Origin of the sequence: Streptomyces sp. NPDC004327 (assembly GCF_042873935.1) — a bacterium.
Taxonomy (GTDB): Bacteria; Actinomycetota; Actinomycetes; order Streptomycetales; family Streptomycetaceae; genus Streptomyces.
In genome coordinates, this window is record NZ_JBIAME010000007.1 from 57,672 (window position 1) to 112,569 (window position 54,898).

Genomic DNA, 54,898 nt, shown 5'->3' on the forward strand with positions numbered 1-54,898 from the left:
ACCGACGCCGGCAGGCAGCTCGCCGCCCGGCTCACCGGACTCAAGGGCCAGGGCGTGGTGGTCCTCGGGCTGCCACGCGGCGGAGTGCCCGTCGCCGCCGAGGTCGCCGACGCGCTCGGCGCGCCCCTCGACATCTGTCTCGTACGGAAACTCGGCGTGCCCTACCAGCCCGAGCTGGCCATGGGCGCGATCGGCGAGGGCGGCGTCCGGGTCCTCAACGAGCACGTGATCGCGCAGACCGGGGTCTCCGAGCGCGATCTCGCCGTGACCGAGGAGCGGGAACGGGCGGTCCTGGCGGAGCGGACCCGGCGCTACCGGGGCGACCGCCCGGCCGCCGACATCTCCGGCCGCACGGCGGTCGTCGTCGACGACGGCTTCGCCACCGGCGCGACCGCGCTCGCCGCCTGCCAGGTGGTGCGGGCCCGGGGCGCCGCCCGGATCGTGCTCGCGGTGCCGGTGGCCCCGTACGGCTGGGCGGACCGGGTGGCGCGCGTGGTGGACGAGACGTACTGCGTGCACGAGCCGGCGGACTTCTACGCCATCGGCCAGTTCTACCGGGACTTCGCGCAGACCTCGGACGAGGAGGTCGTGACGGCGCTGCGGCTGCGGCGCTCCGCGCCCGCCGAGGATCCCGAGGTGCGGATCGCGCTCGGCGGCCGGGAGGTCGGTGGCCGGCTCGCGGTGCCGGCCGGCGCCACCGGCGTCGTGCTCTTCGCGCACGGCAGCGGCAGCAGCCGGCACAGCCCGCGCAACCGCGCCGTCGCCGACACCCTCAACCGGGCCGGCCTCGGCACGCTCCTGTTCGACCTGCTCACCGAGGACGAGGCCGCCGACCGGTCCAACGTCTTCGACACCCCGCTGCTCGCCGAGCGCCTCGGGCAGGCCACCGACTGGCTGGCCGGGCGCCCGGAGACCGCGGGGCTGCGCACCGGCTACTTCGGGGCCAGCACGGGCGCCGCGGCGGCGCTGTGGGCCGCCGCCGAGCCGGGCAGCACGGTGGCGGCGGTCGTCTCCCGCGGCGGCCGCCCCGACCTCGCCGGCGAGCGCCTGCCCCAGGTGACGGCCCCTACCCTGCTCATCGTCGGCGGCGCCGACCCGCTGGTCCTCGACCTCAACCATCAGGCCGAACGTCTGCTGCGCTGCGATCACCGGCTCGTCACCGTGCCGGGCGCCGGCCATCTCTTCGAGGAGCCGGGCGCCCTGGAGGAGGTGGGCCGACTGGCGGCGGCGTGGTTCGCCGAGCGGCTCTGATCAGTCGCCCGGCAGCGGTGAGCCGCCGACGACGCGGTCGACGGCCGCCTTGATCAGGGCGTCGCGCTCCTCCTCGGAGAAGACGCCGGGCAGCGTGAGCTGTTCCACGATCAGCCAGTTGAAGGCGAGCATCAGCAGCTTGACGGCGGTCGCGTCGCCGGGCAGGCCCGAGCCCTCGTGGTAGGTGACGTTGGCGTCGACGTCGGCGCGGACGCGCTCGGTGAGGACGGCGCGCAGCTCCGGGCGGCGGGTGGCCTCCAGGCGGAGTTCGAGCAGGGCGAGATAGCCGGTGCGGAAGGAGCTGACGCGGCCGACGAGTTCGCGCATGAACAGGGTGTACGTCTCCAGGTCGGGGCTCGCCGCGTGCTGCCGGGCGATGGTCTCCTCGTCGGGCTGGAGCCGTTCGTAGACGCGCGCGCCTGCCTGGGTGAGCAGGTCGTCGCGGTTGGCGAAGTAGTTCGACGCGGTGCCGGGCGGGACGGCCGCCTCGGTGTCCACGGCGCGGAAGGTGAGTCCGCGCGCGCCCTCCCGGGCGAGCACCTCGATCGCCGCGTCGACGAGTGCCGCCCGGCGCTCCGGGTTGCTGCGCGCCACCGTCATCACTCCTGTCACCGGGCCGCCGTATGTACTCCAGGGAGAGTACTACGGGCGGAGTAGTCGTTGCCCGTACGCGGGCCGTTGACGGAAACGTGCGTACCCGTTACGCCAAGCCCTGCCTCGCCGCCGGCGTCAACCCGCGCAGGCTGACCCTCGGCATCCCGTTCTACGGCCGCGGCCGGCAGGGCGTCACCGACGGCGGCACGGCCGGCGCCTGACAGTCCGCTGACGCCGCTCACCACACGGCCGCGACGAGCTCCACCTCGAACCCGTCCGCGTCCTCCAGATAGGCCGCACACGTCTGTTCCCCGCCCGCGTGCGGATGGCGATCGGGGAACAGCAGCCGCCAGCCGTCCCGTACCGCCGCGTCGACCAGCCGGTCGAGCTCCGCGCGCGTCGCCACGTGGAACGCCAGATGGTTGAGGCCCGGCCGCAGCCGGTCATGGGCGCGGGCGCTCAGCGCCGGGGACTCCTCGAAGACCAGATACGTGGCGCCGAGCCGCCAGCTGGCGCCCCGGTCCCAGCTCTGGAACGGCTCGTAGCCGAGCGCTTCGAGGAGCGGGCCGAAGGAGGCGCGGGCCCGCCCGATGTCGGGCACCCAGATCTCGACGTGGTGCAGGGCGCCGGTGACGGCGGGAGCGGGCACGTGCTGTCCTCCAGGGCACTCGGCGGCGCGAACCGCACCGAGCGTACCCACCTCCGCCACGCCCCTCGCACCCGCCCTCACCAGGCCAGATCCTCCAGCGCGTCCGGATCCACGAACGGGCCCCCGGGCTCTTCGCCCTGCCCGTCCGGGGAGACCGGGAGCTCGGCCCAGATCGTCTTGCCGCGACGGGCGTAGCGGGTGCCCCAGCGCTGGGCGAACTGGGCCACCAGGAACAGACCGCGCCCGCCCTCGTCGGTGTCCGTGGCGTGCCGCAGGTGCGGCGAGGTGCTGCTGCCGTCGGACACCTCGCAGATCAGCACCCGGTCGTGGATCAGCCGTACCCGCACCGGCGGCCGGCCGTAGCGGATCGCGTTGGTGATCAGCTCGCTCAGCACCAGTTCGGCCGTGAAACCCACGTCTTCCAGGCCCCAGGACCTGAGCCGCGCCGCCGCCTGCGTCCGCACCGGGGACACCGCCGACGGATCGCTCGGCACCTCCCACTGCGCGATCCGGTCCGGCTCGATCCGCCGGGCGGTGGCCACCAGCAGCGCGATGTCGTCGGCCGGCACCGGGAGCAGCAGCGCGGCGAGGACGTCCGCGCAGGTCTGCTCCGCGGAGCGGTTGGGACGCGACAGCGTGTTGCGCAGCAGCGTCAGACCGGTGTCGTAGTCCCGGTGCCGGTCCTCCAGGAGGCCGTCGGTGAACAGCACCAGCTTGCTGCCCGGCTCCAGCTTCAGCCGGGCCGTCGCGAACGGCCGGTCGCCGAGGCCCAGCCCCAGCGGCAGGCCGGCCGGGACCGCCGGGAACTCCACGCTGCCGTCCGGCCGCACCAGGGCGGGCCCCGGATGCCCGGCGCTCGCCATCGTGCAGTTGCCGGACGTCGGGTCGTAGATGACGTAGAGGCAGGTGGCGCCGGCCGTGCCCTCCACGGTGCCGTCCCCGTCGCCCTCGGCGCCGCTCTCCCCGCCCGGTTCGGTCTCCTCGCCGAGCCGGTCGATCAGCTCGTCGAGATGGCCGAGCAGCTCGTCCGGCGGCAGGTCGAGGGTCGAGAAGTTCGCCACCGCCGTGCGCAGCCGGCCCATCGTCGCCGCCGCGTGCACCCCGTGTCCCACCACGTCCCCGACCACCAGCGCGACCCGCGCGCCCGGCAGCGGGATCACGTCGAACCAGTCGCCGCCCACCCCGGCCTTCGCCGGCAGATAGCGGAAGGCGACCCGCATCGCGTTCTGCTCGGGCAGCACCCGCGGCAGCAGACTGCGCTGCAGCGTGACCGCCATCGAGTGCTCGCGGGTGAACCGCCGCGCGTTGTCGATCGCCAGGGCGGCCCGCGCCGCCAGCTCCTCCGCGAAGGACAGGTCCTCCTCGCCGAACGGCTCCGGCGTGTCCGTCCCGCGCCAGAAGTTGGCCATCCCGAGCACCACCCCGCGGGCGAGCAGCGGCACCGTGAGCAGCGAGTGCAGCCCGTACGCGAGCGCCTGCGCCGCGCCCTCCGGGTCCTGCGCCCGCCAGCCCTGGGCGGCGGCGAGGTCGGCCTGGATGACCGCGCGCCCCTCGTCGAGCGCCGAGGCCATCGGCGTGCTCGGCACCACGAACCGGATCAGGTCGCCCACCGGCTGCAGCGGCGTCTCCGGCCGCACCCCGCTCAGCGCCGTGCGCCGCATCTCGGTGAACGAGCCCGAGGGCTCCTCGCCGCGCACCACCGGGTCGAGCAGCTCCACCGTCACGTAGTCGGCGAACCGCGGCACCGCCACCTCCGACAGCTCCTCGGCCGTCCGCACGACGTCCAGCGTCGTCCCGATCCGCGTCCCCGCCTCGTAGAGCAGCTGGAGCCGGCCCCGCGCGACCTCGGCCCGGCCCGACAGCGCGGACAGTTCGGTCGTGTCGCGCATCGTCATGACGACACCGCCGTCGGCCGCGCCGTCCCCGGTCGGCCGGACGTTCACGGCGAGCAGCCGGTCCCCGGCGAAGTGCACCTCGTCCGTCGCGGACCGCCCGGACACCAGCAGCGTCGCGGTGCGGGGGTCGAGGCCCAGCTCGTGGACGTGGAGCCCTTCGGCGTCCGGTGGCAGCTGGAGCAGCCGGCGCGCCTCGTCGTTGGCGAGCAGCAGCCGCCCGTCGCCCGCGACGATGACGACGCCCTCCTTCACCGAGTGCAGCACCGCCTCGTGGTGCTCCTTCAGCCGGGTCATCTCCGCCGGGCCGAGGCCGTGCGTCTGGCGCCGCAGCCGGGCGCTGACCAGCGCCGTGCCCCCCACCGCGACGGCCACGCCGATCGCCGCCGCGCCGAGCAGCAGCGGCAGCCGGCCCCGCACGGCCTGGCCGACGGTCTCGACCTCGATGCCGCTGCTCACCATGCCGACCACGGCCCCGCTCGCGTCGCGGACCGGGACGACGGCGCGCACGGCGTCCTTGGGAGCGCCGTGGTAGATCTCGGTGAACGACTCGCCCGCCCGGGCCCGTGAGATGTCGCCGCTGGCCCGCTGGCCGATGAGCGAGGGGTCGGAGTCGGTGTAGCGGGCCCCGTCCGGGGCGAGCACCGCGATGAAGTCGACGCCCGCGCCGACCCGTGTGGCCTCCGCGCGCGGCTGGAGCACCGCCGTCGGATCGGAGGAGCGCAGCGCGACGGCGGTGCCGGGCGCGTGGGCGAACGCCTCGGCGACGGCCAGGGAGCGGTTGCGGGCGTCGCGCTCGCTGTCGTACTCGCCCTGGAGGACGAGGGCCAGCGAGGCCGCGGCGACGATCAGCAGGGCGATGAGCGCCTGCAGCGCGAAGACCTGCCCCGCCACGCTCCGCATCCCGGAGGGCCGCCGCCGCTTGCCACCGGCCGACCGGTCCGCGCGCTGCGCCACGGTGCGCTCCTTCCCGTCCCTGTCGCCAGGGGCTTCCTTCCATGCTGCCCCCGCCTGCCCGGGCAGGGGAAACGGGGACGGGCACGGAGGGCGACCGGGAGCGCGCGGGGAGCGCACCGGAAGGGCGCGCGGTACGGCGCGCGGAGCACGGGCGCGGGGTGTCAGGCCCGCCGGGCGGCGGTCTCGGCGATGCGGGCGAGCGTGGTGCGCATACCGTGCCGGTTCACGGCGATCCGCCGTTCGGGGGAGGTGCCGGCGAAGACGGTGCCCAGGAGCGTCGTCAGCTTCGAGCCGCGGCCGGTGCGCAGGTCCTGCCAGCTCTCCGTGACAAGGGTCCCGGTGCCGTCCGCGTCGGCCTCGAAGCGGTAGCCCCAGCGCGCGATCGGCAGCCCGAAGACGCCGACGTCGAAGACGAACGCCTCGCCGGGGCGGGCCGTGGTGACCCGGCCGGTGGTGAACCAGACGAAGGGGCCGCGCCGGTTGAGGCCCACGAACCGGGTGCCGGTGCGCACCGGCGGCGCCGCGACGAGGACGCGCCAGCACTCCGGGCTCCAGCGGCCCATCTTCCGCAGGTCCGCCACCAGGGCGTACAGGGCGGCGGGATCCGCGCCCTCCACCCGTATCGACTCCTCCAGGCTCCACTGCCGTGCCATGTCCGCTCCCCTCGGTGTCCTGCGCCGTTGTGTTACCGGCGGGTACGTTAGCGGACCGAAGGCCCTGTGCGCGGGCCCTGCGGCCGGATACGGTGGACGGAAGATCGTTTCGCCGGCCGGGCCGGGGCCGCACCACCGGACCCCGCGCGGGCCGACTCCGTACGCCGGAAGGAAACAGCATGTCGGTCACCGCCGGCCTCCCCGCCGAGCCCGACGTCCTCGCGCACATCGAGGGCCGGGCCGGATTCCTCACCCTCAACCGGCCCCGGGCCATCAACGCCCTCACCCACGCGATGGTGCTCCGCATCGACGAGGCGCTCACCGCCTGGGAACACGACCCGGCCGTCGAGACCGTCGTGATCCGGGGCGCGGGGGAGCGGGGACTGTGCGCCGGAGGCGACATCCGCGCCATCCACGACGACGCCCGCGCGGGCGGCACCGCCACGCCTGACTTCTGGCGCGACGAGTACCGGCTCAACGCCCGGATCGCCCGCTATCCCAAGCCGTACGTCGCGTTCATGGACGGCATCGTGATGGGCGGCGGCGTCGGCGTCTCCGCGCACGGCTCGGTCCGGATCGTCACCGAACGCTCCCGCGTCGCCATGCCGGAGACCGGCATCGGCTTCGTACCGGACGTCGGCGGAACGTATCTGCTCAGCCGGGCGCCCGGCGAACTCGGCACCCATCTCGCCCTCACCGGCGCCCAGGCCGGCGCCGCCGACGCGATCCTCGCGGGCCTCGCCGACCACTACGTGCCCTCCGCCGACCTGCCCGCGCTCGCCGACGCCCTCACCCGCGAACCCGCCGCCGACGCAGTCGCCCGCTTCGCCCGCCCGGCCCCGGACGGCACGCTCGCCGACCGGCGCTCCTGGATCGACGACTGCTACGGCGCCGACACCGTCGAGGCCGTCGTCGAGCGGCTCACCGACTCCGGCGTCCCCGAGGCCAAGGAGACCGCGACCGTCCTCCTCACCCGCTCGCCCACCGCCCTCAAGGCGACCCTGGCGGCCCTGCGCCGCGCCCGCACGGCGTCCGACCTGGAAGAGGTCCTCAACACGGAGTTCCGTCTCTCCTGCGCCGCCCTCGGCTCGCCCGACCTCATCGAGGGCATCCGCGCCCAGGTCGTCGACAAGGACCGCGACCCGCACTGGAGCCCGGCCACCCTCGGCGAGGTGACGCAGCGGGACACCGAGCGCTGGTTCGCGCCGCGCGCGGCGGGAGAGCTGGGGCTGCGGGCGCCGGGGGACGGCGACTAGGGCCTGTCCGGCGGATCATGGCCGGGGCCGCGACGGGATGCTCCGCCGATCGGGCCCGGCCTGGGCGCGGTGCCAGGCCTCGCGCGCCCGGCGTGACGTCCCCCGGGCTCGTTTCAGGAGCCCGGCACCTCGTCCAGCGTGAACAGGCCGCCCTGCGGGTCGCGCACCGTCGCCCGCCGCTCCACCGGGGCGCGCCAGCCCTGGTCGGCCTCGGGGACGAGGGAGCCGCCGTGCGTCAGGACGGAGTCGGTCGCCCGCGCCAGGTCCGGGACGCGGAAGTGCACCAGCCAGCGCGGGCGCAGCTGCGGCTGCGGCGAGGCCGCCTCGACCGGTCCGCTGTTGAGCCGGGCCAGCGCCTCGCCGCGGCGGCGCAGCACCACCTGGTCGTCCTCGTAGGAGAGCTCGAAGCGCTGCGCCCCGTCGCCGTCGACCCACTCCAGGACGCCCCCGTAGAAGAGCGCCGCGTCGAAGGCGCTGCGGGTGTGCAGCTCAAGCCAGACCGGGGCGTGCTGCTCGCCGAGCCGCCAGCGCGAGGAGATCCGGCCCTCCCAGACGCCGAACGCCGCGCCCTCCAGATCGGTGGCGAGCGCGGCCCGGCCGCGCGGCGGATAGGCCACCGGGCCCACGCCGACCGTGCCGCCGCGCTCCCGGATGCGGGCCACCGCGGCATCCGCGTCGGCGACCGCCCAGTACGCCGTCCAGGCCACCGGCACCTCCAGGCTCTCGGCCACCTCGCCGATGCCGGCCACCGGCACGCCCTTGTGCTCGCCGACCCCGAAACCCTTGCCCAGCGGGCCGTGCCGGAAGGTCCAGCCGAGGACGGCCCCGTAGAACTCCTCCGCCGCGCCGAGATCGCGCGCCGCCAGACTCAGCCAGCAGGGCGCGCCCGGCTCATCCGCGGTCAACGGCACCCGGCTCACCTCTTCACACCAGAACGGCCCCCACGGGCCACCCTCACCCGGGCGGCCCGGCTTCGCCACTTGTAACGCCTGCTACATTCGGCAGTGTGACATCCGAATCGGCCGCGACCGGACCCGCCGCCTCCGCCCTCCCCGAGGGCGGCCGGCTCCGCTGGCTGCTGCTCCTCGTCAAGCTCCCCGCCCAGCCCTCCCGGCACCGCGTCGCCGTCTGGCGCGAACTGCGCCGCCTCGGCGCGCTCTCGCTCGGCCAGGGCCTGTGGGCCGTGCCCGACGTGCCCGTCTTCGCCGAGGGCGTGACCCGTGCGGTCGAACTCACCGAACGCGCCGGGGGCGAGGCCGTCACCCTGGAGGCCGGCGGCCGCGCCGCCCGCGACGAGCAGCGCTTCCGCGCCCTGTTCACGGCCGCCCGCTCCGAGGACTGGACCGAGTTCCTCGCCGACTGCGGCAAGTTCGAGGAGGAGATCGCCAAGGAGATCCGGATCGGCAAGTTCACCCTCGCCGAGCTGGAAGAGGAGGAGCAGTCCCTTGAACGGCTGCGCCGCTGGCACCGCGACCTCACCGCCCGCGACGTCTTCGGCGCCCCCGAGGCCGCCGAGGCCCGCACCCGGCTGCGGAACTGCGTCGCCGTCTGCGAGCAGTACGCGGAGCGGATCTTCCAGGCCCTGCACGACGCCGGCGGCGCCCAGACGCCCGAGGGGGACGCCATAGCGTGAGCGCCACCGCCTCCACCGAACCCACCGCGGCGGCCAAGCGGGCCGTGTGGCCGCTGTACGCCGCCGGCTTCACCACCGCCTTCGGCGCCCACGGCATCGCCGCCAACCTCGGCGGCTTCTCCGAGGACGCCGTCACCTCGCTGCTCGTGCTCGGCGGCCTGCTCGCCCTTTACGACGGCGCCGAGGTGATCCTCAAGCCGGTCTTCGGCACCCTCGCCGACCGCATCGGCGCCAAGCCCGTCCTCGTCGCCGGACTCGCCTGCTTCGCCGCCGCCTCCGCGCTGTACGTGATCGCCGGCGGACCCGGCTGGCTCTGGGCCGCCCGGCTCGGCCAGGGCGCCGCCGCCTCCGCCTTCTCGCCCGCCGCCTCCTCCCTGGTCGCCCGGCTCCACCCGGCCGCCCGGCGCGGCCGCGCCTTCGGCAGCTACGGCTTCTTCAAGTCCATCGGCTACACCCTCGGCCCGCTCCTCGGCGGCGTCCTCGTCTGGGCGGGCGGCCTCGACCTGCTCTTCCTCGTCCTCGCCTGCTGCGGCGCCGCCGTCGCCGTCTGGGCCGCGCTCGCCGTCCCGGCCGTACCGCCGCTGCCCAGGTCCCGCCAGACCCTCGCCGACCTGGCCCGGCGGCTCGCCGACCACTCCTTCCTCGCCCCGACCGGCGCGCTCGCCGCCGCCACCGCCGCGCTCTCCGTCGGCGTCGGCTTCCTGCCGGTCTCCGGCGCCGCCGCCGGCCTCGGCACCGTCGCCACCGGCGCCGCCGTCTCCGTGCTCGCCGCGACCGCCGCCGTCGTCCAGCCCCGCGCCGGGCGCGCCCTCGACGACGGCCGCCTCACGGCCCGTACGGGCATCACCGCCGGCCTCCTCGTCACCGCCGCCGGACTCGGCTGCGCCGCGCTGCCCGGGCTCCTCGGCATCCTGCTCGCCGCCACGCTCATCGGCGCCGGCACGGGCGTCATCACCCCGCTCGGCTTCGCCGCGCTCGCCGCCGCCACCCCCGAGGAACGCATGGGCCAGACCATGGGCGCCGCCGAACTCGGCCGCGAACTCGGCGACGCCGGCGGCCCGCTCCTCGTCGCCGGCGTCGCCACCGTCGCCGGTCTGACCAGCGGATATCTCGCCCTTGCGCTGCTGCTCGGGGCCGGCGGAGCCGCCGCGCTCGCGGCACGGAGCCGCGCCGCGAGTTGACCCGGCCGCCGGGTGTGCTGTGCTGGAGGAGTGGGCGAGACGCACACCTCCGGTCACACCCCGGCACTGCCGCCCGCCCGGGACCTCGCCGGCGCCTGGCTCCTGATGGCCGTGCTCGCCGCCTTCGCCTGGGCGCTGACCGTGGCCCAGGCCCGGGACACGGGCGTGGCACCCGGGACCATGGGCATGGCCGTGCCGCCCTTCCTCGCGCTGTGGCTCGTGATGATGATCGCGATGATGGTCCCGTCCGTCGCGCCCGTCGCGCTCACCTGGGCCCGCGGCATCACCCGCCCGTCCACCGGACTCGCTCGCACCGCCCGCACCACCGCCTTCGTCGGCGGCTACCTGGTCGTCTGGACGGCCTTCGGCCTCGTCGCCTACGGGCTGCTCGCCCTCACCGGCGACCTCGTCGCCGACCACCCCGGCGCCGGCCGCTGGATCGGCGCGGCCGCTTTCGCGCTCGCCGGACTGCAGCAGCTCGGCCCGCTGAAGAACGTCTGCCTGCGGCACTGCCGCAGCCCCATGTCCCAGCCGCTCACCCACGCCGGCCACCGGCCCCGCGCCCATGACCTCCGGGCCGGCGCCCACCACGGCATGTACTGCCTCGGCTGCTGCTGGGGCCTGATGATCCTGCTCGTCCCGCTCGGCGTCATGAACACCGCCGCGATGGCCGCCGTCGCGGCCCTGATCTTCCTGGAGAAGCTGTGGCGCCACGGACCCGCGCTCAGCCGGGCCGCCGGCATCGCCTTCCTGGTCCTCGCGGTGCTCTGCGTCACCGGCCCGCCCCAGGTCCAGGACTGGTTGCTGCCCGGCCTCACGGCGCCGGCGGCGCCCATGGCCCCGATGGGCATGACGGGCGCGCCCTGACCGCCGTGACCGTCCCGTCCACCGCCGGTCCAGGTGCACCGGCCGGGGGGCGGTGGCGGCACCGGGTGAGCAGTCGTCGCATGATGTGATCATGCTGTTGACGTTCGAACCCGTCCTCGACCGGATCGCCGAGGAGATCGCCGGCCTCACCGAGCGCGGCCGGCCCGCCGACTACATCCCCGCCCTCGGCTCCGCCGACCCCGGCCGCTTCGGCATGGCCGTCGCCGAGCTCGACGGGACGGTGTACGGAGTCGGGGACTGGCAGCGGCCCTTCTCCACCCAGTCGGTCACCAAGGTGTTCAGCCTCGCCCTCGCCCTCGCCCGCAAGGGCGAGCCGCTGTGGGACCACGTCGGCCGCGAACCTTCCGGAAACCCCTTCAACTCGCTCGTCCAGCTGGAGTACGAGAACGGCATCCCGCGCAACCCGTTCATCAACGCGGGCGCGCTCGTCGTCACCGACCAGCTGCACCGCATCACCGGCGACGCCTCCGGCGTCCTCCTCGACTTCCTGCGCGCCGAGAGCGGCAACCAGGACCTCGACTTCGATCGCGACGTCGCCGCCTCCGAGACCGCCCACGGCGACCGCAACGCCGCCCTCGCCCACTTCATGGCGAGCTACGACAACATCGCCAACCCGGTACCGACGCTGCTGCGCGAATACTTCCGCCAGTGCTCCATCGAGGCGTCCTGCGCCGACCTCGCCCTCGCGACGGGCTTCCTCGCCCGGCACGGCATCCGCGCCGACGGCTCCCGGCTGCTCACCCGCAGCCAGGCCAAGCAGATCAACGCCGTCATGCTCACCTGCGGCACGTACGACGCCGCCGGCGACTTCGCCTACCGGGTCGGACTGCCCGGCAAGAGCGGCGTCGGCGGCGGCATCATCGCCGTCGTCCCGGGCCGCTGCACGCTGTGCGTGTGGAGCCCGGGCCTCGACGAACGGGGGAACTCGGTCGCGGGCGTCGTCGCCCTCGACCGGTTCACCACGATCACCGGACTGTCCGTCTTCTGACCGGTCAGGGCCGCACCGGAAGACGGACGGCCCCGGTCAGACCGCCGGATCGAACACCACGACGTACGCGCCGCGGCGCTCCTCGCCGTCCGGGAGCCGCCAGCCGGCGGTCACCCCGCCCCGAGAGCCCGCGGCCTTCGGGTCGAGCACCCGCGCCACGCGCAGCACCGGCGCGCCGGCCCCGAGCCGTACGTCCGTGCCGTACGCGCCCTCCTCCACGACCGGCGCGGCCGACACGTCCCACCCGCCCGTGCCGTCGAAGGACGCCTCGACGGTCGGGTCCGGGGTGTCCGACACGCTCTGCGCCTGCGGCACCGCCCGGCCTTCGAGCAGCGCGGCCAGCTCGCCGAGCAGGACCGGGTCGTGCGCCCCGTCGTACAGCCAGCGGGTGCCGAGCACGCCGTGCTCCGACGTGCCGATCAGCCCGCCCTCGGCGCCCTCGAGCGGCGCACCGCGGTAGGTCATCGGCACCAGATAGGAGTGGACCTCGTCCCCGGAGGAGTCCGTGACCACCATGAACTCGATGCCCACCTCGCCCTCCGGGTCGTCGAGCCGGAAACCGCCGGCCCGCTCCAGGGCGGGCACGGCGTCCGCGCCGCCGCGGTACCAGGGGCGGGTCGGCAGCCAGGCCGTGAGCAGCTCCAGCTTGGTCGGCGCCATGGTGGTCTTGTGAATGACAGACATGTCTCGTGCACTTCCTCCGTGACGGTACGGGCAGGCCCACGCGCCGTGGGCCTGCCCGCACCGTACCTCCCGGCGATCTTCACTCAGAAGTCGGCGCCGGGCGCGCGCAGTTCGCCCGAGCGCGCCACCCGCGCGTACCAGCGGGCGCTCGACTTCGGCGTGCGCCGCAGCGTGTCGTAGTCCACGCGCACGGCACCGAAGCGCTTCGCGTAGCCGTACGCCCACTCGAAGTTGTCGAGCAGCGACCACAGGAAGTAGCCCCGCACGTCGGCGCCCGCCCCGACCGCCCGGTGCACCGCCGCCAGATGCGCGTGGACGTAGGCCGCCCGCTCCGGGTCGTGCACCGAACCGTCCGCCGCCACCTCGTCCTCGTAGGCCGCCCCGTTCTCGCTGACCACCAGCGGCAGGCCCGGGAAGCGCGCCGAGAGCCGGGTCAGCAGGTCCTCCAGGCCCGACGGGTCGACCGGCCAGCCCATCGCCGTCCGCTCCCCGTCCGCCTGGTGGAAGGCGACGTCGTCCGCGCCCGGCCACGGCGAGAAGGCACTGGCGCCGTGCCCGTCGTCCTGCGGCTTCTCCTCGCCCGCGGCGACCCGCGAGACGACCGTCGGCGTGTAGTAGTTGACGCCCAGCCAGTCCAGCGGCTGCCCGGCCGTCGCCTCGTCGCCCTCGCGGACGAACCCCCAGTCGGTCAGGTGCGCGGTGTCCTGGAACAGCTCCCGCGGATAGCGGCCCTCCAGCATCGGACCCAGCCACACCTCGTTGCCGACGGTGTCGATCCGGCGGGCCGCCGCCCGGTCCGCCGGCGACGGGGTCAGCGGCCGCACCTCGTGCAGATTGAGCGACACCGCGAGCCGCGCCCCCGCCGGCAGCGCGGCGCGCAGCGCCTGTACGGCGAGCCCGTGGCCGAGGTTCAGATGGTGCGCGGCGCGCAGCGCGGCCACCGGATCCGTACGGCCCGGGGCGTGCACCCCGGACCCGTACCCGAGGAAGGCGCTGCACCAGGGCTCGTTGAGCGTCGTCCAGCGGCTCACCCGGTCGCCGAGCGCGTCGGCGACCAGCGCCGCGTACTCGGCGAACCGCTCCGCCGTCACCCGCTGCGGCCAGCCGCCCGCGTCCTCCAGCTCCTGCGGCAGGTCCCAGTGGTACAGCGTCAGCGCCGGCTCGATCCCCGCCGCGAGCAGCTCGTCCACGAGCCGGCGGTAGAAGTCGAGCCCCTGCCGTACGGCGGGACCGCGCCCGGTCGGCTGCACCCGGGACCACGACACCGAGAACCGGTAGGCGTTCAGGCCCAGTTCGGACATCAGCCGGACGTCCTCGCGGAAGCGGTGGTAGTGGTCGACGGCGACATCACCCGTGTGGCCCTGGAAGACCTTCCCCGGTGTGTGCGAGAAGGTGTCCCAGATCGACGGCGTACGGCCGTCCTCCGCCGCGGCCCCCTCGATCTGGTACGCGGCGGTGGCCGCGCCCCACAGGAAGCCGGGCGGGAACCGGCGGACGTCGGTGAGCGGCCGGGGTTCGTACGCGGTCATAAGCGGGAGCTCCCAACGGAAGACGGAAGGGGGACGTGCGGTGCGGTGACATACGGCCGTACCGGAGCGATACGGAGAAGGAATCGGCGCGCGGGCGTCAGTTCTTGACCGCGCCCGCGGTGATCCCGCCGACGATGTGCCTGCCGAGCACGGCGAAGACGAGCAGCAGCGGCACCGTGGAGATCAGCGCTCCGGTCAGCACCACGGCCTGGTCGACGGTGTGGTTGCCGGCGCCGAGGCCGGCGAGGGCCACCTGGAGGGTCGGGTTGCCGTCCGGGGTGAGCGCGATGAAGGGCCAGAAGAAGTCGTTCCACGCCTGGACGAAGACCAGCATGCCGAGGACGGCCATCGCGGGCCGGGCGACCGGGAAGACCACGTGCCAGACGATCCGCAGCGAGTGCGCTCCGTCCATCCGGGCCGCCTCGACGAGCTCGACCGGCAGCGCCTCGATGAGGAACTGGCGCATGAAGAACACGCCGAACGCGGCGACCAGGGAGGGCAGGACGACGGACTGGAGCTGGTCGACCCAGCCGAGGTCGGTGACGATGCGGTAGAGCGGGATGACGCTGAGCTGCGGCGGGATCGTCATCGTCGCGACCACGAGGGTCAGCAGCACGTTGCGGCCCCTGAACGGCAGTCTGGCGAAGGCGAATCCGGCGAGGGTGGAGAACAGCACCGTGGACAGGGCCACGAGCGAGGCCACCACGGTGGTGTTGACGAGCGCCTCGCCCATGTCGACCTGGTTCCAGGCGAAGGAGAGGTTGTCGAACAGGCGCGGACCGGGCAGCAGCGGCGCGGGCGCGGTGACCACGCGTTCGCCGGTGTGCGAGGCGGCGACCAGGTTCCAGTACAGCGGGAAGAGCGAGACCAGCGCGGCGAGGCCGAGCAGGACGTAGGTGAGCGGCCCCGCGTGGTGCTGGCGGCCGGCCGTGGGACGGAAGCGGGTGCGCACGGCTCAGACCCCCGGCTTCGAGCGGTTCGCGCGGGCGACGAGCGCCTGGACGCCGCCGACGAGGAGCAGGAGCAGCAGCATCACCCAGGCGATCGCCGACGCCTGGCCGAGCGCGCCGGTGACCCAGCCCTTCTCGTACATCAGCAGGCTGAGCGTCTGGAACTGGTTCCCGCTGCCGCCGGATATGCCCACGCTGCCGCCGTACAGCATCGGCTCGCCGAACAGCTGGGTGGCGCCGATGGTGGAGACGATCACGGTGAACAGGATCGTCGGGCGGATGGACGGGATGGTGATGCTGACGAACTGGCGCCGGCGCGATGCCCCGTCGAGGGCGGCCGCCTCGTAGAGGTCCCGCGGCACGGCCTGCATGGCGGCCAGGTAGATCAGCGCGTTGTAGCCGGTCCACCGCCACGTCACGATCACCGAAATGGCGATCTGGGCAGGCCACTTGGACGACTCCCAGTCGACGGGGCCGAGACCGGCCCAGCCGAGCGCCGAGTTGACGAGACCGTAGTCGGTGTTGAAGAGCTGGGCGAAGACCAGGGTGGCCGCGGCGATGGAGGTCGCGTACGGGGCGAGCACCGCGACCCGGAAGAAACCCCGGCCGCGCAGCCGGTAGTTGAGCAGATGGGCGAGTCCGAGCGCCATCAGCAGCTGCGGGACGGTCGAGATCACACCGATGGTGAAGGTGTTGCCGAGCGCGTTCCAGAAGAACTCGCTGCCGGCCAGATCGGTGTAGTTCTCCAGGCCCTTCCACTGCGGATCGCCGCCGAGTTCCACCCGGTTGAGCGAGAGCCAGCCCGTGTAGAGCAGCGGGAAGAGGCCGAAGGCTGCGAAGGTGAGGAAGAAGGGGGCGACGAAGACGTACGGCGTCGCCTTCAGGTCCCAGCGGTAGAGCCGGGAGCGCCGGGCGGTGGCCACGGGGCGTCCTTCCGGAGGGGGATGCGGGGATACGGGGACGGGGAAAGCGGGGACGGAGGGGCAGGGGCGTCGTGGTGGGGCCCGCGGGCAGGGAGCGGGCCCCACCGTCCCGCTACTGGTCGATCTTGTCGTCGACCAGGTTCCTGACGTTCTCCCATGCCTTGGCCGGGTCGGTGCCGCGCTGCTCGATGTCGAGGATCCCGTTGTCGGTGAGGAAGGTCTTCACCTGGCCGTCCCAGCGGCTGATCGGGGCCGGCCGGATGTTCGCCGCGGCGGCCGCGTAGATCTGGCCGACCGGGGTGTCGCCGAAGTACGGCAGCTTGGCGCCGGTCACCGCGGGCGAGGTGAGCGTCTGCCGGGTGGACGGGATGTTGCCGTTGACCGCGAAGACCTTGGCGTGCTGGGCGGGTGCGGTGAGCCAGGCGGCCAGTTCCGCCGCCTCCTTGACGTGCTTGCCCGACTTCGGCACGGCGAGGAAGGAACCGCCCCAGTTGCCGGCGACCGGTGGCGCGGCGATGTCCCACTTGCCCTGGTTGGCGGCGCCCGCCTGGTCCTTGATGATGCCGGTCATCCAGCTCGGGCAGGCGACGGTGGCGAACTTCGTGTTCTTGAAGGCGGCGCTCCAGGTGCCCTTCTCGTCGAACTGGCGCAGCTTGGCGGTGATCCCGCTCTGCGCGGCCGCGACGGCGGTGTCCCACCCCTTCCTCACGCCCGGGCTGGTCTCCCAGGCCAGCTTGCCGTTCGCGTCGGCGTACTGCTCCGGCTCGCTGTTGACGACGGCGTTGAACAGGCCGCTCGCCGAGTCGTGGAAGAACGTGCCCTTGGGTGCGTTCTTCTGGTACGTCCTGCCGGTCTCCAGGAACTTCGTCCAGTCGCCGGCCCACAGCTTGCCGACCTCGGCGCGGTCGGTGGGCAGCTCGGCCTCGGCGAACAGCTCCTTGTTGTAGCAGATGGCCATGGGGCCGATGTCGGTGCCGAGGCCGATCACCTTGCCGTCGCCGGTGGTGGCCTGCTTGACCTTCCAGTCGAGGAAGGCGCCGAGGTCGGCGCCGCCGGTCCTGGAGAGGTCCACCCACTTGCCGGCCATCGCCGGGCCGGTCGCCTCGGCGATGTAGCCGACCTCGATCGCCTGGATGTCGGCGAGGCCGCTGCCCCGCGAGAGGCGGAGCTTGAGGGTGTCCCAGTACTTCTGGCCGTCGGCGACGTTCGACTCGACGATCTTGATGTTCGGGTGGGACTTCTCGTACTCGGCGTAGAGCTTGGCGCCGGTCTTGTCGTCGTAGCCGAAGGACCCGAAGGTCCCGACCCGCAGCGTGATCGTGCCGCCGGCGGCGTCGTCGCCGTCTCCGCCGCCACCGCAGCCGGTGAGCAGGAGGGCGCCGGCCGTGAGGGCCGCCAGGGCCGCGAGCGCGGTGGGGCGGGCGCGGCCGGGGGCCCGTCTGCTGCTGGTAGTGCGCATTCCAGTCTCCTCTGGGGCAACGGACACGTGCGGGTGGTGGGAGCGAGTGATGGGAGCGCTCCCATGTCGTCGCCGGAAGGTTCCTGCGCGAGGGGCGGCGGTGTCAAGACATGAACACGGATTCGTGGTGCGGTGACCCATGGGGCGGTGCCGGGTTCGGATCCGATAGAGTGGGAGCGCTCCCATGCCCGAGAGCGCTCGTCACATGACGGCGTTTCCGGTGGGAGCGGGTTCGTGGCCTATCTTGACCAGATCGCCGTACGGGCGAGGCGAGGCCGCACGAGGGGAGTACGAGCGTCGTGAGCGGACGGCACAGGGGCAGGCCCACGCTGGAAGAGGTCGCGGCCCGGGCCGGGGTCGGCCGGGGCACCGTGTCCCGCGTCATCAACGGCTCGCCCCGGGTGAGCGAACAGGCCCGCGAGGCCGTCCAGCGGGCCGTCGAGGAACTCGGCTACGTGCCCAACCTCGCCGCCCGCGCGCTCGCCGGCAACCGCACCGACGCCGTCGCGCTCGTCGTTCCCGAGGCCGAGTCCCGGCTCTTCGCCGAGCCGTACTTCCTCGACCTCATCCGCGGCGTCAGCGCCGAACTGGGCGACGCCGACAAGCAGTTGCTGCTCACCCTGGTGCGCACCGAACGCGAGCGGCAGCGCTTCGAGCAGTACCTCGCCGCCCGCCGCGTCGACGGCGTCCTGCTCGCCTCCGTCCACGCCGACGACCCGCTGCCCGACCGGGTCCGCGAGCTCGGCCTGCCCGTCGTCCTCGGCGGGCGGCGCGGACCCGACGAGTCCGCCGCCTTCGTCGACTCCGACAACGAGGGCGCCGGCCGCGCCGCCGTCGCCCATCTCGCCGCGCGCGGCCGCCGCCGGATCGCCACCATCACCGGCCCGCTCGACATGTACGTGGCCCGCGCCCGGCTCGACGGCTACCGCGCGGGCATCGCGGCGGCCGGCCTCGCCCCCGACGAACTCCTCGTCGCCACCGGTGACTTCACCGAGGAGGGCGGCCGCCGCGCCATGCGCGAGCTCATCGACCGGGCCCCCGGCCTCGACGCCGTCTTCGCCGCCTCCGACGTGATGGCGGCCGGCGCCCGCGGCGTCCTGCGCGAGGCCGGCCGCCGCATCCCCGACGACGTCGCCCTCGTCGGCGTCGACGACTCGGCCGTCGCCCGCCTGATGGACCCGCCGCTCACCAGCGTCCGGCAGCCGATCGAGGAGATGGGCCGCACGATGGCGCGGATGCTCCTCCGGGCGATCGCCGGGCCGGGCGAGGCGGCGCGAGCGGCGTCGGCGGGAGCGGAGGAGCCGGGGACGGCGGACCGGGAGCCCTGTGTGCTGCCGACGGAGCTGGTGGTGCGCGACTCGTCGTGACGCCGGGCGCTGTCGGCCGGCGCCGGGCCGGGTCCGGGCTCCCGACCGGGTCCGGCCCGCGACCGGGTTCGGACGTTGCCGCCCCCCGCCCGGTCCGGCTCCCCGCCCGGGTCCGGCTCCTGACCGGATCCGGCTCCCGACCGCGGTTGCGGACGCGGTCGGGAGCCGGACGCGCTCACGGGACGAGGACGGTGAGGGAGGTGTCCGTGACCGTGAATCCGAGCTTCTCGTACAGGTGGCGGGCCGGATTGCCGTCGCTCACCGCCAGTCCGATCTCCGTCAGGCCGTGGGAGGCGGCGTCCGCGAGCATCCGGCGCAGCAGCACCGAGCCCAGGCCGGCCCGGCCCGCCTCCGGCAGCCGGAACACGGTCGCGATCCACGGCAGCCCGTCCCGGTCCGCGACGACGACCCCGGCGACCACCCGGTCCTCGGCGTCGACCACGAGGGCGCTGCACGGCAGCACCGGCCCCAGCATGTCGCCGCTGAGCAGCGGGACCAGCTGGGTCTCCAGGGCCTCCTCGTCGCCGCCCGTGAAGTGGTCCGGATGACCGGCCGAGAAGGCGGCGCGCCAGGCCGGGAACAGGTCGCGCGCGGGCCGGTCGCAGGGCACGATCCGCAGCCCGTCAACCGGCCCGCCCTCGGGCCCCTCCGGCAGCCCGGCCGTCGCCCACTCCTGCGGCAGCGGGTCGGCGACCAGTTCGCGTCGCATGCCGTGGGCGTGGCGCATGACGCGCGCGCCGTGCCGGATCAGCTCCTGGCCGAGCTCCACGGAGCCCGAGACGGCCCAGCCGGACATCCCGGCGAGGATCGCCGGCACCGGATCGGGGCCGACCACCTCGGCGAGGTCGGCCCAGGGATGGCCGTCCCGCGTGCCCGGCAGATAGGTCAGCACGGGCCGGCCGTCGGGGCCGGTGAAGGTCTGGCGCTGTTCGTCGTGCGAAGTCAACTGGTGAGCCAATCGATAGCGGAGTCGCGGTGAGCGGGGCCATGTTCCGACGCCCGCTGCCGAGGGGCAACGGAATTACGCGAGCGCCGGGGGCGTGTCCGACGGCGCGTCACCACGGCGACTCGGTGTGGTTGCGGTTCGGCCTCGGGTGCGGCCCGGCGCGGGCCGGTCGGCCAGGCTCCGCCCAAGAGGACGAGACCGGAGGTGGAACACCGGACGGGCCCGGGGTCGGCGACGGGCTGTCTGTGGGGCGGCTGCCTGACCGTGCTGGTGGCTCTGCTCGTGCTCGTGGTCGGCGTCTGGATCTGGCTGGCCACCATGCCGGGCCGCGCCGAGGACAAGGCGCGCGACGGCCTCCGCGCGTCCGCCGAGGACCGTCGCCTGCGGCTGGCCGGGGCGGCGGTGGACGGGACCCTGGACGATGCGGAGATCGCCCGGCTGTTCCCCCGGGGGAAGCCCGCTCCCGGTCTGATCGGCGTCCGGCGGCACGACGGCGCGACCACCGTCGTCGCCGGCCTGCTCGGCATCGGTCCGCCGGGCTCGGTCCTCTCCGCGAACGAGACCTTCGTGACCGGCTGCTTCGCCTTCGACGTCACCGTCCCGGCGGGCGGAAGCCCGCAGGTGACGATGCGTGACCTGCCCGACGACAGCTGTCCGTACGCTCCGGAGGCGCCGAAACCGACGCCGAAACCGAAACCGGCGCCGTAGCCGGGCGGGAGCGAGCCGTCCGGAGCCTGATACCGCCAGGCGGGCCGGAACCAGGAGGCGACGGCCCGCCCGAAGTGACAGGAGGCAGGTCCTAGACCGCGTCGAGACCCAGCTCGTGGTTCTTGATCGCCTCGCGCACGGCGTTGACGAAGCCGTTCCAGAAGCGGTCGGCGTAGGGGCTGTCGGTGCTCGGCACGCCGGCCGTCGTGCGGCGGTTCGCGGCGCCGGAGAAGGTGCCGAACATCGCCGAGCGCAGCGCCGTGGAGATCTCCAGCTGGGCGCCGGCGCCGGTACGGGTGCGGTTGACGATGTTCGTCGGGTCGTCGCCGTTGATGGGGTCGGTCGCGCCCGCGAAGACCACCGTCACGTTCCACGCCGTGTTGGTGTTGTTGGTGGTGAAGCCGTACTTGGTGAAGGCGGCGAGCAGGTTGCGCTTGAGCCGCTCGTCCCGGCCACCGATGTTGATCTTCTTCTCGGTCGGCTCGCTGAAGCCGTGCAGGGAGACCGCGTACAGGTTGTTGGCGCAGACGGCCAGCGCGGCCGGGTCGTCGCAGTGGGTCGAGGTGACGTGCTGGTTGTCCGGGTTGGCCAGCGCCTCGAACATCCAGTAGTCGCGCTGCGGCTCTCCGGCTATCGCCGCGCTCGCCGGATCGGCGGTGTAGTCGAACGGCGTGTAGCCGGCGACGGCCATGCACAGCTCGCTCGTGCCCGACTCGATGGCACCGCCGTGCGGCGCGATGACCGCGGTGCTGTTGACGGCGACGCTCGTGTTCTTCGCGTTGTCCGTGACCTGCACCGGCGCGCCGATCCGGAAGCGCCGCATCCAGTCGGTGCCCTCCTTGGCCGCGGTCTTCGTGTACAGGTCGGTGTTCGAGGCGTACAGCTCGGTGGCCGCGGCGGCGGGCGTGGCGCCGTTGCCCGCCACGGCGTTCAGCGTGGGCAGGCCCGCGGCGACGGCGGCGACGGAAGCGAGGACGGTGCGTCTGCTGGTGTTGGTCATGGAGCCGATCCTGCACCACGCCCCGGCGTCCCCCTCCGCGGGGTCCCCCTGAACATGACAAGCCGAGCTCACCGCCGACCGGGACACCCCGTCCGAAAGCCGGATGCCGGCGCCATCCGGCGACCCCCGATCGTCAGTGTCCAGATGATCGGGTCGCGTCCGGACGTCGGATGCCCGGCCTACGGTGCGGGCTCCGGCTCCGCCGGGCTGCGCAGTTGTTCCGCCGCGTCGGAGACCCGGCGCATCAGGGACAGGAAGAGCGTCTGTTCCCCGGGGGAGAGCGGCGCCAGGAAGATCTGGTTCATCCGGGCCGTGCGCACCGTGAGGCGTCTGTGCGTGCGGACGCCCTCGTCCGTGAGGCGCAGTTGGAAGCGGCGGCCGTCCTCGGGGTCGCGGACCTTGTCGAGGAGGCCGCGGCGGGTGAGGCGGCTGATGACCTCGGCGATCGTGGAGCGGTCCAGGCCCACGCGTTCGCCGACGGTGCGCTGGTCGAGTCCGGGTTCGGCGGTGAGGGCGTTGAGGACGCCGAACTGCGGGGAGGTGATCTCCTCCGAGACCATCGTCGTCCACAGTAGATGGTGTGCCTGCTGGAGCCGCCGGGCCAGGTGCCCGGGATGCGTGGTCAGGTCGACCGCGGCCATGGCGTGCCTTCCTCTGCCGTTTCGTCTGTGCACGGAACGATACCCGCCCGCGGAGTGATATCCGTGACCCGTTGACGCCAGGGCGGGTGGCTGCCAGCATGGCCCGGTCGGTCCAGATGCTCAGTGCACTGATTAATTCTGTGTGCTCTCCTTCCCCGGACACAACGTCCGGGCGGAACGAAAGGCCCTTCATGGACAAGGTGGTCGCCACCGCCGCCGAGGCGGTGGCGGACGTCCCGGACGGAGCGACGCTCGCCGTCGGCGGCTTCGGCCTCAGCGGCGTGCCGAACGCGCTCATCCAGGCACTCCACGCCCGCGGCGTCAGCGGCCTGGGCGTCGTCTCCAACAACTGCGGCGCGCTCGACTCCGGCCTCGCCGTGCTGCTCGCCGACGGCCGGATCGCCCGCGTCACCGGCTCGTACATCGGCGCGAACAAGGAGTTCGCCCGCCAGTACCTGGCCGGCGAGCTCGAGGTCGAGCTCATCCCGCAGGGCACCCTGGCCGAACGCCTGCGCGCCGGCGGCTGCGGCATCCCCGCCTTCTACACCCCCGCCGGCGTCGGCACCCAGGTCTCCGACGGCGGCCTGCCCTGGCGCCACGACGGCGCGGGCGGTGTCGCCCTCGCCTCACCGCCCAAGGAGGTGCGCGAGTTCGCCGGCGTCCCGCACGTCCTGGAGCACGCCATCCGCACCGACTACGCCCTCGTCCGCGCCGCCGCCGGCGACCGGCACGGCAACCTCGTCTTCCACGCCGCCGCGCGCAACTTCAACCCGCTGGCCGCCATGGCCGGCCGGATCACCGTCGCCGAGGTCGAGGAGCTCGTCGAACCCGGCACCCTCGACCCCGACCACGTCCATCTGCCCGGCATCTTCGTCCAGCGCGTGATCGCCCTCACCTCCGAGCAGGCCGCCGACAAGGCGATAGAGAAGAGGACGACACGATGAGCTGGACCCGCGAACAGATGGCCGCCCGTGCCGCCCGTGAGCTGACGGACGGCCAGTACGTCAACCTCGGCATCGGCCTGCCGACGCTCATCCCCAACCATCTCCCCGCCGGCGTCGAGGTCGTCCTCCACTCCGAGAACGGCATCCTCGGCACCGGCCCGTACCCCACCGAGGACGAGGTCGACCCCGATCTCATCAACGCCGGCAAGGAGACCGTCACCCTCCTGCCCGGCGCCTCCTGCTTCGACTCCGCGCTCTCCTTCGGCATGATCCGCGGCGGCCACATCGACGTCGCCGTCCTCGGCGCCATGCAGGTCTCCGCCCGCGGCGACCTCGCCAACTGGGCCGTGCCCGGACGGATGGTGACGGGCATCGGCGGCGCCATGGACCTCGTCCACGGCGCCCGCACGGTCATCGCGCTCATGACCCACACCGCCAAGGACGGCACCCCGAAGATCGTGGCCGCGTGCGACCTGCCGCTCACCGGGCGCGGCTGCGTCGACCGCGTCATCACCGACCTGTGCGTCCTCGACGTCACGCCCGACGGACTCGTCCTCGTCGAGACGGCGCCCGGAGTGACGCCGCGGGAGGTGGCGGCGCTGACGGCGGCGCCGGTGCTGCTGCCCGGCGACGCCGCCCCCGCCGCCGGCTGACGGCCCCGCTACCGGCTCCGCGTCGCACCGCCGCCGGCTGACGGCCCCGGCTCCCCGTCGGCCCCGCCGCCCTTCCCCCCCCCGAACTCCTACTCGCAGGAGGTTCCATGACCGAGCTCACCCAAGCCCGCATCGACGCAGAGATCGGCGCCCACCAGGACGCCTACGACACCGCGCTCGCCGCCGGCGCCCCGCCCCGCCACCACCCGCCGCGCGACTACCCCCCGTACCGCAGCTCCCTGCTCCGCCACCCCCGCCGGCCGCTCGTCGCCGTCGGGCCCGGCGCCGACGGCGACCCGGAGGCCGTGGAGCTCAGCGGGCCGGTGTTCGGTGCCACCGATGTCACCGAGCACGACAACGACCTCACCGCGGCCCACGCCGGCGAACCCCTCGGCGAGCGGATCACCGTCTCCGGACGGCTGCTCGACCGCGCGGGCCGCCCCGTGCGCGGACAGCTGATCGAGATCTGGCAGGCGAACGCCTCCGGCCGCTACGCGCATCTGCGCGACCGCCACCCGGCCCCGCTCGATCCCCATTTCACCGGTGTGGGACGGACCCTGACGGACGATCAGGGAAATTACTCCTTCACCACCGTCAAGCCCGGCGCCTACCCCTGGCGCAACCACACCAACGCCTGGCGCCCCGCGCACATCCACTTCTCCGTCTTCGGGAGCGCGTTCACCCAGCGGCTCGTCACCCAGATGTACTTCCCCGGCGATCCGCTCCTCGCCCACGACCCGATCCTGCGCTCGGTCACCGACCCCGCCGCCCGCGACCGGCTCGTCGCACGCTACGAACACGGCCTGTCGGTACCCGAGTTCTCGCTCGGCTACGCCTGGGACATCGTCCTCGACGGACCCGCCGCCACCTGGACCGAGGAAGGCCGCTGACCACCATGGAGCCCCTGCTGCCGCCGACCGCCTCATCCACCGTCGGCCCCTTCTACGGCTACGCCCTGCCCTTCCCCGGCGGCGAGCGCGTCGCCCCCGAAGGACACCCCGAACGCATCACCCTGCACGGCCACGTCCTGGACGGCGCGGGCGACCCCGTGCCCGACGCACTCCTGGAGTTCTGGCAGGCCGGCCCCGACGGCTCGCTCGCCGGCGCCCCCGGCTCGCTGCGCCGCGACCCCGTCACCGGCGGCCACCTCGGCCGCAACGGCACAGACTTCACCGGCTTCGGCCGTGTCGCCACCGACGCCGACGGCCACTACACGCTGCACACCCTGCCGCCCGGCAATCCCGGTCAACCGCACATCAGCGTCTGTGTGTTCGCCCGCGGACTCCTCCACCACCTCTACACCCGCGCCTACCTCGCCGACGGCCCCGACCCGCTGCTCGACCGGCTCCCCGCCGACCGGCGCGCCACCCTGATCGCCGCCGCGGAGCCGTACCGTACCCACCGCTTCGACATCCGCCTCCAGGGCGAGGGCGAGACCGTGTTCCTGGAGTTCCCGTGACGGCCGCCGCCGACGAGGAGCTGCCCGACTCGGGGCTCCTCGACCCCGTGCGCGCGGGCTCACCGGCCGAGACCGCCACCGGCGACCGCGCGTTCCTCCAGGCCCTGCTCGACGCCGAGGCCGCCCTCACCCGCGCCCAGGCCGCCACCGGAACCGCGCCGGCGGAGGCCGCCCGCGCCGTGACCGCGGCGGCGGCCGACCCCGGACGCCTCGACGTCCGCGCGATCGCCCTGCGCGCCCGCGCCGGCGGCAATCCGGTCATCCCACTGGTCGCCGACCTGACCGCGGCGGCGGGGGAGTGGGGGCCGTACGTCCACCGGGGCGCGACCAGCCAGGACGTCATGGACACCGCCGCCATGCTGGTGGCCACCCGCGCCCTCGGCCTCGTCCTGGCCGACCTCGCCCGTACGGAACGGGCGCTCGCCGCCCTCGCCGCCGCCCACCGCGACACCGTCATGCCCGGCCGCACCCTCACCCAGCACGCCGTCCCCACCACCTTCGGCCTCAAGGCGGCGGGATGGCGGTCGCTGGTGCTCGACGCCCGGGACCGGATCACCGCGGTACGGGACGGGCTGCCCGCCCAACTCGGCGGCGCCGCCGGAACCCTGGCAGCCTTCGCCGACGCAGCCGACGCAGCCGACGCAGCCGACTCCGCGGGCGGCGCCGCGGACGCGACCGCGCTGCCCGCCGCGTACGCCCGCGAACTCGGCCTCGCCGTACCCCTGTTGCCCTGGCACACCCTGCGCACCCCGGTCGCCGACCTCGCCGGCGTCCTCGCGCTCACCGCCGGGGCGCTCGGCAAGCTCGCCGCGGACGTGCTGACCCTCTCGCGCACCGAGATCGCCGAGCTCGCCGAGGGCGAGGGCGGCGGCTCGTCCGCCATGCCGCACAAGGCGAACCCCGTCCGCGCCACCCTCGTCGCCTCCGCCGCCCGCCGTGCCCCGCACCTCGCGGCGAGCCTGTACTCCTGCCTCGCAGCCGAGGACGAGCGGCCCGCCGGCGCCTGGCACGCCGAGTGGGAACCGCTCCGCGAACTGCTGCGCCTGGTGGGCGGCGCCGCCCACCACGCGGCCGCGCTCGCCGAAGGGCTCCGCGTCGACCCGGACGCCATGCGCGCCCACCTCGGCCTCACCGGCGGACTCCTCGTCGCCGAACGGCTCGCCACCGCGCTCGCCCCGCGCCTCGGCCGGGCCAGGGCCCGCGCGCTCCTGGCCGAACTCGCCACCCGTACGCGCGCCGAGGGCCGACCGCTCGCCGAACTCCTCGCGGAGCAGGCTGAATTGGGCGGCATCGACGCCGCCGAGCTGACTGCCCTCGCCGATCCCGCCCGCGCCACCGGATGCGCCGGAGCCCTCACCGACCAAGCCCTGGAGCGACGTTGACCGACCGCACCCTCCACCACGTCGCCGAAGGACCCGCCACCGCCCCGGTCCTCGTCCTCGGCCCCTCGCTCGGCACCTCCACCGCCCTGTGGGACGCCGTCGCCCCCGAACTCTCCCTCACCCACCGGGTCGTACGCTGGGACCTGCCCGGTCACGGCCGCTCACCCGCCGGGCTCATCGGACCCGGCGCGACCGTCGCCGACCTCGCGCGGCTGGTCCTCGACCTCGCCGACGGCCTGGGCGCCGACCGCTTCTCGTACGCAGGAGTGTCCCTCGGCGGCGCCGTCGGCCTCCACCTCGCCGCCCACCACCCCGAGCGGATCGAACGCCTCGCCGTCCTCTGCTCCTCCGCCCACTTCGGCGGCGCCGCGCCGTGGGAGGAGCGCGCGGCGACGGTCAGGCGCGAGGGCCTGGAGCGGCTCGCCGACACCGCCGACGCCCGCTGGTTCACGCCCGGGTTCACCCTGCCGCGCCTGGTCGAGGACCACCGGGCCGCAGACCCCGGGGCGTACGCGGCGTGCTGCGACGCGCTCGCCGCGTTCGACCTGCGCGACCGCCTCGCCGGCATCACCGCGCCCACCCTGCTCATCGCCGGCCGCGACGACCCGGCGACCCCGCCGGCCCATCTGCGCGAGATCGCCGACGCCGTCGCCCGCTCCGCGCTCACGGAGATCCCCGGCGCCTCGCACCTGGCCGTCGCCGAGCGCCCGGAGCCCGTGCTCGCCGCGCTGCGCGCCCACTTCACTGACGGCTTCGCGCGGAGCGGCATGAAGGTCCGCCGCGAAGTGCTCGGCGACGCCCACGTCGACCGGGCCCAGGCGCGCCAGACCGCACTCACCGGCCGCTTCCAGGACTTCATCTCCCGCTACGCGTGGGGCGAGATCTGGACCGACCCGACGCTCAGCCGCCGTGAACGCAGCCTGATCACCCTCACCGCGCTCGTCGCCCACGGCCACCACGAGGAACTCGCCCTGCACCTGCGCGCGGCCCGGCGCAACGGCCTCACCGACGAGGAGATCGCCGCCGCCCTCCTCCAGACGGCCGTCTACTGCGGCGTCCCGGCCGCCAACGCCGCCTTCGCCGTCGCCCAGCGCGTCCTCGGCGAGGAGCTCAGTGCGCCGGAACCCGGGCGAAGCGCTCCGTGACGTGCAGATCCTCCTCGATCCCGGCGATCGCGGCCGCCAGCTCCGGCAGCACCTCGCGCACGCACTCCTCGCGCGAGCGGCGGGCGGCGTGCAGGGCCACGTTCACGGCGGCGACGACCCGGCCCGCCCGGTCGCGCACCGGCATCGCGATCGACCGCAGCCCTTCCTCCAGCTCCTCGTCGACCAGCGCGTACCCGTCGACCGCCACCCGGTCCAGGAGCGCGTCGAGTTCGGCGCGGCCGGTCACGGTGCGCGGGGTGAGGGCCCGCAGCTCGGAGCCGGCGAGCCGGGCGGCGCGGTCGGCGGCCGGGAGGTCCGCGAGCAGGACGCGGCCCATGGAGGTCGCGTACGCGGGGAAGCGGGTGCCGAGGGTGATGTGGACGTTCATGATGCGGCTGGTCTCGACCCGGCCGGTGTACTGGACCTCGCCGCCGGTCAGGACGGCCAGCGACGTGGATTCGCGCACCCGCTCCGCCAGGGCGGCCAGGTGCGGCTGGGCGATCCGGGTGAGCGTGGTCCGTGACAGCGGGGCGAAGCCCAGCGAGAGCACCCGAGGTGTCAGCCGGAACTCCCGTCCGTCCACCGCCACACAGCCCATGTGCTCCAGGGTGATCAGGGCGCGCCGGGCCGTGGCCCGGGCCAGACCGGTGGCCTCGGCGACGGCCGTCAGCGCAAGCGCGGCCCGGCCGGTGCCGAACGCCGTGATCACCGTGAGTCCGCGCGCCAGCGACTCCACGAACTCCCGGCCCAGCTCCTGCTTGGAGGCACCGGTCCAGGCGGCGAGCCCGCTCGGCGCGGCCGGCTCCGCCGCCGGCGCGTCCCGCAGCTCCCGCGCCATCGCGTCGGCCGCGGCGCGCAGCCGCGGCAGCAGGGCCGTGCGCAGCGAGGCGGCGTCGTGCCGGCTGGTGTGGCTCACGGCGCTGAGGACGCAGGCGATCCGTCCGTCGGCCCCGCGCACCGGCACCGCGAGCGCCACGAGCCCCGGCTCGACCAGCTGGTCGTCGACCGCGAAGCCGGCCTCGCCCGCCTCGGCGGCGCGCGCCGCGAAGTCGCCCGCGCCGGCGGCGGACGGGATGGCCGGGGGCAGGGCGGGAAAGCCGAGCCCGGCCGGATCGGCCGCCCGGCGGTCCCGCCAGCACGTCCACGCCGGCTCGTCCCACTCCGAGGCGAACAGCACACCGGGCGCCGTGCGTTCGGCCGGCAGCAGGTCGCCGATGCGGAAGCTCACCGACATGGCCCGGCGCCGGGTCGCCTGGTGGACGAAGCGGATGCCGTCGCCGTCGGCGACCGCGAGCGACACCGACTCGTCCAGCTCGTCGGCGAGCGCCTCGGCGCGCCCGCCGAGCAGGTCGGGCAGCCGTACGGAGGCGAGGTAGGCGTTGCCGAGTTCGAGCAGCCGGGGCGCGAGCACGATGTCGCGGCCCTCGCTCCGCACGTATCCCATGCGGGCGAGCGTGCCGGTGACCCGGTCGACCGTGGAGCGGGCGAGCCCCGTGGCGCGTTCGAGTTCGCCGACCGGCAGCCGGCCGCCCGCGTCGGTGAGCCGGCGCAGCACGCCGATTCCGCGCAGCAGCGGCGTCACCGCCTCGGGCGGTGCGTCGTCGGTCGTGTCGTGGCTCGTCGCTGGCATCGGCTCTCCGTCGTGGATCTTCGCTCCACCGTAGTGAATGCGCGTGCGGTCAGGGTGGCGCACCCCGTTGACAGGCGGGCCCGACCGCAACCAGACTCCCAGCATAGTGAAGATGTCTTCACTATGCGAACAGCCTATGCGAACAACTCTGCACGGATCACGATTCGACGCGACGAGGAGACCTCATGCACACCACCGTCGGCATCATCGGCGGCGGCCCCTCCGGCCTGCTCCTGGCCCGCCTGCTGCACCGCGCGGGCATCGACAGCGTCGTCCTGGAGAGCCGCGACCGCGCCTACGTCGAACGCCGCCAGCGCGCCGGCATCCTCGAACAGGCCACCGTCGACGCGCTGCGCGCCGCCGGCGCGGGCGCCCGCCTCGACACCGAGGGCCTCCCGCACGACGGCATCGAACTCCGCCACGACGGCCGCGCCACCCGCGTCGACTTCCCGGACCTCACCGGCGGCCGGCGCGTCTGGGTCTACGCCCAGACCGAGGTCGTCAAGGACCTCGTCGCCCTCCAGCTCGCCGAAGGCGGCCCGCTGCTCTTCGAGGCCGAGGCCCTCGCCGTCGAGGGCGCCGACACCGACCGCCCCCGCGTCCGCTTCACCCACGAGGGCCGCGAACAGATACTGACCTGCGACTACGTCGTCGGCTGCGACGGCTACCACGGCGTCACCAGGAACGCCGTGCCCGAGACCGAACGGCGCACCTTCGAGCGCACCTATCCCTACTCCTGGCTCGGCATCCTCGCCGACGCCCCGCCCGTCTACGACGAGCTGATCTACGCCCACTCCGAGCGCGGCTTCGCCCTCGCCAGCATGCGCTCGCCGTCCGTCAGCCGGCTCTACCTCCAGGTCCCCAACGGCACCGACCCGGCCGACTGGCCCGACGAGCGCGTCTGGGACGAACTCGACGCCCGCCTCGCCCTGGACGCCGACCCCGGCTGGCGCCTCACCCGGGGCACGGTCACCCAGAAGTCCGTACTGCCGATGCGCAGTTCGGTCACCGAGCCGATGCGCTTCGGCCGGATCCTGCTCGCCGGCGACGCGGCGCACATCGTGCCCCCGACCGGCGCCAAGGGCCTGAACCTCGCCGCCGCCGACGTCATCGTCCTGGCCCGCGCCTTCGCGCACCTGCAGGAGACCGGCTCCACCGAGCTGCTCGACGCCTACTCCGACACCTGCCTGCGCCGGGTGTGGCGGGCCGAGCACTTCTCGTACTTCATGACCACCACCCTGCACGCCGACCCGGCCCAGTCGCCCTTCGACACCCGCCTCCAGCAGTCCCAGCTGGACCGGATCGCCACCTCGCCTCACGCGGCGACCGAGCTCGCCGAGAACTACACCGGCCTGCCGCTCGACGTCTGACCGGAGCCCACCAGGACGACCTCCAGGCGGCGCGGCCCGTGCACCCCCTCCACCCGGTCGAGCTCGATGTCGCTCGTCGCAGACGGCCCGGAGATCCAGGTCAGCGGCCGCGCCGGAGCCAGCAGGGGCAGCGCGAGCGGTACCGACGCCACCACCTGGTCCGGCACCCGTACGACGCACACGTGCAGATCAGGTACGAGGGTGAGCGCGCGCCGGCCCTGCCCCGGGCCGCCGTCGAGGACGATCGTGCCGGTCTCGGCGACCGCGACGGCGCAGCCGGTCACCACCGCGTCCGTCGCGTCCAGCCGACGGGCCGTCAGCGAACCGTCGTCGGGGCGGAGTTCGACGTCAGCGCCCCGTCCCGACAGCCATTCCTCCGGCAGCCCGGGCGGTACGGCGACACTGCGGGCACCGTGCCCGGCGAGCAGCCGGCCGATCAGCTCCGCCAGGCCGTCGGGGTCGGAGCGGTGGACGACGGCACGGTAGTCGGCGAGGTTCTCGTGCAGCAGACCGGTGAGCGCGGCCGGGTCGCCGGGCGCGTGCCGCTCCCGGTAGCGGCGCTCCGGCCCGGGCGCCTCGGGCGCTCCGGCGACGGCCGCGCGGATCCGGGCCAGGATCAGGTCCCTGGAAGAGGTCATGAGCGGTTCTTCCTCCACCACTCGCGGAACGGCTCCTCGGGCAGCTCCGGCAGGTCTCTGGTCCCGGTCCAGGCGCCGGCGCCCGGCGGGTTCCTCGGGTGCAGCGCGCGGGTGCGGGCCGCGAGGCGCTCCCCGGCGGCCAGCACGCCGGGCCGGTCGAGCACCCAGCCCGCCGCCTTCACCGCCGCGCGTTCGAGCCGGTGCCCCGGGCCGCCCTGCCCGGCGACCCGCTCGCGCAGGTGCACGAGGACCTCGGGGATGTCGATGGCGACCGGGCACACCTCGTAGCAGGCGCCGCAGAGCGAGGAGGCGTACGGCAGCGAGGCGTCGATCTCGCTCGCCGTACCGCGCAGCTGGGGCGTGAGGATCGCGCCGATCGGCCCCGGGTAGACGGAGCCGTAGGCGTGGCCGCCGGCCCGCTCGTACACCGGGCAGACGTTGAGGCACGCCGAGCAGCGGATGCAGCGCAGCGCCTGCCGGCCGGTGGCGTCGGCGAGGACGTCGGTGCGGCCCGCGTCGAGCAGCACGAGGTGGAAGTCGGTGGGCCCGTCGCCGTCGGTGGTGCCGGTCCACATCGACGTGTACGGGTTCATCCGCTCGGCGGTCGAGGAGCGCGGCAATGTCTGCAGGAACACCTCCAGGTCCCGCCAGGTGGGCACGACCTTCTCGATGCCGACGACCGAGATCAGGGTCTCGGGGAGGGTGAGGCACATCCGCCCGTTGCCCTCGGACTCGACCACGACGAGCGTGCCGGTCTCGGCCACCATGAAGTTGGCGCCGGAGATGCCGACCTTCGCGCTCAGGAACTTCTCGCGGAGGTGCAGCCGGGCGGCCTCGGCGAGCTCGGCGGGCGCGTCGGTGAGGTCCTTTGGCGCCGGGCGGCCCCAGTTGCCCATCTCGGAGCGGAAGACGTCCCGGATCTCGCCCCGGTTGCGGTGGATCGCCGGGACGAGGATGTGCGAGGGCCGGTCGTCGCCCAGCTGGACGATGAGCTCCGCCAGGTCGGTCTCGTAGGCGCGGATGCCCTCGGCGGCCAAGGCCTCGTTGAGCCCGATCTCCTGGGTGGCCATCGACTTGACCTTCACGACCTCCGTCTCGCCGGTCTCCTTCACCAGGCCGGCGACGATCCGGTTGGCCTCGGCGGCGCCCGCCGCCCAGTGCACCGTGCCGCCCGCCGCCGTCACCGCCTCCTCCAACCGGAGCAGATAGCGGTCGAGATGACGGAGCGTGTGGTCCTTGATCCGCCGGCCCGCCTCGCGCAGCTCCGCCCAGTCGTCGAGCTCGGCGACCGCCCGGGCCCGCTTGTCGCGGATGGTGTGGGTGGCGTGCCTCAGGTTGGCGCGGAGGGTCTCGTCGCGCACGGCGTCGTGCGCGGCCTTCGGAAACGCCGGCATGCCGAGGAACGTGCCGCTCATGCCAGGGGCTCCTCTTCCGTGCTCGCCAGGATCTCCGCGAGGTGCACCGGCCGCATGCCCGGCAGCACCTTCATCCGGCTCATCGTGCCACCCAGGTGCATCAGGCACGAGCTGTCCGCCCCGCACAGCACCTCGGCGCCGGTCGACACCGCGTTGCGGACCTTGTCCGCGCCCATCGCCGCCGACACGTCCGGGTTCTTCACGGCGAACGTGCCGCCGAAGCCGCAGCACTCCTGCGCGCCGGGCAGTTCGACGAGCTCCAGGCCCTTGACGGCTCCGAGCAGCCGGCGCGGCCGGTCGCCGAGCCCGAGGAGCCGCAGCCCGTGGCAGGAGGGGTGGTAGGTGACGGTGTGCGGGAAGTAGGCGCCGACGTCGGTCACGCCGAGGACGTCGACCAGGAACTCCGTCAGCTCGTAGGTCCTGGGCCCGAGTTCGGCGGCCTCGGGACCGAACTGCGGGTAGTGGCGGCGGAGCATCGCGGCGCAGGAACCGGAGGGCGTGACCACGTGCTCGTACCCGGCGAAGGCGCGCACCGTGCGGCGGACCAGGGGAGCCGTCTCGGCGCGGTAGCCGGTGTTGAACTGCGGCTGCCCGCAGCACGTCTGGGCGGCGGGGAAGTCGACGGTGACGCCGAGGCGTTCGAGCAGCCGGACGGTCGCCACTCCCGTCGCCGGGAACAGGGCGTCGTTGACGCAGGTGACGAACAGGGCGACGCGCATGAGCGGGGCCTTCCGGGTCAGGGGCGCGGCCAGGGCCGCCCGTCGAGTCGTTCGATGTCCCGGTTGAAGCGTTGCAGAGTGGCGGCGAAGCCGGCGACCTCGTCGGGCGTCCAGTCGGCGAGCACCCGCTCCAGGCCGGCGATGTTGAAGGCCCGGTCGGCGTCGAGCCGCCGCTCGCCCTCCTCGGTGATGCGGAACTTGCGGGCGATGCCGCCGTCCGGGTCGGCGATGCGCTCGACGACCCCGGCGCGGAGCATCGCGGCGGTCTGCCGGTTGAGCGTCGAGGTGTCCAGGCCGAAGGCCTCGGTGAGCTGGCTGATGGACATCGGCCCGTCCATGCGGATCCGGCTGAGCAGGACGTACGCGCTGCGGTCGAGGTTGCCGCCGGCCGCCCGGGAGCGGGGTGCGTGGAGCAGGGAGTGCCGAGCGAGAAGCATGGTCTCGAATTCGACCAGATGCGTGGGCTTGTCCATCGGGTTCCTGTTCCAGCGGTGTTCCAGCGGGTGGGGGCGGGCTGCCGTTCCGCACAGCATAAGCAGCCCCCAGCCGCGTTGTGCATGATGCACATCATATGTATGGTGCACATCGCTCGCGCGCCGTGCGCGGTCACCGATCCAGGGAGAAGCCCATGTCCGCCGCCCCCACCCCAGCCACCGGCCCCGGCGGCGCCGGCCGCGTCGTGGGCGTCCTCGCCCTCGCGGGCATCGTCGCCGCCCTCATGCAGACCCTCGTCGTCCCTCTCATCGGGGACCTGCCCGCGCTCCTGCACGCCAGTGCCTCCGACGCCTCCTGGGTGATCACCGCCACGCTGCTCGCCGCCGCCGTCGCCACCCCCGTCGCCGGCCGCCTCGGCGACATGTACGGCAAGCGCCGGCTGCTCCTCGCATCCACCGTCCCGCTCGTCGCCGGCTCCGCCGTCTGCGCCCTGTCGAGCTCCGTCGTCCCGATGATCGTCGGCCGCGGCCTCCAGGGCCTCGGCATGGGCATCGTCCCCCTCGGCATCAGCCTGCTCCGCGACGTCCTGCCGCCCGAGAAGCTCGGCTCCGCCATCGCCCTCATGAGCGCCTCCATGGGCGTCGGCGGCGCCCTCGGCCTGCCGTTCTCCGCCGCCGTCGCCGAGCACGCCAGCTGGCGCGTGCTCTTCTGGGTCGCCGCCGCCCTCAGCCTCCTCGTCGGCGTCCTCGTCCTCGCCCTCGTCCCCGCCGGCCGCGTCACCGGCGCCGCCGGACGCTTCGACGTCCCCGGCGCCCTCGGCCTCGGCGGCGGACTCGTCGCCCTGCTCCTCGCCGTCTCCAAGGGCTCCGTCTGGGGCTGGGACAGCGCCACCACCCTCGGCCTGTTCGCCGCCGCGGCCGTCGTCCTGCTCGCCTGGGGCGCCTGGGAACTGCGCACCCGCGAGCCCCTCGTCGACCTGCGCACCACCGCCCGACCGCAGGTCCTCATGACCAACGCCGCCTCGGTCCTCGTCGGCTTCGCGATGTACGCGCAGTCCCTCGTCGTCCCGCAGCTGCTCCAGCTCCCCGAGGCCACCGGCTACGGCCTCGGCCAGTCGATGATGGCCATGGGCCTGTGGATGGCCCCCGCCGGCCTGATGATGATGGCCCTCGCCCCGCTCGGCGCGAAGCTCTCCGCCGCCCGCGGCCCCAAGGTCACCCTCGCCGTCGGCAGCCTCGTCATCGCCCTCGGCTACGGCTCCTCGCTGCTCCTCATGGGCTCCACCTGGGGCCTGCTCGCCGTCACCCTCGTCTGCAACACGGGTGTCGGACTCGCCTACGGAGCGATGCCGGCCCTCATCATGAGCGCCGTGCCCCAGCACGAGACCGCCTCCGCCAACAGCTTCAACACCCTCATGCGCTCCATCGGCAGCTCCGTCTCCGCCGCCGTCATCGGCGTCGTCCTCGCCCAGCTGACCACCGACCTCGGCGGCCACCTCCTGCCCTCCGAGATCGGCTTCCGGGTCGCGCTGCTCATCGGCGGCGGCGTGGGCCTCGCGGCGGCCGTGCTCGCCTCGCTCATCCCCGTACGGCCCCTCACGGCCGCCCCCGCACCGGCGCCCGGCCGGCCGGCGCCGGCCGCCGAGACCGCGGCCTGACGGCCACCGACGGAAGGAAAGCCGCGGTCGCGGACGTCGTGGCGCCCGGCGGCACGATCACCGACGTCCGGCCCGGTGCTGCCGGTGGACGACGGCTGGTCCGCGGCCTGAGCCCGCTCAGGGCTTGCGGCGCGGCTTCCCGGAGCGACCGCTCTTGGGGGCCGCGCCGCCGGTACGACGGCCGCCGCCCGGCTTCTGCCCCTGCTTCTGCCCCTGTCCCTGCTTCTGGCCCTGCTTGGACTGCTGCCGCTGCTGGGCCGCCTTCGGCTTCGCCGGACGCCCGGCCTTCGCGTCCCCGGCGCCCTTGTCCCTGGCCGACTTCTCGTCCGGCCGCCGGCCGCGCGAGCTGTTCACGGTCCGCCCGCGCACGATCCCGATGAAGTCCTCCACCAGATCCGTGGTGGCCTCCTCCGGCCAGGACAGCGCCACCTGCGACTGCGGCGTCCCCGTGATCGTCCGGTACGTGAGGTCCTTGCGGTGGTGCAGCCGCGCGAGCGACTGGGGCACGATCAGCAGCCCGATCCCCGCCGCCACCAGCTCGATCGCGTCGGCCGTCGTCGCCGGACGCTCGAACGCGGGCTGTCCCGGCGGGCCGTCCCAGTCCAGCGTGTCGTCCAGCGGATGCAGCACGATCTCGTCGGCGATGTCCTCGACGCTCACCTCGTCCGCCGCCGCCACCACGTGGTCCTTCGGGCAGACGACGACGGTCAGCTCCGTGTACAGCGGGATGGCGCTGAGGTCCGTACGGTCCACCGGCAGCCGCACGAAACCGGCGTCGGCGCCGCGCTCCCGCAGCACCGCCTCGGCCTCGCCCGGCTGCACCTGCAGCAGCTCAAGGGGCACGTCGGGCAGCCGCTCCCGCCAGATCCCCACCCACTTGCCCGGCGTCACGCCCGGCACGTACGCGAGCCGGAACGACGGGCCCTGGGCCGGGGCGTCGGCGGCCTCGGCGGCCGCGGAGGCGGAGGGAACGGGGGAAGAGGAGGTGTCCGAGCCTGTCACCAGGCCAGATTACCGGCCGTGGTCGGCAGGGGCGCCCCTGCCCGATATTCTTGTCGCATGACGCAGCACCAGAGCGCCCAGACCATGAAGCCCGCCACCGCGGCGAAGAAGCTGGGTGTGTACCTCGATGCCACCCCCGCCGAGTTCCGTGAGGGTGTCGTCTCGCGTGCCGAGCTCGCCGCCCTCCAGACCGATCCGCCGGAGTGGCTGCGCGAACTGCGCCGCACCGGCCCGCACCCCCGCCCCGTCGTGGCGGCCAAGCTGGGCATCTCCATCTCCGGCCTCGCCCGCGGCGGAGTCACCGAGGCGCTCACCACCGAGCAGATCGAGGCTCTCAAGGACGAGAACCCCGAGTGGCTCCAGAAGGAGCGCACCACCCAGGCGGAGGTCCGCAAGGAGACCGTCCGCATCAAGGAGATGCGCGCAGAGAAGGCCGCCCGCGCCCAGCAGGACTGAGCAGTACCGACCGCGCGGCGGTCCGGGCCCTCATGAGGTCCCGGCCGCCGCCGCGGTAAGCCGCCGTCGCGGTAAATCGGGTGCACCGGCTCCGCCCGTTTGGTGCAATCGCCGGATGCGAAGCGAGACCGGCACCCGCCGACCCGACGAGACGCCCGACGTACCGATGACGGTCGACGTACCGATGACGGTCGACCTCGGGCGGTTCGCCGACGCGGTCACGCCCTGGGCCGAGACCTCCTGGCGCGCGGCCGCCCTCGCCTGGGCCGAGCAGGGACTCGCCCGCCACGGCCTGGCCGAGACGGGACCGCGAGAGGCGCGGATCCGGCCCTGGTCGATCCTCGTCCGCTTCCGTACGGGGCCGGGTGCGCGCGACGCCGTCTGGTTCAAGGCGAGCGCCCCGGCCGCCGGATTCGAGGCGGCCCTCGGCGGCGCGCTCGCCGAGTGGGTGCCCGAGCACGTGATGACGCCGCTCGCCGTCCACGCCGAGCACGGCTGGTCACTGCTCCCCGACGGAGGCCCGCTCCTGCGGAACGTCCTCGACGCGGGCGAGGCCGGAGCGGCGGACTGGCTGGCTGCCGTCGGCCAGTACGCGCGCATGCAGCGCGCCCTGACCCCGTACGCCGACCGGCTGACCGCCCTCGGCGTGCCCAGCGCCCGCACCGCCCACCTGCCCGGGATCTTCGACCGGCTCGTCGAGGAGAACCCGACCCTCTCCCCGGACGCCCGCCGCTCGCTGCGGGCCCGGCGCCCCCGGCTGCTCGACTGGTGCGCGGAGCTCGACGCCCTCGGCATCCCCGACTCGCTCGACCACTGCGACCTCCACGACGGCCAGGTCCTCACCCCCGCCCCCGGACGCTTCACCTTCTTCGACTGGGGCGACGCCGGCGTGGCACACCCCTTCGCCAGCCTCCTCGTCCCGGCGCGCGACGTGCGCGAACGGTACGGGCCCGAAGCCGTGGCGGGCGTCCGCGACGCCTATCTGGAGCCCTGGACCGAGCTGGGCGCGCCCCTGCCCGAGCTGCGCCGCGCCGCGACCCTCGCCGTCCGCCTCGGAGCCATCGGCCGCGCGGTCTCCTGGGGCCGGCTCTTCCCCGGCACCCCGGCCGGGGACTGCCACGAGGCGGGCGCCTACTGGGTCGAGGAGCTCTTCGCCGAGTCCGACCTGCTCTGACGGGCGCCCGCCGGATCCCGCCGGGCGACGAGGTGCAACAGCCGGGCGGTGTGCTTGTACGGCGCCCGCCCGGCCGTCGCGATCTCCAGGCGCTCCAGGCGGGCGTAGTACGCGGGGTCGAACTTCACCGTGTCGTCGGGGATGTAGTCGCAGAACACCCGGATCCCGTAGTGGTGGACGTCTGCGCAGCCGAGCGCACGGAGCGTCGCGCTCAGCTCCTCGGCCGTGTGCAGCCGCAGCTCGGCGTCGAACATCTCGGTGTGCACGGTCGGCGCGTCCAGCGCTCGCAGCACGGCATCCGGATCCATCGTCCGCACGGCCGAACGCAGCGGCTCCGAATGCCGGTTCATGGCGATGACCGACACCAGACCGCCGTCGCGCAGCGCCCCGAGCGCCACGCCGAGCGTCGCCGCCTCGTCGGACGCGTACGGCAACAGGCCGTGGCAGAGCACCACATCGAACCGGCCGTCCGCCAACTCGGCCGGAAGCGCGCCCACTTCGGCCTCCACGCAGGTGACGAGACCGGCCACGCCCGCCTCGGCGGCGCGGCGCGCCGCGACGGCCAGCATGGCCGGCGCGTAGTCGACGACGGTCACGTGATGGCCGAGTGCGGCGAGCCGCAGCGCGTCACCACCGTCCCCGCCGCCGAGATCGAGCACCCGCAGCGGACCGTCGCCCGACTCGGCGAGATGCGGCGCGAGATCGGCCTCGGCGACGGCGTACCGCAGCCGCCCCCACGGCGCCTCCTGCCAGTCCTGCCACGCGGCGACACCCTCGTCGAAACTCTGCGAAGCCATGGTCCTCCCTCCCGGCCGGCCCCGCTGTCCGGGCCGCCCTTGATCCACCGTTCCGGCGCCCTGCGGGCGCCTCGGTGTGTGCATGTCGATCATGAAGCACCTGGGGGTCATGAAGCACCTGGGCGTCATGACGCGCACGGGAGTCATGGGGGCGCGCGGGGGGCATGACGCGCGCGGGGATCCTGAGGTGCATGGGGGTCAGGCTGCCCGCATCCCCTCCGGTACGGAGGCCCGCAGCGCCTCGATGAGCGCCGCGACCGCCGGGTGCGTGCCGGCGCCGCTGCGGAAGGCGATCCGGGTCCTGCGGCGCACCGGCAGCGCGGTCAGGCACGCCCCGGGCGGTGGGTCCGTCGCCCCCAACTCCGGTACGACCGCCACGCCCTGGCCCGACGCCACGAAGGCGAGCACCGTCGCGAACTCGTCCACCTGGTGCCGTACGCGCGGCACGAACCCCGCCGTCCGGCACACCTGCTCGGTCACGGCCCGGCACAGCGTGTCGGGAGCCGCCATGATCCACGGAGCGTCCCGCCGGCGCGCGAGCACGGCAAGGCCGTCGGCTCCGTCGGCGGGCTCGTCAGCTCCGTCGGGCCGGGGAGCGGGCGCGGGTGCGGGCTCGGGCGACGCCAGGTACATCGCCTCCTCGCACAGCGGCTCGGCGGCGAGCCCCGGCTCCAGGGGCGTGGGCACCAGGTCGTAGTCGTGGACCAGGGCCACGTCGAGGTCGCCCGCGCGCAGCGCGTGCGCCATCCCGGCCGGATCGGTCTCGGAGACCATCGGCTCCAGGGCCGGATGCCGGGCGGCCAGCAGGACGAGCGCCTGCGGCACGATCGCACGGGTCGCGGTCGGGAAGGCGCCGATCCGCAGCGGCCCGGCCGGTCCGTGCCGGGCCTCGGCGAGTTCGGCGGCCGCCTGCTCCAGGCGTTCCAGGACCGCCTCCGCGTGCCGTACGAGGTTCGCGCCGGCCGGCGTGAGCCGCACGCCGCGCCCGGAGCGCTCCAGGAGCGCCACGCCGGCCTCCCGCTCCAGGGTGCCGAGCTGTTGCGACACCGCCGACGGGGTGAACGACAGGGCGTCGGCGACGGCGGCGATGGTGCCGCGCAGGGCCAGTTCGCGCAGCAGGCGCAGACGTCGCACATCGAGCATCAGCTCAGCTTACGCTTCGCATCAAAAATGCGAACTGGACCTGAAGGTCCGGCCCGAGCACCCTCAATGGCATGGCACAGGACCACGCACACGACATCGCCCCGGGCTTCAGCCCCTCCGGGATCCACGTTCCCCTCGTCACGCCCTTCGCCCACGACGGCCGCCCCGACCTCGACGCCCTGGCCGGACTCGCGCACTCCGTCCTCGACGACGGTGCCGCCGGGCTCGTCGCGCTCGGCACGACCGGCGAGGCGGGCGCCCTCGAACCCGAGGAGCGCCGCGCCGTCGTCGACACGTGTGCCCGGGTCTGCCGGGAGCGCGACGCACAGCTCGTCATCGGCGCGGGCGGCGGCGCCACCGCCTCCGCCGCCCGCGACCTGGCCGGACTCGCCCGGTGGCCGCAGGCGCGGGCCGCCCTGGTCACCGTCCCGGCCTTCGTGCGCCCCTCGCCGGAGGGGGTGATCGCCCACTTCACGCGGCTGGCCGCCGACAGCCCCGTACCGCTGGTCGTCTACCACATCCCGTACCGCACCGGCCGTTCGCTCGACGCCGGCACCCTGCGCGCCCTCGCCGCCGTCCCGGGCGTGATCGGCGTCAAGTACGCCGTCGGTGGCATCGACCAGGACACCGTCGACCTCCTCGGCCACCTGCCGCCCGGCTTCGCCGTCCTGGCGGGCGACGACGCCTTCGTCTCCCCGCTGCTCGCCCTCGGCGCCCCCGGCGCCATCCTCGCCTCGGCCCACCTGGCGACCGACCGCTTCGTCGGGCTCGCCGCCGCCTGGCGCGACGGCGACGTGGCGCGGGCCCGCGCCCTCGGCCACCGCCTCACCCGCCTCTCCGCCCGGCTGTTCGCCGAACCCAACCCGGTGGTGGTCAAGGCCGTCCTCCACGCCCAGGGCCGCATCCCGACCCCCGGCGTCCGCCTCCCGCTCCTCCCGGCGTCCGAGGCATCGGTGGCGGCGGCCCTGGCGGAGCTCGCGGCGCTGGACGCGGCTGAACCCGCACTGGTCTCCGCGTAGTCGAGCGGTCCTCCCGCACCGACAGGGCGGAACCGTGGCATGTACACGGTGCGTCCCCCTGCGTGCACCGGGTGAGCGGAGCCCCGGTGCGCCCACGCCCGACGCAGGAGGAGCACCATGGCCACGCACGGCACGACCCCGCCGCCCGCGCGCAGGAGCGGCGGCTGCCTCTCGGCGCTGTTGATCATCGCGGTCATCCTCGGCCTCGCCTACGGCGCCTCCAAGTTCTTCGACGACAAGAACAAGTCGTCGTCGTCTTCGTCGTCCTCGTCGTCCTCCGGCGGCAAGGACGGCGCCTGGAACGTCGGCGACTGCGGCGGCCCCGACCCGGACGACGCGCCCGACGGCTACCGCGCGGTCGGCTGCGGCGACTCCGGTGCGACCTTCAAGGCGCTCGCGGTGATGGAGGCCAGCATCCTGCCCGACGCCATCCAGTGCCCGGCCGGCACCGACCTCATCATCCAGGTCAAGATCTCCTTCGGCTCCGGCGGCGACAAGAGCGGCGGCATCCCCAGCAAGACCGTCTGCGGACGCAACCTCTCGGGCGGTCACCCGGGCGACGCGGGTGCGGGTGGCGGCCAGCTCGTCAGGGGCGACTGCGTGACCGATACGGCCCGGGAGGTGCCGTGCGCCCAGGCCGCCGGCAGCGGCTACAAGGTGCTCGACCTGGTCAAGGACGTGAAGCAGTGCCCGTCCGGCACCACCGAGCCCATGCGTCTCACGCTCGCGATCGGCCGACCGTACGACGTGATCTGCGCCGCCAAGGCCTGAGCGGTGGCGCGGGGCCGGGCCCGGGACGTCCGATCAGAGGACGGGCGCCTCGAAGTCCCATGTGGGGCGCACGCGTTGGCGGGCCGACACGGTCTGCGGATGGCGGGCGCCCAGAGTGCGGGTGAGCGAGTGGACGGCCTCGCCCTCCAGAACGCCGGCCTCCCCGGTCAGTCGCAACGCGCGCAGGTCGACGGCGAGCGCCACCCGGCAGGCGAGCGTGAACGGGTGCTCGTCTCCGAGGGTGTTCTCGGCCCGGAGCAAGGTGTTGCGGCCCAGCTCGGCGTCCTCGTCGAGCCGGCCGATGGCTGCACGGGCGCCGCTGGTGGCCAGGGCGCAGCAGAGGGTCCAGGGATGGTCCGGTCCGACGGACTCGGCCAGACCGATCAACGCGGCCTCCAGGAGGTCGAGCGCGCCGGCCCCTTCGCCCGCCGCCTCCATGGCGAGCGCGGTGCTGATCAGCATGCCGGTGGCGACGGGGTGGGCGGGCCCGAGGAGGTCGCGGTAGCCGGCCTCCGCCTCGTCGACGAGCTCGCGGGCCTTGTCGACGTCGCCCTGCGCGCGCAGGAAGTTGCCGTAGTCGTTGAGGAAGCTCAGCGTCGCGTGATGGCCGCGGCCGTGGACCTGCTCGAGTTGTTCCAGGAGGCCGGCCATGGTGGCGCCGAGATCCGGCTGGAGGGCACCGCCCCTTCGCCGGCACCGGATCAGCTGGACGCGGGCTTCGAGGGTCTGCGGGTGCAGGGAGCCGAGCACCTGCTCGTGCATCCGCAGCGTGGACTCCTGGCGGGCCAGGGCCTCGCGGTAGCGGCCCAGCAGGCGGAGGTCCTCGGCGACGGCGAGGCCGGTGCCGAGGGTGGTGACGGTCGGGGGGAGGAGCGCGCGCTCGCCGCGCGCGAGCGTGGCGGTGTCGTGCTCGTAGGCGTCTTCGTAGCCGCCGAGGAGCCGCATGCCGCGTCCGAGGTCGTTGCGGGCGGCGAGAGTGGCGACGTCGGTGTCGCCGAGCAGCCGTTGCGCCTCGATCAGGGCCCGGTGCTGGAGGTTGCCGGCCTCCTGGTACTCGCCGAGGTGGCGCAGGTCGCTCGCGAGAGCGCCGTCGCAGAGCATGTTGCCGAGCTCGTTGGCGGGGGTGGCCCCGCCGAGCCGCTCGCGCAGCCCGAGGTTGAGACGCTGGGCGTCGTAGACGCGTCCCTCGGCCCGTACCAGGCTGCTCTCGTGGAGCGTCAGATCGACCATCTGCTGTGAGAGCGGGTCCATGAACTCGCTCCACTCGGCGCGGATCTGCCCGGCCAGGCGGATCCCGGTCCTGTACGCGCCGCTGTGCACGCTGTAGCGCAGGCAGTTGAGCACGGTGTTCTGGACGCCCCGGCTGCCGCTGGTGAGGGCTCCGGAGGGTTCGAGGTGGGGCAGGAGTTCGGCGTAGCGGGGCCAGTTGCGGCTGTCCAGGGGGTTGCCGGGGTCGGCCCAGGGGAGCAGGCTGCGGACGGCTTTGCGGTAGGTGTCGCGGTGGGGGCCGTCGGTGAGCTCGGCGACGATGTCGTGGACGTGCCGGTGCATGTGCACCGTGTCCGCGTAGGTGACGAGGCCACGGGTCTCGCGGGTGAGCAAGGAGTGATCGACGAGGGTGTCCAGGGCCCTGTTCCACGCCGGCTGGTCGCCGATCATCCACCGCTGTTCCTTCGGCAGGTCCACGGGGTGTTCGCGCACCATGCCGAGGGGGATCCGCCCAGGTCCGAACGCTACGGCGAGGTTGAGAACGTCGAAGGCCTGTGGCTGGGAGCGCCGGAGCTCCGCCAACAGGATCGACCAGTTGGCGTAGGAGTCGTGGGGGACTCCCGCCACGGCCGCCGGGCCCCCGAAGAGGGAGAGCCGCTTTTCCTGGACCATCCGCAGGTACTCGGGGACCTCCATGCGGGACTCGCCGAGCCAGGCGGCGGCCTGGACGAGCGGCAGCGGCACGTCGCCGAACTCGGCGGCGACCTCGTCGGCCTCGGACGCGGTGATGTGCGGGGCGCGCCGCATCAGGTAGGCGGTGGACTCGGCCCGGTCGAAGCCCGGGACGTCGAGCACATCGGTGTGGTCGCGCCAGCCGCGGTTGCGTGAGGTGACGAGGACGTGGCCGGGGCCCCGCGGCAGGAAGGTGTGCGCGCCGTCGGTGTCGTCCCAGCCGTCGAAGACGACGAGCCAGCGGGAGTACGGGTCGCCGCGGCCGAGCGCCTCGCGGACGGCGCGGATGCGTTCGCCGGGCTCGTTGCCGGTGGTGAGGCCGAGCTGGGCGGCGAGTTCGCCGAAGCGGTCGCGCAGCACGTTGCGGTCGCCGGAGTCCACCCACCAGACCACGTCGTAGTCGGAGCTGAAGCGGTGGGCGTACTCCGAGGCGATCGCGGTCCTGCCGATGCCGGACATGCCGAGCAAGGTGCAGGCGCCGCCGCCGCGCTCGGCGTCCGTGAGCCGGGTGCGGAGCTCGGAGAGGAGGCCGTCCCGGCCGGTGAAGCGCGGGTCGCGGCGCGGAACCTCGCCCCAGATACCGGGCGGCGTGTCCGGGTGACGTACGGACACCCGCGCGAGTGAACCGAGCGGGGACCGGCGGCGGCGCGCGATGCCGAGCCCGCTCAGCAGCCGGGCCTCCGCCTCCTCCTCGCCGACGCCCCACAAGTCGACCGGCTCCAGTATCGTGGCCGCCGACGGCAGCGTCCGGTTGGTGAGGCTGACCGCGGCGAACCGCTCGGCGTGCGCCGCGACGAACCCGCGCAGCACGTCGTTCCACTCGCCGGCCTGTCGCGGTCCCTGGTCGGCGAACCAGTCGCCGAGCACGAGCAGGATCCGGCCCCGGGTGAGCAGCAGGTCCTTGAAGTAGTCCTCCCGCGGCACCCCGCGCACCTGATCCCAGCGCCGCTGCGTCACGCGGCAGCCGTGGGCCTCCAGCCGCTGCGCGATCCACGCCGCCCAGGACTGGTGGTAGCCGGGGTGGACGACCGTGAAGTGCCGTACGTCGTCGCCGCCCGCCGCCTCGGCCTGCTCCATATCGGCAATATCGCCCGCGCCCGGCGCGGACCGCGTCTCCGCCTGCTCGCGCCGCTCTCTGAGCAGCGCCACCTCCTCCTGGAGTTCTCCGCAACGCCGCTCGACGCGTGCGAGCCGCCGCTCGGTCGCGCCGAGCGCCTCGCGGAGTTCCGCCACCCGTCGGAGCAGCGCCCTGCTCCACGCCGCGTCCGGCCGGCCGTACGCGGCGTTCGTCACCCAGGCCAGGTCGCCCGTGGCGTTCTGGCCGAACTGCTGGGGTTCCGGGGACCCGCGTTCGAGGAGCGCCGACCGGGACGCCTGCCAGATGGTGTTGAGCGTCAGTTCGGGCCCGGCGGCGGGCAGGCCGCTTTCGAGGATGTCGATCAGGACCCCGGTGAACTCCGGGTAGGGCTGGTCGTCGTGGGCGAAGGCCCGCTGGGTGCTGGAGGCCGAGGTGAGCAGGTACGTTCCCTCGATCGCCGCCTGCTCGGAGAGTTCGGCCCGGGTGATGCCCTGGGGTCCCATGCTGCCGGCCAGTCCGCTGTAGCAGCAGTCGAGCAGCACGATCCGCCGCTTGGCCCGGTGGCCCGCCTTGAGCGTGCGGCGGATGTCGTCGTAGACGATGCTGCCGATCTGCGGATGCTCGTCGTCGGCGCCGGTCAGGGCCAGATGCAGCTGTTGTCCCGCTCTGTCGCGCAGTCCGTGTCCCGCGAAGTACAGCAGCAGCGTGTCCGTGGCGGCCTTCGCCGCTTCCTTGACGGCGGCGAGGATCTCGTCCCGTCCCGCCTCGGCGCCGAAGACCGTGACACGGTCCTCGTGCAGTCCCCAGACCGCCGGGTCCCGCAGCAGCTCGGCCAGCCGGTCGCGCCCTCGGCCGACGGGGCGCAGCGAGGGCAGGTCCCGGTACTCGTCGATGCCGATCAGCACGGCACGGCTCGCCCCTGGGTCAGGAAGCGCCACCGTTTTCTCCGCCCTCGCCCTCGGAGACCTGGTCTCCCTCGGAGCCCTGGTTCCCCTCGGATCCCGGGTCCCCCACGGCCGGAGCCAGGAGTTCCACGATGCGCGCGGCGGTCTCGGGCGAGGCGTCCGTGACCGTGATCCGGGCGCCGTCCCGCTCGATGAGCACCGCCGCGTCCTGCCGGCGCCGGGGCAGCGAGGCGCGGAACGCCATGTGCGCGTAGACGAGTCCGGCGGCCGAGAAGCCCGATCCCACGAGCAGCTGGATCCAGCCGGACGGATCCCCGCTCATCGCTCCGGAACCCGGAGCCGGCCCGCCTCCCGACCGCGAGATCTCCGCGTGGTGCCCCACCGCCCGGTCCTCGGTCAGCCAGTCGTGGAGCGCCTGCGTGAGCTCTTCGTCCTCCCCGGACCCGTCGGCAGTCACCAACAGCCGGATCTGCATACGATCTCCCCCTCCTGGCCGTCCCGCAGGGAGATTCTGCACGCCGAGCGGCTCTCATGAACCCCGGTTGGCGACCCTCGTCCTTTTCGTCTCCCGCCGGCGCACCTCTCAGTGGTGCGTCGCCGCGCGGCGATCCACCGTCGCCACGGCCGTGTTCACCAGCGCGACGATCCCGAAGGCCAGGCCCCACGCCGGATGCCCGACGCCGTACAGCGCGGCCACCGCCGCCCCGAAGACCAGCGCCTTCACGGCGAGGATCCCCGCCAGCGGCACCCGGATCCGCGCCTTGGGCGCGGCGAACAGGCCCCAGAGCACGGCTGCCGCGGCGGGCGCCGCGACGGCGAGAACCAGCCGCAGCGCGACCGGGCCGGTGCTGTGCCAGCCCCACCAGGCGAGGCAGCCGAGGGCCGCGATTTCCAGGAGGAACGCGAGGCCCTCGTTGAACACGTGCAGGGGAGCGGGGAGTCTCATGGGGGTCATTCTGCGCCAGGATCGCCCTGAGGCATCCACGCGCGTCAACTGGCTTTTCAAGATCGTCGCATGACGTTCCGTCAGATCAACAATGCGTAACGGAAAGGGATACGGCGGGCAGAATCCTTCCCTCCGGTAGTGGCGTCCTGGGATCTTGCGACCACCCCACACCACACAGGGTCCGGCCGGTGCCACCCGCACCACCGGACCATCGGAGGACGCATTGTTTTCCCAGATACCCCGCCGGATATCGAACCGGCTGAGGATCCCGATCGCCGCCGCCGCGGTCGTCGGCGCCACCGTCGCCCTCGCCAGCCCCGCGCAGGCCACCATCGAGCCCACGGGCCGGACCCAGTCCCACGCCCCGGCGGCCACGCCGGCGCCGCGTGCGGTCAGCGGCGCGCAGCAGCTCGCCGGCGCCTGGGCCGCCGGCACCCGCGCCTACCTGGTGATCACGACGCCCGGCGACACCACCGCCGTACGGAACGCGGTCGCCGCCAACGGCGGTAGCGTCTTCGCCTCCTACGACGCCATCGGCGTCGTCGTCGCCCACTCGACCTCCGCCTCCTTCGCCGCCACCATGCGCGGCGTCGCCGGCGTCGAGCAGGTCGGCGCGACCCGTACCTCCGACGTCCCCGCGGACGCGTACAACCCGGCCCTGCCCGCCAATCCGACCCAGTCCGCGACCACGCTGACCGAGTCGAACCGCTGGGACATGACCCAGATCAAGGCCGACCAGGCCTGGGCCGTCACCACCGGCTCCGCGTCCGTGAAGGTCGGCGTCCTCGACACCGGCGTCGACGACCAGCACCAGGACATCGCGCCCAACTTCGACGCCGCCGACTCCGTCTCCTGCGCCTACGGCAAGGCCGACACCCGCGCCGGCGCCTGGCGGGACGTCGACACCCACGGCACGCACGTCGCCGGCACCATCGCCGCGGCGAAGAACGGCAAGGGCGTCGTGGGCGTCGCGCCCGGAGTGAAGGTCGCCTCCGTCCGCATCGCGGAGCCCACCAGCACGCTGTTCTACGCGGAGAACACCGTCTGCGCCCTGGTGTGGGCGGGTGACCACGGCTTCAAGGTCACCAACAACAGCTATTACACCGACCCGTGGCAGTTCAACTGCCCGGACAACGTCGACCAGGCCGCCATCATCGAGGGCGTCCGCCGCGCCCAAGCGTACGCCGAGTCCAAGGGCTCGCTCCAGGTCGCCGCGGCCGGCAACTCCAACTACGACCTGGCCAACAAGACGACCGACACCGAGAGCCCCAACGACTCCACGCCGGTCACCCGCACCATCACCAACGCCTGCCTCGACATCCCGACCGAGCTGCCCGGCGTCGTCACGGTCGCCGCGCAGGCCAGCGGCGGCGCCAAGGCGTCGTACTCCAACTTCGGCAACGGCGTCATCGACGTCGCCGCGCCCGGCGGCGACGGCGCAACCGGTGTCTACTCGACCCTGCCGGGCGGCAAGTACGGCACCAAGAGCGGTACGTCGATGGCCTCCCCGCACGTGACCGGTGTCGCCGCGCTCATCGCCAGCGTCAACCCGGCGTACACCCCGGCGGACATCCGCGCGGCGCTCGCCGCGCAGGCCACCGACAAGGCGTGCCCCGCCGACACCCGCTGCACCGGCACCACCGCGAAGAACGGCTTCTTCGGCGAAGGCGCGGTCGACGCCCTGAAGGCGGTCGCCGGCTCGACGCCGCCGCCCACCGGCCCGTACTTCGAGAACCTCACCGACGTCGCCGTCCCCGACAACACCACCGTCGAGAGCCCGATCACGGTCTCCGGCGTGACGGGCAACGCCCCCGCCACCCTCAAGGTCGGCGTCGACATCAAGCACACCTACCGCGGTGACCTCGTCGTCTCCCTCGTGGCGCCCGACGGCACCGTGTACCTCCTGGAGGACTTCCCCAACAGCGACAGCGCGGACGACGTCCTCAAGACGTACACCGTGGACGCGTCCGCCGAGCCGGCGAACGGCGTCTGGAAGCTCCGCGTCCAGGACGTCGCGACCCAGGACACGGGCCGCATCGACGCCTGGAACCTGACCTTCTAGGCCAGGCGCGCGAAGAGGTCGCGGAGCGCTCACGACACGAGCCCCCGGGAGTCGGTTCCCGGGGGCTCGGCGCTGCTCGGTCCGGCCGCGGCCTACAGGTCGGTCAGCTCCTCCGCGTACACCTGCGACAGCGGCTGCGGCCCCACGTACTGCTGGCAGTTGCACTGCCCCGCCTCGTACCGGACCGGCTTCTTGTTCTCGTCCCAGGCGACCGGGATCTCCACCCGCTCGTGGCACCGGCCCTGCTTGTCGTGCTTGGCCAGGTGGTGCGTGCACCCGCACACCGGCTCGGGCCCCCGGCTCGCCGACTCGACCGCCAGCCGCTCCTGACGCGCGGCGTCGAGGATCTCCATCTTCCGCTCGTGACGGTGCTTCAATGCCGTGCGGACGTTGTCGGCGACCCATGCGAACCCGCCCGTCCAGAACAGGATGAGCAGTACCCAGATCCAGTTCATGCGATTCCCCGTCCCCTGTCTCCCCGTAGGTCTTCGCGAGCAGAATAGGCGAAATGGGCGAACACCAGTGTCAGGGCAGCGGGCGGGAGTCCTCCTGGCCCCGCGGGAGGAACGCCGGGCGCAGCGCCGGGTCGACCGGGTCGTAGTAGCGGTGGAAGACGGGGGTGGCCGAGCCGGAGAGCGGGGGGACGATCCAGCTCCAGTCGGCCGGGGTCGGGCGGCCGTGGCGGCTCTCCTGGGCGATGTGGCGGATGAACCGCTCCGACTCGGTGTGATGGTCGGCCACCGTCACGCCCGCCTCCTGGAAGGAGTGCAGCACCGCCACGTTGAGCTCGACCAGCGCCCGGTCGCGCCAGAGCGTGCGCTCGGAGGAACGGTCGAGGCCGAGCAGATCGGCCACCACCGGGAGCAGATCGAGGCGCTCGGTGTCCGCGAGGTTGCGGGCGCCGATCTCGGTGCCCATGTACCAGCCGTTGAACGGCGCCGCCGGATACCGTACGCCGCCGATCTCCAGGACCATGTCGCTGATCGCCGGCACCGCGTACCAGCGCAGGCCGAGCCCCGCGAACCAGTCGTGCTCCGGATGGCTCAGCGGCACCTCCAGCACGCTGTCGTCCGGCAGTTCGTACCACTCCGGCCGGGACGCGGCCGTGCCGGGACGTTCCTGCACCATCAACGGCAGTACCTGGAAGGCCTCTTCGTCCCGCTTCCAGCCCAACTCGCGCGCCCGCAGCGTCATCTCCGCGCCGCGCGGATCGCCGGTCCACCGGCCTTCCGGCGTGCGGTGACCGGCGTAGCGCACCAGCTGGTCGTTGACGATCCGCGCCGCGGGCCGCCCCGGCCGGTCCGGCGCGAAGACGGAGACGACGGGCCTGATCCGGCCGGCGTTCCCGGCGAGCCGCAGATGCTCGAAGCACTCGGCCGCCATGTCGTCCGCGGCCGTGACGTGCCGCAGGTCCCGCACGACGAGGCTGCGCCAGTACAGCCGGCCGATGCAGCGGGCCGCGTTGCGCCAGGCGACGCGGGCGCCGAACGCGAGCTCCTCGGGGGAGTGTTCGTAGGTGCCGGTCCGCTCGATCTCGGCCAGCACCTCCCGTATCCGCGCCTCCACGTCCCCCGCGTGGGGCTGTTCGGAGTGGAACTGGCGGATGAAGTCCAGCGCCTGGAGCCGGTCCACCGAGGACGGTGGACGCCGGACCGGGGCCGCGGGGGCCCCGCTCGCGGCGCCCGCCCCGAACGGGCAGCCGCTGCTCGCGGGGGCGGGCGCGGGAACGGGGACGTGGACCGGCGCGGGGGCCGGCTTGCGACGGCGACTCAGACTGAAGACCAAGGTGTTTCCTCCCGGCCCCCATGACTACCGTACGAACATGCTCAGGTGTGGAGAGTAGTCGAATGTCTCATGGGGGCCGGGCCGGCCTGGTAGGGTGCCGCTTTTCCGCCTGAATCGTCCTACTCGGTTTTCCGTCCGAATCGTCCTACTCGGCGACCGTGATCGCCTGTACGGGGCAGGCCCGCGCCGCCTCGCGGACCAGCGGCCCGCCCGCCCCGTCCTCGCGACCGGGCACGACCGTGCCGAAGCCGTCATCGTCCTGGGTGAAGACGTCGGGCGAGACCAGCGCGCACTGGCCGGCCCCGATACAGACGCCCGTGTCGATCGAGATGTGCATCCGCAGGCTTCCTCTCGCCGTGCTCCGGTTCACCATGTGACGGGGAGTTCGAGCATCCCCTGGATCGTGTCGCCCGGCTTGAACGGGATCTCCTCGGCGGGCGCCGCGAGCCGCAGCCCGGGCAGCCTCCGCAGCAGCGTCCCGAGCGCGATCTCCAGCTCCATCCGCGCCAGGTTCTGGCCCAGGCACTGATGGATCCCGAACCCGAACGCCACGTGGTGCCGCGCGGGACGCGACCAGTCGAGGTCGTCCGGGTCCGCGTAGACGGATCCGTCCCGGTTGATCACGGACGTCGAGAACACCACGCCCTCGCCCGCCCGGATCACGACGCCCTCCACCTCCACGTCCTCGCGCGCGACCCGCAGCAGCCCGTCCGCGATCGACAGGAACCGCAGCAGCTCCTCCACCGCCGCCGGCACGAGCGCGGGGTCGGCGCGCAGTTCCGCGAGCCGGGAGGGATGGCGCAGCAGCGTGTAGGTGCCGAGCGAGATCATGTTCGCGGTCGTCTCGTGCCCGGCGACCAGCAGGATCGTCGCCAGCTGCACCAGCTCCTGGCGGTCGGGCCCGCCCTCCTGGACCTGGCGCGCGACCAGGTCGTCGAGGACGCCGTCACCCGGTTCGGTGCGCTTGCGGTCGATCAGGTCGCCCAGGTAGTCCTCCAGTCGCTTCAGCGCCTCCTCGGTGTCCGCGGCCGTCGGGCCGCGCAGCAGCCGCCGGGACTGCTCCTCGAAGAACTCGTGGTCCGCGTAGGGCACGCCGAGCAGTTCGCAGATCACGATCGACGGCACCGGCAGCGCGAACGCGCTGACCAGCTCCGCCGTCGGCCCCGCGGCCTCCATGGTGTCGAGCAGTCGGTCCACGATGGCCTGGATGCGGGGCCGCAGCCCCTCCGCCCGGCGCAGGGTGAAGCTCGGGATCAGCAGGCGGCGCTGGGCGTTGTGCTCGGGGTCGTCCCAGCCGAGCAGCGCGGCGCGCCGGCGCCGGCGCACGGCCGTGGCGCGTTCGGTCGGCAGCGGGAAGTCGCCGCGGGTGGAGTCGGTGGACAGGCGCTGGTCGGCGAGCAGGGCCCGCGCGGCCTGGTGTCCGGTCACCATCCACACCTGGCGCCCGTCCCACAGGGTCACCCGGGACAGCGGGCGTTCCTCGCGGAGCGGGTCGTAGGCGGCCGGGGGGTGGTAGGGGCAGGTGCGGTCCTGGGGAAAGGCCACGGCTTCGGTCATGGGGACCTCACAGACGGCGGTCGAGGGTCTCTTTGGCGCTTCGGCTCCTGGTTGCCGCCTCCACTACATGCCTCAGGCATCTATTCGGTCTACATGCAGTTCGGCCAAACCGCCGGAACGAGCGCATCCATTCGGCCGGGCGAGTGAGTCATGCCGCACGAGGCGCGTGGGTACGCATCACCCACGGCCACACGTGACGGAAGGGGCGGGGGAGAAGGTGCTGAGCGACGAGGACGTTCTGGCGGCGGTGCAGCGCGGCCTGAAGCAGCGCGGGGAGCCCGCGCGGACGCTCCGGCGGGTCGAGGCGAAGATCACCCGGCACCTCCTCCTCGAAGGGGAGATCGTGCGCTGCATCGAGAGCCGGGAGGAGAAACCGCAGCTCCACCGCGGCCCCGTCGACCTGTCCGAGCGGCCGCAGTACGAGACCGACATCGACGAGCACCCGATCCCCGCCCCGCGCGACCCGGCCGACCGCGTCACCCACACCCTGGTGCGGCGCGGGACCGTGCGGGACCGGGCCTGCGACGCCTGCGGCAACGGCAGGACGCAGTGCGGGCGGTGCCGGGGAGCGGGCGACATCCCCTGCGAGCCGTGGACCGCCTGCGAGACCTGCCGCGGACTCGACAGCTGCCGGCGCTGTGACGGCACCGGCCGCCGCACCCGCGAGGCCCCCGACGACGAGCCGGACAAGGACGAACGCGTCACCTGCGCGATGTGCGGCGCCGGGGACGCCGCGTGCGCCGCCTGCCGCGGCCGTGGCAGGCAGAAGTGCGCGCGGTGCGAGGGGAAGTCGACGCGCACCTGCCCCGCGTGCTCCGGCGACGGAACGGCCGCGTGCGACCGGTGCGCCGGTACGGGACGGCTGGTGACCTGGACCGAGGGCGTCGTCGAGTGGAGGCCGCACACCGACACGATCGCACCGGCGGCCGACATTCCCTTCCGCGCCGGGCGCCAGGCCCGCGAGCGCGGCGACTGGACGACCGTCGAGGCCTCCGGCGAGCGGGCGGCCCCACCGCCGGACACCGCCACCGAGGTCACCCGCCTGCTGACCCCGCGCCTGCGCCCCCACCCCGGCGAGATCACCCGCCGGATCTCGGTGCGCCACCTCTCCGTCGCCCGCGTGACCCTCGCCGAGCACCCCCACCGCGTCTTCTTCGTCATCCCGACGGCGGCCGATCCGTACGTGGTCCGCGTGTCGTCCCCGCGCCGGGTCTGGCAGTTCGCGGCGATCGCCCTGGCGGCCGTGGCGTGCCTCGTCTTGGTGTCCTGGCTCGTCGGCTGACGGACCCCGCCCCGGTGTTTCTGTTCGGGTGCCGGCGGAAGTGGCCGAATCCCGCCTCCGCGAGGGCGCACGCCGAAGCGGGAGGTGGCGCGAACCGCGCCGCCCTCCCGCATTCCGGAGGCTCAGGCCGTGGGCGTGGTGGCGGGACTCGAGGCCGTGAGCGCCTTGAGCAGCGCCTCGAGACCGTCGGCGTAGATCCCGGTGAAGAGGTCGATGACCTCGGACTCCGTCGCGCCGTTCGGGACGAAGCGTCCGGACCACTGGACCTCGGCGGCGTCGGGCCGGCCGGGGATCGCGTGGACGCGGAGGGTGGAGAGGTAGCCCGTGACGGGGAAGGGGGCTTCCAGGATGGCGTACGTGTAGGAGCGCTCGGTCTCGTCGAAGCCGACGAGCCGCTCGACGATCACGTCGCCGTCCGGGTTGGTCAGCCGGCGGACCCGGCCGCCTTCGAGGGAGACGCTCTCGGGGATGTAGGGCAGCCAGTCGGGCAGGGCGTCGAAGCCGCCGATGAGGTCCCAGACCTGCTGGGGGGAGGCGGGCAGGACGCGGCTGACGGAGGTGGAGGCCATGATCACTTCTCCAGACGAGGTGACGGTGCGGGGCGGGGGTCAGGCGTTGAACGGGAGCGGGGCGGCCGGGCTGACCAGGCCCGCGGCGCGCAGGTCGGTCCAGAACGCGGCCGGGACGGTCTCGTTCAGGGCCGCGGTGTCCTCGGCGATACGGCTCGGGCGCGTGGCGCCGGGGATGACGGCCGCGGCCGCCGGGTGGGCGAGCGAGAACTGCAGGGCGGCGGCCTTGATGCTGACGCCGTGGCGCTCGGCCAGGGCCTTCAGCCTGGTGACGCGCTCGATGATCTCGGCCGGCGCCTGCTGGTACTCGAAGTGGGTGCCGCCGGCGAGGATGCCGGAGCTGTACGGGCCGCCGACGACCATGTCGACGCCCTGGCGCTCGGCCATGGGGAGCAGGCGCTCCAGGGCGTGCTCGTGGTCGAGGAGCGTGTAGCGGCCGGCGAGCAGGAAGCCGTCGGGCCGCGGCTCGTCGAGGGCGAGGGTCAGCTCGATGGGCTCGGTCTTGTTGACGCCGAGACCCCAGGCCTTGATGACGCCCTCGTCGCGCAGCCGGGACAGGACCCGGAAGGCGCCCGTGCGGGCCTCCTCGAACTTCTGCAGCCACGCGTCGCCGTGGAAGTCCTGCGCGATGTCGTGGACCCAGACGATGTCGAGGCGGTCGGTGCCGAGCCGCTTGAGGCTGTCCTCGATGGAGCGCTCGGTGGCCTCGGCGGTCCACTCGTGGACCATCCTGTTCGGGTTGCCGTGCTCGAACAGCCCGCCCTTCTCGCCGAGTTCGCGGGCGGTGGTCTCGTGCTCGTCGAGGATGACGCGGC

Annotated in this window: 53 protein-coding genes (2 of these 53 only partly in view); 23 read left to right on the forward strand and 30 right to left on the reverse strand. The window is 73.9% G+C overall.

Annotated features, from left to right (window positions below; genetic code table 11):
- On the forward strand, positions 1-1,251 hold the 3' portion of the coding sequence (locus tag ACFYU9_RS24080) for a phosphoribosyltransferase family protein (protein WP_389345949.1). 18 nt of this gene lie to the left of the window's left edge; the window shows 1,251 of its 1,269 coding nt (coding positions 19-1,269); its start codon lies off the left edge, out of view; the stop codon is at positions 1,249-1,251.
- Here ACFYU9_RS24080 and ACFYU9_RS24085 read toward each other — a convergent pair whose 3' ends face one another.
- Positions 1,252-1,845, reverse strand: coding sequence for a TetR/AcrR family transcriptional regulator (locus ACFYU9_RS24085; protein ID WP_389345950.1), 594 nt, complete (start codon positions 1,843-1,845; stop codon positions 1,252-1,254).
- A gap of 95 nt (positions 1,846-1,940) precedes the next feature.
- Here ACFYU9_RS24085 and ACFYU9_RS24090 point away from each other — a divergent pair, with 95 nt between their 5' ends.
- On the forward strand, positions 1,941-2,066 hold the full coding sequence (locus ACFYU9_RS24090) for a hypothetical protein (protein WP_389346244.1): 126 nt from the start codon (positions 1,941-1,943) through the stop codon (positions 2,064-2,066).
- Positions 2,067-2,083: 17 nt separating this feature from the next.
- Here ACFYU9_RS24090 and ACFYU9_RS24095 read toward each other — a convergent pair whose 3' ends face one another.
- The 3 genes from ACFYU9_RS24095 to ACFYU9_RS24105 all read right to left on the reverse strand — a co-directional run bounded on the left by ACFYU9_RS24095 (position 2,084) and on the right by ACFYU9_RS24105 (position 5,996).
- Entirely contained in the window at positions 2,084-2,494 is a 411-nt protein-coding gene (locus tag ACFYU9_RS24095; RefSeq protein ID WP_389211604.1) for a VOC family protein, read from the reverse strand.
- Positions 2,495-2,571: 77 nt separating this feature from the next.
- Positions 2,572-5,289 carry a SpoIIE family protein phosphatase gene (locus ACFYU9_RS24100; protein WP_389212351.1) on the reverse strand — a complete coding sequence of 906 codons (2,718 nt, stop codon included), beginning with the start codon at positions 5,287-5,289 and terminating at the stop codon, positions 2,572-2,574.
- Positions 5,290-5,504: 215 nt separating this feature from the next.
- Positions 5,505-5,996: an SRPBCC family protein gene (locus ACFYU9_RS24105; protein ID WP_389345951.1), complete on the reverse strand. Its 492-nt coding sequence runs from the start codon at positions 5,994-5,996 to the stop codon at positions 5,505-5,507.
- 179 nt (positions 5,997-6,175) lie between these two features.
- On the opposite strand from ACFYU9_RS24105, the gene ACFYU9_RS24110 reads away from it, so the two are divergent.
- Complete coding sequence (locus tag ACFYU9_RS24110) at positions 6,176-7,252, forward strand: enoyl-CoA hydratase/isomerase family protein (RefSeq protein ID WP_389345952.1); 1,077 nt, start codon at positions 6,176-6,178, stop codon at positions 7,250-7,252.
- A gap of 113 nt (positions 7,253-7,365) precedes the next feature.
- Here the strand turns inward: ACFYU9_RS24110 and ACFYU9_RS24115 are convergent, their stop codons facing one another.
- The gene (locus ACFYU9_RS24115) at positions 7,366-8,163 is read right to left on the reverse strand and encodes a VOC family protein (protein WP_389211610.1); all 798 of its coding nucleotides are present in this window, start codon (positions 8,161-8,163) and stop codon (positions 7,366-7,368) included.
- Positions 8,164-8,327: 164 nt separating this feature from the next.
- Between ACFYU9_RS24115 and ACFYU9_RS24120 the strand changes: the two genes are divergently transcribed.
- From ACFYU9_RS24120 to ACFYU9_RS24135, 4 genes are all read left to right on the forward strand, one after another.
- On the forward strand, positions 8,328-8,885 hold the full coding sequence (locus tag ACFYU9_RS24120; RefSeq protein ID WP_389346230.1) for a Chromate resistance protein ChrB: 558 nt from the start codon (positions 8,328-8,330) through the stop codon (positions 8,883-8,885).
- 44 nt (positions 8,886-8,929) lie between these two features.
- Entirely contained in the window at positions 8,930-10,066 is a 1,137-nt protein-coding gene (locus ACFYU9_RS24125; RefSeq protein ID WP_389346231.1) for an MFS transporter, read from the forward strand.
- Positions 10,067-10,096: 30 nt separating this feature from the next.
- Positions 10,097-10,933 carry a DUF2182 domain-containing protein gene (locus tag ACFYU9_RS24130; RefSeq protein WP_389345953.1) on the forward strand — a complete coding sequence of 279 codons (837 nt, stop codon included), beginning with the start codon at positions 10,097-10,099 and terminating at the stop codon, positions 10,931-10,933.
- Positions 10,934-11,024: 91 nt separating this feature from the next.
- Positions 11,025-11,942, forward strand: a complete 918-nt coding sequence (locus tag ACFYU9_RS24135; protein ID WP_389211614.1) for a glutaminase — start codon at positions 11,025-11,027, stop codon at positions 11,940-11,942.
- A 36-nt stretch (positions 11,943-11,978) separates the two neighbouring features.
- On the opposite strand, the gene ACFYU9_RS24140 is transcribed toward ACFYU9_RS24135, so the two are convergent.
- From ACFYU9_RS24140 to ACFYU9_RS24160, 5 genes are all read right to left on the reverse strand, one after another.
- Positions 11,979-12,626, reverse strand: a complete 648-nt coding sequence (locus tag ACFYU9_RS24140) for a 1,4-alpha-glucan branching protein (protein ID WP_389211615.1) — start codon at positions 12,624-12,626, stop codon at positions 11,979-11,981.
- A gap of 83 nt (positions 12,627-12,709) precedes the next feature.
- On the reverse strand, positions 12,710-14,155 hold the full coding sequence (locus ACFYU9_RS24145) for a GH1 family beta-glucosidase (protein ID WP_389211617.1): 1,446 nt from the start codon (positions 14,153-14,155) through the stop codon (positions 12,710-12,712).
- Positions 14,156-14,252: 97 nt separating this feature from the next.
- A complete protein-coding gene (locus ACFYU9_RS24150; RefSeq protein WP_389211619.1) occupies positions 14,253-15,107 on the reverse strand; it encodes a carbohydrate ABC transporter permease in 855 nt (284 codons plus the stop codon).
- 3 nt (positions 15,108-15,110) lie between these two features.
- Entirely contained in the window at positions 15,111-16,028 is a 918-nt protein-coding gene (locus ACFYU9_RS24155; RefSeq protein ID WP_389211621.1) for a carbohydrate ABC transporter permease, read from the reverse strand.
- Between the two features lie 112 nt (positions 16,029-16,140).
- Positions 16,141-17,487, reverse strand: coding sequence for an ABC transporter substrate-binding protein (locus tag ACFYU9_RS24160; protein ID WP_389211622.1), 1,347 nt, complete (start codon positions 17,485-17,487; stop codon positions 16,141-16,143).
- 299 nt (positions 17,488-17,786) lie between these two features.
- On the opposite strand from ACFYU9_RS24160, the gene ACFYU9_RS24165 reads away from it, so the two are divergent.
- Entirely contained in the window at positions 17,787-18,854 is a 1,068-nt protein-coding gene (locus ACFYU9_RS24165; protein ID WP_389211624.1) for a LacI family DNA-binding transcriptional regulator, read from the forward strand.
- A 175-nt stretch (positions 18,855-19,029) separates the two neighbouring features.
- Here the strand turns inward: ACFYU9_RS24165 and ACFYU9_RS24170 are convergent, their stop codons facing one another.
- Positions 19,030-19,800, reverse strand: coding sequence for a GNAT family N-acetyltransferase (locus ACFYU9_RS24170; RefSeq protein ID WP_389211626.1), 771 nt, complete (start codon positions 19,798-19,800; stop codon positions 19,030-19,032).
- Between the two features lie 204 nt (positions 19,801-20,004).
- Here ACFYU9_RS24170 and ACFYU9_RS24175 point away from each other — a divergent pair, with 204 nt between their 5' ends.
- Positions 20,005-20,508 (forward strand): hypothetical protein, encoded by a 504-nt coding sequence (locus tag ACFYU9_RS24175; protein WP_389211628.1) that lies wholly within the window; start codon positions 20,005-20,007, stop codon positions 20,506-20,508.
- 91 nt (positions 20,509-20,599) lie between these two features.
- Here ACFYU9_RS24175 and ACFYU9_RS24180 read toward each other — a convergent pair whose 3' ends face one another.
- Together ACFYU9_RS24180 and ACFYU9_RS24185 are read right to left on the reverse strand one after the other, a co-directional pair.
- Positions 20,600-21,508 carry a poly-gamma-glutamate hydrolase family protein gene (locus tag ACFYU9_RS24180; RefSeq protein ID WP_389211630.1) on the reverse strand — a complete coding sequence of 303 codons (909 nt, stop codon included), beginning with the start codon at positions 21,506-21,508 and terminating at the stop codon, positions 20,600-20,602.
- A 179-nt stretch (positions 21,509-21,687) separates the two neighbouring features.
- Complete coding sequence (locus tag ACFYU9_RS24185; protein ID WP_389211632.1) at positions 21,688-22,149, reverse strand: MarR family winged helix-turn-helix transcriptional regulator; 462 nt, start codon at positions 22,147-22,149, stop codon at positions 21,688-21,690.
- A 191-nt stretch (positions 22,150-22,340) separates the two neighbouring features.
- Here ACFYU9_RS24185 and ACFYU9_RS24190 point away from each other — a divergent pair, with 191 nt between their 5' ends.
- From ACFYU9_RS24190 to pcaD, 6 genes are all read left to right on the forward strand, one after another.
- Positions 22,341-23,093, forward strand: coding sequence for a CoA transferase subunit A (locus ACFYU9_RS24190; protein WP_389211634.1), 753 nt, complete (start codon positions 22,341-22,343; stop codon positions 23,091-23,093).
- Entirely contained in the window at positions 23,090-23,746 is a 657-nt protein-coding gene (locus ACFYU9_RS24195; RefSeq protein ID WP_389211636.1) for a CoA transferase subunit B, read from the forward strand. The genes ACFYU9_RS24190 and ACFYU9_RS24195 overlap by 4 nt, the downstream gene beginning before the upstream one ends.
- A 107-nt stretch (positions 23,747-23,853) precedes the next feature.
- Positions 23,854-24,636, forward strand: coding sequence for a protocatechuate 3,4-dioxygenase subunit beta (pcaH, locus tag ACFYU9_RS24200; RefSeq protein ID WP_389211638.1), 783 nt, complete (start codon positions 23,854-23,856; stop codon positions 24,634-24,636).
- Positions 24,637-24,641: 5 nt separating this feature from the next.
- Positions 24,642-25,205: a protocatechuate 3,4-dioxygenase subunit alpha gene (pcaG, locus tag ACFYU9_RS24205; RefSeq protein ID WP_389211640.1), complete on the forward strand. Its 564-nt coding sequence runs from the start codon at positions 24,642-24,644 to the stop codon at positions 25,203-25,205.
- Positions 25,202-26,587: a 3-carboxy-cis,cis-muconate cycloisomerase gene (gene pcaB / locus ACFYU9_RS24210; RefSeq protein ID WP_389211642.1), complete on the forward strand. Its 1,386-nt coding sequence runs from the start codon at positions 25,202-25,204 to the stop codon at positions 26,585-26,587. Before pcaG ends, pcaB begins: the two co-directional genes overlap by 4 nt.
- Positions 26,584-27,732 carry a 3-oxoadipate enol-lactonase gene (pcaD, locus tag ACFYU9_RS24215; protein WP_389211643.1) on the forward strand — a complete coding sequence of 383 codons (1,149 nt, stop codon included), beginning with the start codon at positions 26,584-26,586 and terminating at the stop codon, positions 27,730-27,732. Before pcaB ends, pcaD begins: the two co-directional genes overlap by 4 nt.
- Here pcaD and ACFYU9_RS24220 read toward each other — a convergent pair.
- Entirely contained in the window at positions 27,698-29,362 is a 1,665-nt protein-coding gene (locus tag ACFYU9_RS24220; RefSeq protein ID WP_389211645.1) for an IclR family transcriptional regulator C-terminal domain-containing protein, read from the reverse strand. The two genes, pcaD and ACFYU9_RS24220, sit on opposite strands and share 35 nt — an antisense overlap.
- A gap of 185 nt (positions 29,363-29,547) precedes the next feature.
- Here ACFYU9_RS24220 and ACFYU9_RS24225 point away from each other — a divergent pair, with 185 nt between their 5' ends.
- Positions 29,548-30,732 (forward strand): 4-hydroxybenzoate 3-monooxygenase, encoded by a 1,185-nt coding sequence (locus tag ACFYU9_RS24225; protein WP_389211647.1) that lies wholly within the window; start codon positions 29,548-29,550, stop codon positions 30,730-30,732.
- Here ACFYU9_RS24225 and ACFYU9_RS24230 read toward each other — a convergent pair.
- The 4 genes from ACFYU9_RS24230 to ACFYU9_RS24245 are packed head-to-tail and all read right to left on the reverse strand — an operon-like array spanning position 30,705 to position 33,977.
- The gene (locus ACFYU9_RS24230) at positions 30,705-31,370 is read right to left on the reverse strand and encodes a lactate utilization protein C (protein WP_389211649.1); all 666 of its coding nucleotides are present in this window, start codon (positions 31,368-31,370) and stop codon (positions 30,705-30,707) included. The genes ACFYU9_RS24225 and ACFYU9_RS24230 overlap by 28 nt on opposite strands.
- The gene (locus ACFYU9_RS24235; protein WP_389211651.1) at positions 31,367-32,785 is read right to left on the reverse strand and encodes a lactate utilization protein B; all 1,419 of its coding nucleotides are present in this window, start codon (positions 32,783-32,785) and stop codon (positions 31,367-31,369) included. The genes ACFYU9_RS24230 and ACFYU9_RS24235 overlap by 4 nt, the downstream gene beginning before the upstream one ends.
- Positions 32,782-33,504 carry a (Fe-S)-binding protein gene (locus ACFYU9_RS24240; protein ID WP_389211653.1) on the reverse strand — a complete coding sequence of 241 codons (723 nt, stop codon included), beginning with the start codon at positions 33,502-33,504 and terminating at the stop codon, positions 32,782-32,784. The genes ACFYU9_RS24235 and ACFYU9_RS24240 overlap by 4 nt, the downstream gene beginning before the upstream one ends.
- 17 nt (positions 33,505-33,521) lie before the next feature.
- Positions 33,522-33,977 carry a MarR family winged helix-turn-helix transcriptional regulator gene (locus tag ACFYU9_RS24245; protein ID WP_389211654.1) on the reverse strand — a complete coding sequence of 152 codons (456 nt, stop codon included), beginning with the start codon at positions 33,975-33,977 and terminating at the stop codon, positions 33,522-33,524.
- Between the two features lie 155 nt (positions 33,978-34,132).
- Between ACFYU9_RS24245 and ACFYU9_RS24250 the strand changes: the two genes are divergently transcribed.
- The gene (locus ACFYU9_RS24250) at positions 34,133-35,596 is read left to right on the forward strand and encodes an MFS transporter (protein WP_389211656.1); all 1,464 of its coding nucleotides are present in this window, start codon (positions 34,133-34,135) and stop codon (positions 35,594-35,596) included.
- 117 nt (positions 35,597-35,713) lie between these two features.
- Here the strand turns inward: ACFYU9_RS24250 and ACFYU9_RS24255 are convergent, their stop codons facing one another.
- Positions 35,714-36,496, reverse strand: coding sequence for a LysR family transcriptional regulator substrate-binding protein (locus tag ACFYU9_RS24255; RefSeq protein ID WP_389212356.1), 783 nt, complete (start codon positions 36,494-36,496; stop codon positions 35,714-35,716).
- Positions 36,497-36,655: 159 nt separating this feature from the next.
- On the opposite strand from ACFYU9_RS24255, the gene ACFYU9_RS24260 reads away from it, so the two are divergent.
- Complete coding sequence (locus ACFYU9_RS24260; protein WP_389211657.1) at positions 36,656-37,054, forward strand: DUF5997 family protein; 399 nt, start codon at positions 36,656-36,658, stop codon at positions 37,052-37,054.
- A gap of 115 nt (positions 37,055-37,169) precedes the next feature.
- The gene (locus tag ACFYU9_RS24265; protein ID WP_389211659.1) at positions 37,170-38,228 is read left to right on the forward strand and encodes a phosphotransferase; all 1,059 of its coding nucleotides are present in this window, start codon (positions 37,170-37,172) and stop codon (positions 38,226-38,228) included.
- Here ACFYU9_RS24265 and ACFYU9_RS24270 read toward each other — a convergent pair.
- Both ACFYU9_RS24270 and ACFYU9_RS24275 read right to left on the reverse strand, forming a co-directional pair.
- Positions 38,186-39,025, reverse strand: coding sequence for a methyltransferase domain-containing protein (locus tag ACFYU9_RS24270; protein ID WP_389211661.1), 840 nt, complete (start codon positions 39,023-39,025; stop codon positions 38,186-38,188). The two genes, ACFYU9_RS24265 and ACFYU9_RS24270, sit on opposite strands and share 43 nt — an antisense overlap.
- A 198-nt stretch (positions 39,026-39,223) precedes the next feature.
- Complete coding sequence (locus tag ACFYU9_RS24275) at positions 39,224-40,168, reverse strand: LysR substrate-binding domain-containing protein (protein WP_389211663.1); 945 nt, start codon at positions 40,166-40,168, stop codon at positions 39,224-39,226.
- A gap of 71 nt (positions 40,169-40,239) precedes the next feature.
- On the opposite strand from ACFYU9_RS24275, the gene ACFYU9_RS24280 reads away from it, so the two are divergent.
- Positions 40,240-41,187 (forward strand): dihydrodipicolinate synthase family protein, encoded by a 948-nt coding sequence (locus ACFYU9_RS24280; RefSeq protein WP_389211665.1) that lies wholly within the window; start codon positions 40,240-40,242, stop codon positions 41,185-41,187.
- Positions 41,188-41,304: 117 nt separating this feature from the next.
- Positions 41,305-41,958 (forward strand): hypothetical protein, encoded by a 654-nt coding sequence (locus ACFYU9_RS24285; protein WP_389211667.1) that lies wholly within the window; start codon positions 41,305-41,307, stop codon positions 41,956-41,958.
- 33 nt (positions 41,959-41,991) lie between these two features.
- Here the strand turns inward: ACFYU9_RS24285 and fxsT are convergent, their stop codons facing one another.
- The 3 genes from fxsT to ACFYU9_RS24300 form a co-directional block, all read right to left on the reverse strand.
- Entirely contained in the window at positions 41,992-45,915 is a 3,924-nt protein-coding gene (fxsT, locus tag ACFYU9_RS24290) for an FxSxx-COOH system tetratricopeptide repeat protein (protein WP_389345954.1), read from the reverse strand.
- Entirely contained in the window at positions 45,902-46,357 is a 456-nt protein-coding gene (locus ACFYU9_RS24295; RefSeq protein WP_389211671.1) for a hypothetical protein, read from the reverse strand. Before ACFYU9_RS24295 ends, fxsT begins: the two co-directional genes overlap by 14 nt.
- A gap of 108 nt (positions 46,358-46,465) precedes the next feature.
- Complete coding sequence (locus ACFYU9_RS24300; protein WP_389211673.1) at positions 46,466-46,828, reverse strand: YrdB family protein; 363 nt, start codon at positions 46,826-46,828, stop codon at positions 46,466-46,468.
- A gap of 223 nt (positions 46,829-47,051) precedes the next feature.
- On the opposite strand from ACFYU9_RS24300, the gene ACFYU9_RS24305 reads away from it, so the two are divergent.
- The gene (locus tag ACFYU9_RS24305; protein ID WP_389211675.1) at positions 47,052-48,890 is read left to right on the forward strand and encodes a S8 family serine peptidase; all 1,839 of its coding nucleotides are present in this window, start codon (positions 47,052-47,054) and stop codon (positions 48,888-48,890) included.
- Between the two features lie 92 nt (positions 48,891-48,982).
- Here ACFYU9_RS24305 and ACFYU9_RS24310 read toward each other — a convergent pair whose 3' ends face one another.
- The 4 genes from ACFYU9_RS24310 to ACFYU9_RS24325 form a co-directional block, all read right to left on the reverse strand.
- Positions 48,983-49,345: a hypothetical protein gene (locus ACFYU9_RS24310; RefSeq protein WP_389211676.1), complete on the reverse strand. Its 363-nt coding sequence runs from the start codon at positions 49,343-49,345 to the stop codon at positions 48,983-48,985.
- Positions 49,346-49,415: 70 nt separating this feature from the next.
- Positions 49,416-50,675 (reverse strand): nitric oxide synthase oxygenase, encoded by a 1,260-nt coding sequence (locus tag ACFYU9_RS24315; protein WP_389211678.1) that lies wholly within the window; start codon positions 50,673-50,675, stop codon positions 49,416-49,418.
- Between the two features lie 145 nt (positions 50,676-50,820).
- Positions 50,821-51,012, reverse strand: coding sequence for a ferredoxin (locus ACFYU9_RS24320; RefSeq protein ID WP_389211680.1), 192 nt, complete (start codon positions 51,010-51,012; stop codon positions 50,821-50,823).
- A gap of 29 nt (positions 51,013-51,041) precedes the next feature.
- Positions 51,042-52,232: a cytochrome P450 gene (locus tag ACFYU9_RS24325; protein ID WP_389345955.1), complete on the reverse strand. Its 1,191-nt coding sequence runs from the start codon at positions 52,230-52,232 to the stop codon at positions 51,042-51,044.
- A gap of 217 nt (positions 52,233-52,449) precedes the next feature.
- On the opposite strand from ACFYU9_RS24325, the gene ACFYU9_RS24330 reads away from it, so the two are divergent.
- Positions 52,450-53,514 carry a hypothetical protein gene (locus ACFYU9_RS24330; RefSeq protein ID WP_389345956.1) on the forward strand — a complete coding sequence of 355 codons (1,065 nt, stop codon included), beginning with the start codon at positions 52,450-52,452 and terminating at the stop codon, positions 53,512-53,514.
- A 122-nt stretch (positions 53,515-53,636) separates the two neighbouring features.
- Here ACFYU9_RS24330 and ACFYU9_RS24335 read toward each other — a convergent pair whose 3' ends face one another.
- Positions 53,637-54,083 (reverse strand): SRPBCC family protein, encoded by a 447-nt coding sequence (locus ACFYU9_RS24335; protein WP_389345957.1) that lies wholly within the window; start codon positions 54,081-54,083, stop codon positions 53,637-53,639.
- 39 nt (positions 54,084-54,122) lie between these two features.
- Positions 54,123-54,898 carry the 3' portion of an aldo/keto reductase gene (locus ACFYU9_RS24340; RefSeq protein ID WP_389345958.1) on the reverse strand. 235 nt of this gene lie beyond the right edge of the window, so the window shows 776 of its 1,011 coding nt (coding positions 236-1,011); its start codon lies beyond the right edge, outside the window — the gene reads right to left on this strand; the stop codon is at positions 54,123-54,125.

Excerpts from the sequence above, each read along its gene's own strand:
- ACFYU9_RS24100 (WP_389212351.1), bottom strand. The coding sequence starts at position 5,289 with ATGCGGAGCGTGGCGGGGCAGGTCTTCGCGCTGCAGGCGCTCATCGCC.
- ACFYU9_RS24105 (WP_389345951.1), bottom strand. The coding sequence starts at position 5,996 with ATGGCACGGCAGTGGAGCCTGGAGGAGTCGATACGGGTGGAGGGCGCG.
- ACFYU9_RS24110 (WP_389345952.1), top strand. The coding sequence starts at position 6,176 with ATGTCGGTCACCGCCGGCCTCCCCGCCGAGCCCGACGTCCTCGCGCAC.
- ACFYU9_RS24135 (WP_389211614.1), top strand. The coding sequence starts at position 11,025 with ATGCTGTTGACGTTCGAACCCGTCCTCGACCGGATCGCCGAGGAGATC.
- ACFYU9_RS24140 (WP_389211615.1), bottom strand. The coding sequence starts at position 12,626 with ATGTCTGTCATTCACAAGACCACCATGGCGCCGACCAAGCTGGAGCTG.
- ACFYU9_RS24145 (WP_389211617.1), bottom strand. The coding sequence starts at position 14,155 with ATGACCGCGTACGAACCCCGGCCGCTCACCGACGTCCGCCGGTTCCCG.
- ACFYU9_RS24160 (WP_389211622.1), bottom strand. The coding sequence starts at position 17,487 with ATGCGCACTACCAGCAGCAGACGGGCCCCCGGCCGCGCCCGCCCCACC.
- ACFYU9_RS24180 (WP_389211630.1), bottom strand. The coding sequence starts at position 21,508 with ATGACCAACACCAGCAGACGCACCGTCCTCGCTTCCGTCGCCGCCGTC.
- ACFYU9_RS24185 (WP_389211632.1), bottom strand. The coding sequence starts at position 22,149 with ATGGCCGCGGTCGACCTGACCACGCATCCCGGGCACCTGGCCCGGCGG.
- ACFYU9_RS24190 (WP_389211634.1), top strand. The coding sequence starts at position 22,341 with ATGGACAAGGTGGTCGCCACCGCCGCCGAGGCGGTGGCGGACGTCCCG.
- ACFYU9_RS24195 (WP_389211636.1), top strand. The coding sequence starts at position 23,090 with ATGAGCTGGACCCGCGAACAGATGGCCGCCCGTGCCGCCCGTGAGCTG.
- pcaH (WP_389211638.1), top strand. The coding sequence starts at position 23,854 with ATGACCGAGCTCACCCAAGCCCGCATCGACGCAGAGATCGGCGCCCAC.
- pcaG (WP_389211640.1), top strand. The coding sequence starts at position 24,642 with ATGGAGCCCCTGCTGCCGCCGACCGCCTCATCCACCGTCGGCCCCTTC.
- ACFYU9_RS24220 (WP_389211645.1), bottom strand. The coding sequence starts at position 29,362 with ATGCCAGCGACGAGCCACGACACGACCGACGACGCACCGCCCGAGGCG.
- ACFYU9_RS24225 (WP_389211647.1), top strand. The coding sequence starts at position 29,548 with ATGCACACCACCGTCGGCATCATCGGCGGCGGCCCCTCCGGCCTGCTC.
- ACFYU9_RS24230 (WP_389211649.1), bottom strand. The coding sequence starts at position 31,370 with ATGACCTCTTCCAGGGACCTGATCCTGGCCCGGATCCGCGCGGCCGTC.
- ACFYU9_RS24235 (WP_389211651.1), bottom strand. The coding sequence starts at position 32,785 with ATGAGCGGCACGTTCCTCGGCATGCCGGCGTTTCCGAAGGCCGCGCAC.
- ACFYU9_RS24240 (WP_389211653.1), bottom strand. The coding sequence starts at position 33,504 with ATGCGCGTCGCCCTGTTCGTCACCTGCGTCAACGACGCCCTGTTCCCG.
- ACFYU9_RS24245 (WP_389211654.1), bottom strand. The coding sequence starts at position 33,977 with ATGGACAAGCCCACGCATCTGGTCGAATTCGAGACCATGCTTCTCGCT.
- ACFYU9_RS24250 (WP_389211656.1), top strand. The coding sequence starts at position 34,133 with ATGTCCGCCGCCCCCACCCCAGCCACCGGCCCCGGCGGCGCCGGCCGC.
- ACFYU9_RS24260 (WP_389211657.1), top strand. The coding sequence starts at position 36,656 with ATGACGCAGCACCAGAGCGCCCAGACCATGAAGCCCGCCACCGCGGCG.
- ACFYU9_RS24265 (WP_389211659.1), top strand. The coding sequence starts at position 37,170 with ATGCGAAGCGAGACCGGCACCCGCCGACCCGACGAGACGCCCGACGTA.
- ACFYU9_RS24270 (WP_389211661.1), bottom strand. The coding sequence starts at position 39,025 with ATGGCTTCGCAGAGTTTCGACGAGGGTGTCGCCGCGTGGCAGGACTGG.
- ACFYU9_RS24275 (WP_389211663.1), bottom strand. The coding sequence starts at position 40,168 with ATGCTCGATGTGCGACGTCTGCGCCTGCTGCGCGAACTGGCCCTGCGC.
- ACFYU9_RS24280 (WP_389211665.1), top strand. The coding sequence starts at position 40,240 with ATGGCACAGGACCACGCACACGACATCGCCCCGGGCTTCAGCCCCTCC.
- ACFYU9_RS24285 (WP_389211667.1), top strand. The coding sequence starts at position 41,305 with ATGGCCACGCACGGCACGACCCCGCCGCCCGCGCGCAGGAGCGGCGGC.
- ACFYU9_RS24295 (WP_389211671.1), bottom strand. The coding sequence starts at position 46,357 with ATGCAGATCCGGCTGTTGGTGACTGCCGACGGGTCCGGGGAGGACGAA.
- ACFYU9_RS24300 (WP_389211673.1), bottom strand. The coding sequence starts at position 46,828 with ATGAGACTCCCCGCTCCCCTGCACGTGTTCAACGAGGGCCTCGCGTTC.
- ACFYU9_RS24310 (WP_389211676.1), bottom strand. The coding sequence starts at position 49,345 with ATGAACTGGATCTGGGTACTGCTCATCCTGTTCTGGACGGGCGGGTTC.
- ACFYU9_RS24320 (WP_389211680.1), bottom strand. The coding sequence starts at position 51,012 with ATGCACATCTCGATCGACACGGGCGTCTGTATCGGGGCCGGCCAGTGC.
- ACFYU9_RS24325 (WP_389345955.1), bottom strand. The coding sequence starts at position 52,232 with ATGACCGAAGCCGTGGCCTTTCCCCAGGACCGCACCTGCCCCTACCAC.
- ACFYU9_RS24335 (WP_389345957.1), bottom strand. The coding sequence starts at position 54,083 with ATGGCCTCCACCTCCGTCAGCCGCGTCCTGCCCGCCTCCCCCCAGCAG.